The sequence below is a fragment of the Burkholderia sp. MSMB0856 genome (genome assembly GCF_001524645.2).
In the GTDB taxonomy this organism is placed as follows: Bacteria; Pseudomonadota; Gammaproteobacteria; order Burkholderiales; family Burkholderiaceae; genus Burkholderia; species Burkholderia diffusa.
Window position 1 is genome coordinate 1,085,214 of sequence record NZ_CP013427.1, and the last position, 55,059, is coordinate 1,140,272.

At 65.2% G+C, this 55,059-nt stretch carries 58 protein-coding genes and 1 tRNA gene (2 of these 59 running past the window's edge); 41 read left to right on the forward strand and 18 right to left on the reverse strand.

Translation table 11 applies throughout. From position 1 onward, the window contains the following. The 4 genes from WS87_RS06135 to WS87_RS06150 all read left to right on the forward strand — a co-directional run. A protein-coding gene (locus WS87_RS06135) for an ABC transporter permease (RefSeq protein ID WP_082750758.1) crosses the window boundary here: on the forward strand, nt 1–159 show its end. Its footprint begins 2,346 nt before the window's first position; 159 of the gene's 2,505 nt are visible here — the last part of the coding sequence; its start codon lies off the left edge, out of view; its stop codon occupies nt 157–159. A gap of 42 nt (nt 160–201) precedes the next feature. Further along, nucleotides 202–612 (forward strand): group II truncated hemoglobin, encoded by a 411-nt coding sequence (locus tag WS87_RS06140; protein ID WP_059533253.1) that lies wholly within the window; start codon nt 202–204, stop codon nt 610–612. 103 nt (nt 613–715) lie between these two features. Further along, nucleotides 716–1,447: an alanyl-tRNA editing protein gene (locus tag WS87_RS06145; RefSeq protein ID WP_059820652.1), complete on the forward strand. Its 732-nt coding sequence runs from the start codon at nt 716–718 to the stop codon at nt 1,445–1,447. Beyond that, on the forward strand, nt 1,444–2,061 hold the full coding sequence (locus tag WS87_RS06150; protein WP_059820653.1) for a DUF924 family protein: 618 nt from the start codon (nt 1,444–1,446) through the stop codon (nt 2,059–2,061). Before WS87_RS06145 ends, WS87_RS06150 begins: the two co-directional genes overlap by 4 nt. Before the next feature lie 101 nt (nt 2,062–2,162). Here WS87_RS06150 and WS87_RS06155 read toward each other — a convergent pair whose 3' ends face one another. The 11 genes from WS87_RS06155 to WS87_RS06205 all read right to left on the reverse strand — a co-directional run bounded on the left by WS87_RS06155 (nt 2,163) and on the right by WS87_RS06205 (nt 11,709). Continuing rightward, entirely contained in the window at nt 2,163–4,058 is a 1,896-nt protein-coding gene (locus tag WS87_RS06155; protein ID WP_059820678.1) for an ArnT family glycosyltransferase, read from the reverse strand. Between the two features lie 230 nt (nt 4,059–4,288). Continuing rightward, nucleotides 4,289–5,053 carry an SDR family oxidoreductase gene (locus tag WS87_RS06160; protein ID WP_059820654.1) on the reverse strand — a complete coding sequence of 255 codons (765 nt, stop codon included), beginning with the start codon at nt 5,051–5,053 and terminating at the stop codon, nt 4,289–4,291. Between the two features lie 22 nt (nt 5,054–5,075). Next, nucleotides 5,076–5,657, reverse strand: coding sequence for a TIGR00730 family Rossman fold protein (locus WS87_RS06165; RefSeq protein WP_059533245.1), 582 nt, complete (start codon nt 5,655–5,657; stop codon nt 5,076–5,078). Next, nucleotides 5,654–6,409 carry a TetR/AcrR family transcriptional regulator gene (locus WS87_RS06170; RefSeq protein ID WP_059820655.1) on the reverse strand — a complete coding sequence of 252 codons (756 nt, stop codon included), beginning with the start codon at nt 6,407–6,409 and terminating at the stop codon, nt 5,654–5,656. The genes WS87_RS06165 and WS87_RS06170 overlap by 4 nt, the downstream gene beginning before the upstream one ends. A gap of 192 nt (nt 6,410–6,601) precedes the next feature. Next, the gene (locus WS87_RS06175; protein ID WP_059533240.1) at nt 6,602–7,138 is read right to left on the reverse strand and encodes a diacylglycerol kinase; all 537 of its coding nucleotides are present in this window, start codon (nt 7,136–7,138) and stop codon (nt 6,602–6,604) included. Beyond that, entirely contained in the window at nt 7,135–8,169 is a 1,035-nt protein-coding gene (locus WS87_RS06180) for a glycosyltransferase family 4 protein (protein WP_059533238.1), read from the reverse strand. The genes WS87_RS06175 and WS87_RS06180 overlap by 4 nt, the downstream gene beginning before the upstream one ends. A gap of 30 nt (nt 8,170–8,199) precedes the next feature. Then, complete coding sequence (locus tag WS87_RS06185) at nt 8,200–9,138, reverse strand: UDP-2,3-diacylglucosamine diphosphatase (RefSeq protein ID WP_059533236.1); 939 nt, start codon at nt 9,136–9,138, stop codon at nt 8,200–8,202. Nucleotides 9,139–9,416: 278 nt separating this feature from the next. After that, nucleotides 9,417–9,857 (reverse strand): RDD family protein, encoded by a 441-nt coding sequence (locus tag WS87_RS06190; RefSeq protein WP_442861407.1) that lies wholly within the window; start codon nt 9,855–9,857, stop codon nt 9,417–9,419. Between the two features lie 78 nt (nt 9,858–9,935). Further along, nucleotides 9,936–10,697 carry a DUF3106 domain-containing protein gene (locus WS87_RS06195; RefSeq protein ID WP_059820657.1) on the reverse strand — a complete coding sequence of 254 codons (762 nt, stop codon included), beginning with the start codon at nt 10,695–10,697 and terminating at the stop codon, nt 9,936–9,938. Between the two features lie 26 nt (nt 10,698–10,723). Then, a complete protein-coding gene (locus tag WS87_RS06200; protein ID WP_059533231.1) occupies nt 10,724–11,149 on the reverse strand; it encodes a DUF3619 family protein in 426 nt (141 codons plus the stop codon). Next, nucleotides 11,146–11,709 (reverse strand): RNA polymerase sigma factor, encoded by a 564-nt coding sequence (locus WS87_RS06205; RefSeq protein WP_059468121.1) that lies wholly within the window; start codon nt 11,707–11,709, stop codon nt 11,146–11,148. The genes WS87_RS06200 and WS87_RS06205 overlap by 4 nt, the downstream gene beginning before the upstream one ends. Nucleotides 11,710–12,061: 352 nt before the next feature. Here WS87_RS06205 and WS87_RS06210 point away from each other — a divergent pair, with 352 nt between their 5' ends. From WS87_RS06210 to WS87_RS06240, 6 genes are all read left to right on the forward strand, one after another. Then, nucleotides 12,062–13,825 carry an acetolactate synthase 3 catalytic subunit gene (locus WS87_RS06210; protein ID WP_059820658.1) on the forward strand — a complete coding sequence of 588 codons (1,764 nt, stop codon included), beginning with the start codon at nt 12,062–12,064 and terminating at the stop codon, nt 13,823–13,825. A gap of 111 nt (nt 13,826–13,936) precedes the next feature. After that, nucleotides 13,937–14,428: an acetolactate synthase small subunit gene (gene ilvN, locus WS87_RS06215; protein ID WP_034207977.1), complete on the forward strand. Its 492-nt coding sequence runs from the start codon at nt 13,937–13,939 to the stop codon at nt 14,426–14,428. Between the two features lie 95 nt (nt 14,429–14,523). Next, the gene (gene ilvC / locus WS87_RS06220; protein ID WP_059533228.1) at nt 14,524–15,540 is read left to right on the forward strand and encodes a ketol-acid reductoisomerase; all 1,017 of its coding nucleotides are present in this window, start codon (nt 14,524–14,526) and stop codon (nt 15,538–15,540) included. A 127-nt stretch (nt 15,541–15,667) separates the two neighbouring features. Then, a complete protein-coding gene (locus tag WS87_RS06225; protein ID WP_059468119.1) occupies nt 15,668–16,312 on the forward strand; it encodes a phosphatidylserine decarboxylase in 645 nt (214 codons plus the stop codon). A gap of 15 nt (nt 16,313–16,327) precedes the next feature. Then, nucleotides 16,328–17,200, forward strand: coding sequence for a CDP-diacylglycerol--serine O-phosphatidyltransferase (gene pssA, locus WS87_RS06230; RefSeq protein WP_059533226.1), 873 nt, complete (start codon nt 16,328–16,330; stop codon nt 17,198–17,200). A 323-nt stretch (nt 17,201–17,523) separates the two neighbouring features. Continuing rightward, nucleotides 17,524–19,068 carry a 2-isopropylmalate synthase gene (locus tag WS87_RS06240; protein WP_059820659.1) on the forward strand — a complete coding sequence of 515 codons (1,545 nt, stop codon included), beginning with the start codon at nt 17,524–17,526 and terminating at the stop codon, nt 19,066–19,068. 81 nt (nt 19,069–19,149) lie between these two features. Here the strand turns inward: WS87_RS06240 and WS87_RS06245 are convergent, their stop codons facing one another. The 3 genes from WS87_RS06245 to WS87_RS06255 all read right to left on the reverse strand — a co-directional run bounded on the left by WS87_RS06245 (nt 19,150) and on the right by WS87_RS06255 (nt 22,276). Next, on the reverse strand, nt 19,150–20,700 hold the full coding sequence (locus WS87_RS06245; RefSeq protein WP_059820660.1) for a SulP family inorganic anion transporter: 1,551 nt from the start codon (nt 20,698–20,700) through the stop codon (nt 19,150–19,152). A gap of 36 nt (nt 20,701–20,736) precedes the next feature. Then, nucleotides 20,737–21,378 (reverse strand): carbonic anhydrase, encoded by a 642-nt coding sequence (locus WS87_RS06250; protein WP_059820661.1) that lies wholly within the window; start codon nt 21,376–21,378, stop codon nt 20,737–20,739. A gap of 385 nt (nt 21,379–21,763) precedes the next feature. Beyond that, on the reverse strand, nt 21,764–22,276 hold the full coding sequence (locus WS87_RS06255; RefSeq protein WP_059820662.1) for a hypothetical protein: 513 nt from the start codon (nt 22,274–22,276) through the stop codon (nt 21,764–21,766). Nucleotides 22,277–22,466: 190 nt separating this feature from the next. Here WS87_RS06255 and WS87_RS06260 point away from each other — a divergent pair, with 190 nt between their 5' ends. The 28 genes from WS87_RS06260 to WS87_RS06400 all read left to right on the forward strand — a co-directional run bounded on the left by WS87_RS06260 (nt 22,467) and on the right by WS87_RS06400 (nt 49,164). After that, nucleotides 22,467–23,726 (forward strand): branched-chain amino acid ABC transporter substrate-binding protein, encoded by a 1,260-nt coding sequence (locus WS87_RS06260; RefSeq protein ID WP_059820679.1) that lies wholly within the window; start codon nt 22,467–22,469, stop codon nt 23,724–23,726. Between the two features lie 115 nt (nt 23,727–23,841). After that, a complete protein-coding gene (rpsO, locus tag WS87_RS06265) occupies nt 23,842–24,111 on the forward strand; it encodes a 30S ribosomal protein S15 (protein ID WP_006398792.1) in 270 nt (89 codons plus the stop codon). 290 nt (nt 24,112–24,401) lie between these two features. Next, entirely contained in the window at nt 24,402–26,549 is a 2,148-nt protein-coding gene (pnp, locus tag WS87_RS06275; protein WP_059533215.1) for a polyribonucleotide nucleotidyltransferase, read from the forward strand. A gap of 140 nt (nt 26,550–26,689) precedes the next feature. After that, nucleotides 26,690–27,709: an NAD(P)H-quinone oxidoreductase gene (locus tag WS87_RS06280; RefSeq protein WP_059820663.1), complete on the forward strand. Its 1,020-nt coding sequence runs from the start codon at nt 26,690–26,692 to the stop codon at nt 27,707–27,709. 141 nt (nt 27,710–27,850) lie between these two features. Beyond that, on the forward strand, nt 27,851–28,606 hold the full coding sequence (tpiA, locus tag WS87_RS06285; RefSeq protein WP_059820664.1) for a triose-phosphate isomerase: 756 nt from the start codon (nt 27,851–27,853) through the stop codon (nt 28,604–28,606). Between the two features lie 72 nt (nt 28,607–28,678). Continuing rightward, nucleotides 28,679–29,056, forward strand: a complete 378-nt coding sequence (gene secG, locus WS87_RS06290) for a preprotein translocase subunit SecG (protein ID WP_059533209.1) — start codon at nt 28,679–28,681, stop codon at nt 29,054–29,056. Nucleotides 29,057–29,167: 111 nt separating this feature from the next. Next, nucleotides 29,168–29,252 (forward strand) — tRNA-Leu (locus WS87_RS06295). Between the two features lie 154 nt (nt 29,253–29,406). Beyond that, nucleotides 29,407–29,766: an NADH-quinone oxidoreductase subunit A gene (locus WS87_RS06300; RefSeq protein ID WP_006398798.1), complete on the forward strand. Its 360-nt coding sequence runs from the start codon at nt 29,407–29,409 to the stop codon at nt 29,764–29,766. Nucleotides 29,767–29,828: 62 nt separating this feature from the next. Next, complete coding sequence (locus WS87_RS06305; protein WP_006398799.1) at nt 29,829–30,308, forward strand: NuoB/complex I 20 kDa subunit family protein; 480 nt, start codon at nt 29,829–29,831, stop codon at nt 30,306–30,308. Nucleotides 30,309–30,329: 21 nt separating this feature from the next. Then, nucleotides 30,330–30,932 (forward strand): NADH-quinone oxidoreductase subunit C, encoded by a 603-nt coding sequence (locus WS87_RS06310; protein ID WP_059502607.1) that lies wholly within the window; start codon nt 30,330–30,332, stop codon nt 30,930–30,932. A gap of 9 nt (nt 30,933–30,941) precedes the next feature. Beyond that, nucleotides 30,942–32,195: an NADH-quinone oxidoreductase subunit D gene (locus tag WS87_RS06315; RefSeq protein ID WP_012364320.1), complete on the forward strand. Its 1,254-nt coding sequence runs from the start codon at nt 30,942–30,944 to the stop codon at nt 32,193–32,195. Between the two features lie 168 nt (nt 32,196–32,363). Further along, nucleotides 32,364–32,849, forward strand: a complete 486-nt coding sequence (nuoE, locus tag WS87_RS06320; RefSeq protein ID WP_006478266.1) for an NADH-quinone oxidoreductase subunit NuoE — start codon at nt 32,364–32,366, stop codon at nt 32,847–32,849. Further along, complete coding sequence (nuoF, locus tag WS87_RS06325) at nt 32,846–34,156, forward strand: NADH-quinone oxidoreductase subunit NuoF (protein WP_006756904.1); 1,311 nt, start codon at nt 32,846–32,848, stop codon at nt 34,154–34,156. The genes nuoE and nuoF overlap by 4 nt, the downstream gene beginning before the upstream one ends. 84 nt (nt 34,157–34,240) lie before the next feature. Further along, nucleotides 34,241–36,571, forward strand: a complete 2,331-nt coding sequence (gene nuoG, locus WS87_RS06330; protein ID WP_059820665.1) for an NADH-quinone oxidoreductase subunit NuoG — start codon at nt 34,241–34,243, stop codon at nt 36,569–36,571. Then, nucleotides 36,572–37,639, forward strand: coding sequence for an NADH-quinone oxidoreductase subunit NuoH (gene nuoH, locus WS87_RS06335; RefSeq protein WP_059533202.1), 1,068 nt, complete (start codon nt 36,572–36,574; stop codon nt 37,637–37,639). 15 nt (nt 37,640–37,654) lie between these two features. Then, entirely contained in the window at nt 37,655–38,143 is a 489-nt protein-coding gene (gene nuoI / locus WS87_RS06340) for an NADH-quinone oxidoreductase subunit NuoI (protein WP_011885529.1), read from the forward strand. 114 nt (nt 38,144–38,257) lie between these two features. Next, nucleotides 38,258–38,908, forward strand: a complete 651-nt coding sequence (locus WS87_RS06345) for an NADH-quinone oxidoreductase subunit J (protein WP_059533200.1) — start codon at nt 38,258–38,260, stop codon at nt 38,906–38,908. Between the two features lie 18 nt (nt 38,909–38,926). Continuing rightward, nucleotides 38,927–39,232, forward strand: a complete 306-nt coding sequence (gene nuoK, locus WS87_RS06350; protein WP_004185739.1) for an NADH-quinone oxidoreductase subunit NuoK — start codon at nt 38,927–38,929, stop codon at nt 39,230–39,232. Between the two features lie 17 nt (nt 39,233–39,249). Beyond that, a complete protein-coding gene (nuoL, locus tag WS87_RS06355; RefSeq protein WP_059820666.1) occupies nt 39,250–41,304 on the forward strand; it encodes an NADH-quinone oxidoreductase subunit L in 2,055 nt (684 codons plus the stop codon). An 18-nt stretch (nt 41,305–41,322) separates the two neighbouring features. After that, entirely contained in the window at nt 41,323–42,813 is a 1,491-nt protein-coding gene (locus WS87_RS06360) for an NADH-quinone oxidoreductase subunit M (protein ID WP_059533196.1), read from the forward strand. Between the two features lie 36 nt (nt 42,814–42,849). Beyond that, nucleotides 42,850–44,304 carry an NADH-quinone oxidoreductase subunit NuoN gene (gene nuoN / locus WS87_RS06365; RefSeq protein WP_175910931.1) on the forward strand — a complete coding sequence of 485 codons (1,455 nt, stop codon included), beginning with the start codon at nt 42,850–42,852 and terminating at the stop codon, nt 44,302–44,304. After that, nucleotides 44,304–44,600: a DUF2818 family protein gene (locus tag WS87_RS06370; RefSeq protein ID WP_059533192.1), complete on the forward strand. Its 297-nt coding sequence runs from the start codon at nt 44,304–44,306 to the stop codon at nt 44,598–44,600. Before nuoN ends, WS87_RS06370 begins: the two co-directional genes overlap by 1 nt. Before the next feature lie 41 nt (nt 44,601–44,641). Further along, the gene (locus tag WS87_RS06375; RefSeq protein WP_059533190.1) at nt 44,642–45,232 is read left to right on the forward strand and encodes an NUDIX domain-containing protein; all 591 of its coding nucleotides are present in this window, start codon (nt 44,642–44,644) and stop codon (nt 45,230–45,232) included. A 136-nt stretch (nt 45,233–45,368) separates the two neighbouring features. After that, complete coding sequence (locus WS87_RS06380; RefSeq protein ID WP_006750470.1) at nt 45,369–45,791, forward strand: DUF1178 family protein; 423 nt, start codon at nt 45,369–45,371, stop codon at nt 45,789–45,791. Between the two features lie 54 nt (nt 45,792–45,845). Next, the gene (locus tag WS87_RS06385; RefSeq protein ID WP_044844732.1) at nt 45,846–47,042 is read left to right on the forward strand and encodes an acyl-CoA dehydrogenase family protein; all 1,197 of its coding nucleotides are present in this window, start codon (nt 45,846–45,848) and stop codon (nt 47,040–47,042) included. A 19-nt stretch (nt 47,043–47,061) separates the two neighbouring features. Next, nucleotides 47,062–48,195, forward strand: coding sequence for an acyl-CoA dehydrogenase family protein (locus WS87_RS06390; RefSeq protein WP_059820667.1), 1,134 nt, complete (start codon nt 47,062–47,064; stop codon nt 48,193–48,195). A 34-nt stretch (nt 48,196–48,229) separates the two neighbouring features. Next, nucleotides 48,230–48,691 carry a MaoC family dehydratase gene (locus WS87_RS06395; protein WP_059533186.1) on the forward strand — a complete coding sequence of 154 codons (462 nt, stop codon included), beginning with the start codon at nt 48,230–48,232 and terminating at the stop codon, nt 48,689–48,691. Beyond that, nucleotides 48,688–49,164 carry a MaoC family dehydratase gene (locus WS87_RS06400; protein WP_059820668.1) on the forward strand — a complete coding sequence of 159 codons (477 nt, stop codon included), beginning with the start codon at nt 48,688–48,690 and terminating at the stop codon, nt 49,162–49,164. The genes WS87_RS06395 and WS87_RS06400 overlap by 4 nt, the downstream gene beginning before the upstream one ends. A gap of 51 nt (nt 49,165–49,215) precedes the next feature. Here the strand turns inward: WS87_RS06400 and WS87_RS06405 are convergent, their stop codons facing one another. Together WS87_RS06405 and WS87_RS06410 are read right to left on the reverse strand one after the other, a co-directional pair. After that, nucleotides 49,216–49,908 (reverse strand): glutathione binding-like protein, encoded by a 693-nt coding sequence (locus WS87_RS06405; protein ID WP_059703492.1) that lies wholly within the window; start codon nt 49,906–49,908, stop codon nt 49,216–49,218. A gap of 150 nt (nt 49,909–50,058) precedes the next feature. After that, nucleotides 50,059–50,850: an oxepin-CoA hydrolase, alternative type gene (locus WS87_RS06410; RefSeq protein WP_059703383.1), complete on the reverse strand. Its 792-nt coding sequence runs from the start codon at nt 50,848–50,850 to the stop codon at nt 50,059–50,061. Nucleotides 50,851–51,060: 210 nt separating this feature from the next. Between WS87_RS06410 and WS87_RS06415 the strand changes: the two genes are divergently transcribed. After that, nucleotides 51,061–51,717 carry a glutathione S-transferase family protein gene (locus tag WS87_RS06415; protein WP_059533180.1) on the forward strand — a complete coding sequence of 219 codons (657 nt, stop codon included), beginning with the start codon at nt 51,061–51,063 and terminating at the stop codon, nt 51,715–51,717. Nucleotides 51,718–51,766: 49 nt separating this feature from the next. Here the strand turns inward: WS87_RS06415 and WS87_RS06420 are convergent, their stop codons facing one another. Next, on the reverse strand, nt 51,767–52,939 hold the full coding sequence (locus WS87_RS06420; RefSeq protein ID WP_059820669.1) for a pyridoxal phosphate-dependent aminotransferase: 1,173 nt from the start codon (nt 52,937–52,939) through the stop codon (nt 51,767–51,769). A 33-nt stretch (nt 52,940–52,972) separates the two neighbouring features. Continuing rightward, nucleotides 52,973–53,470 carry a putative toxin-antitoxin system toxin component, PIN family gene (locus tag WS87_RS06425; RefSeq protein WP_059820670.1) on the reverse strand — a complete coding sequence of 166 codons (498 nt, stop codon included), beginning with the start codon at nt 53,468–53,470 and terminating at the stop codon, nt 52,973–52,975. A gap of 57 nt (nt 53,471–53,527) precedes the next feature. Between WS87_RS06425 and yaaA the strand changes: the two genes are divergently transcribed. Next, nucleotides 53,528–54,310, forward strand: coding sequence for a peroxide stress protein YaaA (gene yaaA, locus WS87_RS06430; RefSeq protein ID WP_059820671.1), 783 nt, complete (start codon nt 53,528–53,530; stop codon nt 54,308–54,310). An 88-nt stretch (nt 54,311–54,398) separates the two neighbouring features. Next, a protein-coding gene (locus WS87_RS06435; protein ID WP_059820672.1) for a M14 family metallopeptidase crosses the window boundary here: on the forward strand, nt 54,399–55,059 show its 5' portion. 494 nt of this gene lie beyond the right edge of the window; only the first 661 of its 1,155 coding nucleotides appear in the window; it begins with the start codon at nt 54,399–54,401; its stop codon lies off the right edge, out of view.

Sequence of the window (55,059 nt, forward strand, 5' to 3'; positions counted from 1 at the left end):
GTGCTCGCGTCGCGCGTGTTCGACTTCCGGCTCGCCGTCGATCCGTGGCTCGTGCCGGCCGGCATCGCGGCCGGCGTCGCGTGCGCCGGTGCGGCCGGCTGGCTGAGCTTGCATAATGTGTTGCGGCGCCCGGCGCTGCAGTCGCTGCGCGACGCCTGAGCGTCGCCGGCGGCCCCGATTATCCCGTTTCCGATTATCCGTATGACCGATGTGAATGATGAGGCGCCGTCGCAACCGACGGCGTTCGAGCTCGTGGGCGGCGAAGCCCGCGTGCGCGAAATGGTGGACCGTTTTTACGACCTGATGGACCTCGAGCCCGAGTTCGCGGAGATTCGCGCGCTGCATCCGGCGTCGCTCGACGGCTCGCGCGACAAGCTGTTCTGGTTCCTGTGCGGCTGGCTCGGCGGCCCGGATCACTACATCAGCCGGTTCGGCCACCCGCGGCTGCGCGCGCGGCACCTGCCGTTCCCGATCGCGTCGGTCGAGCGCGATCAGTGGCTGCGCTGCATGGCGTGGGCAATGGAGGACATCGGGTTGGCCGAGCCGCTGCGTGAACGGCTCATGCATTCGTTCTATGACACGGCCGACTGGATGCGCAACCGGCCCGGTTGATCGACCGGTACGCCGCTGTCCGTGCGCCGGACGATCTGCGTCTGGGCGTGTGGCCGGCGCGGCGCGACACTGTCCGCTTCCCCAACGATACGAGGCTCGCCCGATGACGACCCACGCACTGTTTCGCGAAGATGCCTATCTGACGCAATGCGAGGCCGTCGTCGCGGCCATTGGCGATGACGGCATCCGGCTCGACCGCACCGTGTTCTATCCGCTTGGCGGCGGGCAGGCCGGCGACAGCGGCACGCTGACGCTGCCTGACGGCAGCGCGATCACGATCGCCGACACGCGCAAGGCGAAGTTCGACGGCGCAACGCCCGACGACGCCGTGCACGTGCCCGCGACGGGCCAGGAAGCGCGCGTCGCGGCGCTCGCACCCGGCGCGCGCGTGATCGCGGACATCGACTGGCTGCGCCGCTACCGGCATATGCGGCTGCATACGGCCGCGCACCTGATGTGCGCGGTGTTGCCGTATCCGGTCGACGGCTGCAGCGTGACAGCCGACTACGTGCGGCTCGATTTCGCGACGTCGGACGCGATCGATCGCATCGACGTCGAGCGCCGTCTCGCGGCGCTGGTCCACGGCGCGCATGCGGTCACGACCGAATGGATCACCGACGCCGAGATGGCCGAGCGGCCCGACCTCGTGCGCACGATGAGCGTGAAGCCGCCAATGGGGCTGGGCCGCGTGCGGCTGCTGCGCATCGAAGGCGTCGATCTGCAGCCGTGCGGCGGCACGCATGTGCGCAATACGTCGGAAATCGGCGACCTGCGGGTCGCCAAACTTGAAAAGAAGAGCGCGCGGACACGGCGCCTCGTACTGGAGTTTGCATGACGATCGACAACCTGACGGACAGTGCCGCGGCGCTCGATCCGCAAGCGCGCGAGATTCTCGATTTCTGGTTCGGCGAGCCGGGTTCGGTCGAGTTCGGCCACGCGCGCAAGGTGTGGTTCAACGGCGGTGCGGCGTTCGACGACGTGCTGCGGACGCGCTACGGCGCGTTGCTCGACGCCGCGTGCGACGGCGCCCACGATCGCTGGGCCGACACGCCGCTCGGCGCGCTCGCGCTGATCGTGGTGCTCGACCAGTTTTCGCGCAACATGCATCGCGGCACGCCGCGTGCGTTCGCCGCCGATCCGAAGGCGCTGGCGCTCGCGCGGCGCGTCGTCGCGACCGGGTGGGACGCGCAATTGCCGAGCGGCCATCACCGTGCGTTCGCGTACCTGCCGTTCGAACATGACGAGTCGGACGAGAGCCAGCGCGAGGCCGTGCGCCTGTGCGCGGGCATTCGCGGCGAGGCCGGGTGCGAGAGCTATCACGACTTCGCGTTGCGTCATGCGGCCGTGGTCGAGCGCTTCGGCCGTTTTCCGCACCGGAACGCGATTCTCGGCCGTACGTCGACCGATGCGGAGACGGCATTCCTGCGCGAGCCGGGCTCGTCGTTCTGACGTGCGGGGTGGTGGGGCGGCGCGCGTGAAAGCGTGCTCGAGCGCCGCTTGGCCGGCCTTCCGGAAATGATGACGGCGCCGTTTCGCGGCGCCGCCTTGCATCACTGCGTTTCGTGCTCTTCGGGGGTGCGCACGTAGACGCGCAGCAGTTCCTCGTCGTCGCCCGGGCGAGCGCCGGTCCAGAACAGCTTCCATTCGCTGCCCGGCGCCGGATCGACTGCCCGCACGCCCTGGACGATCATCCACGTGCAGCGTGTCGTCTTCGCGTCGTCGATCGGCGTGTGCTGGATACCGGAGAAGTAGTACAACATCGGCGCTTCCGATTCGCCGAGCCCGTGCAGGCTCGCCATGCAGTCGCCGTCGCTCCATTCGAGCGCGAGATGCGCATTCAGGTCGTCGAACACCGACCGGTAACTCTTCGCGACGTCGAGCCAAGGCAGCAACAGCGTATACACGAGACCCCACGCGACCAGCGCGCCCGCGCCCCACGACAGCGCGCCGCGCCACAGGCCGGTCGTGCGCAGCTTCGGCAGCAGCCACAGCCAGCCGACCGTCAGCACGAGCGCGCCGATCACGAGCCCGGGCACGATCGGCATCGTCCAGTCGAGCGGCAGCCATCGGCCGAGCGGCGCGAGGTCCGCACGCGATGCGCCCGGATCGGCCATCACCGCCCAGATTCCCCACGCAAGCGCGACGACGGTGCCGAACAGCAGACGGCTCACGTAATCCCACGCGAGATGCAGCCCGCGCGGCAGGCGCTCGATCGCCTGCGCGGCAACCAGCGCGAGCGGCGCGAAGAACGGCAGGATGTAGAGCTGGCGCGAGGTCGCGGACACTTGCAGCACCGCGAGGCCAACCCCGGCGAACAGGACGGGCAGCGCGATGCGGGGCGTGCGCCAGTCGCGCCATGCGCCGCGCGCCAGCGCGACGATCGCGAGCGGCGCGACCGGGAAGCCGAGCAGCAGGAACGCACGCAGGATGAAGAACGGCTTGTCGTTTTCCGCGCCGAGTTCCGGCACCGAGAAACCGAAGAAGCGGCCGACGTTGTTGTCCCAGAACCAGGTCATGAACAGCGTCTCGGAACGCAGGAACAGCGCGGTCGGCCAGACGAGCGCGAACGGTGCGAACACCAGCGCGGCGACGCCGAGCGAGCGCGCGAACGCACGCGTACGGCACGCGGGGTAGAGCACCAGCGCGCCCGTGAGCGTGGCCGCGAACACGAGCGGCACGAACAGGCCCTTCGCCATCAGCGCGATGCCGACGCCCGCGCCGAAGATCGGCGCGGCCCAGCGGCCGGACGGCCGCACCGGCAGCCCGTGCCGCATCTGGCGCGCCCGCGCGACGTGCTGCATCACGAGCTCGAGCAGGCCGCAGAAGCCCATCGCGGTGCCCGCGAACAGCGCGACGTCGGTCATCATGTCGTGCACGTGCTTGACGACGACGAGCGTGCTCGCGCTCAGCACGACGGGGCCGATCACGCGCAGGTCGAGCCAACTGTCGGCCCGGCTGGCACTGCGCGCCGCGCGTGCGATGAAGCCGAACGCGAGCGCCGCGAACAGCGCGCTCGCGAGCCGTGCCGCGTCGTGCAGCGGCATCACCCGCTGCAACAGCCACGCGAGGCTCGTCGCGACCCACGCGTAGAGCGGCGGCTTTTCCATGAACGGCTGGCCCGCGTTGGTCGGCACGACGAAGTCGCCCGTCTCGAGCATGTGCTGAATGATGCCGAACGTATAGGTTTCGTCCTGCTTCCACGGATCGTGGCCGAGCACGCCCGGCAGCGTGTACGCGCAGACCAGCGCGGCAACCAGCAGCCAGACGCGCCAGCCGAGCTGGAGGACGCGATCGCGGGCGGTGTCCGTCGCGGCGGTGCCGGCCACGGCGGGCGTACTGGCGGCATGGAGTGTCGCGCTGAGGTCGGGATCGGTGGCTGATCGGGCGTGCGTGGCCGGAGCGGGCACGGACGTGCGTCGCCGGCCGGGCGCTGCGGTTCCTGGCATGGAAAAGATCTCGGTCGGGTCAAGCCGGTCCGGCGACATGGGCCGGACCCAATAAGGGTCGCATCAAAGCGAGATGACAGCCGGATGACCGGCTGTTTTTTGACTTGGCGCTAGTAGAGCACGGAACTGTTACGGATGTTTACTGAAATGGTCACGATATTGTGGAGATTTGTGGTGTCGTGACCACGGACCGCTTCAGCCGGTCCGTTTTTTCGCCTTTTGGGGCGCGATTACCGGCCGCCGCCGACGTCGAGCAGGGCGCCCGTCGTGTATGACGCCGTGTCGCCGAGCAGCCAGACGATCGCTTCCGCGATCTCCTGCGCCTCGCCCGCGCGCCCGAGCGGTGTCTGCGCGCCGAGGCGTGCCGCGCGGCCCGGCTGGCCGCCGCTCGCATGGATTTCGGTCTCGATCAGGCCGGGCCGCACCGCGTTGACGCGCACGCCGTGCGGGCCGAGTTCCTTCGCGAGGCCGATCGTCAGCGAATCGACCGCGCCCTTCGAGCCGGCATAGTCGACATACTCGTTCGGCGAACCGAGCCGCGATGCGATCGACGACACGTTGACGATCGCGCCGCCGCGCCCGCCGCGATCGGTGGACAGCCGGCGCGCAGCTTCGCGCGCGCACAGGTAAGTGCCGAGCACATTGGTATCGAACATCCGCCGCAGCCGGTCGACCGGCATGTCGGCGAGCGGCATCGACGGCGCGACGATCCCCGCATTGTTGACGAGCGCGTCGAGGCGACCGAACGCCGCCGCGACGGTGTCGAACATCGCGATGACGTCCGCTTCGTTCGCGACGTCGCCGGCGACGACGCACGCGCGTGCGCCGGCGTCGCGAACGGCTTGCGCGGTCAGTTCGGCTGCCGCCGCGTCGCGTGCGTAGTTGATGCCGACGTCCCAGCCGCGCTCGGCCGCGAGCACGGCGGTCGCGCGGCCGATGCCGCGGCTCGCGCCGGTGATGAGGACGGCCTTGCGCTCGGACGACGGTGCGGGCATCGCGTGCGGCTCCCGATAGACGTTACTTGGCCGCGTCCGGCGCCCACTTGTCGCGGACGGGCGGCTGGTAGCGGCGCAGCTGTTCGATCAGCGCGACCGGTTCGGCGTCGAGGCACAGCGCGTCGAAGTAGGTCGGGCGCATGAAGCCTTCGTCGACCGTGTGGCGCAGCAGCGCGATCAGCGGATCGTAGAACGAATCGATGTTGTACAACGCGACGGGCTTGCGGTGATAGCCGAGCTGCGCCCACGTATAAACCTCGAAGAATTCCTCGAGCGTGCCGGCGCCGCCGGGCATCGCGACGAACGCATCCGCGAGGTCGGCCATCATTTTCTTGCGATGGTGCATGTCGGGCACGACGTGCAGCTCGGACAGCCCGGTATGGCCGACTTCCTTGTCGACCAGCAACTCGGGGATCACACCGACCGCATGGCCGCCGGCCGCCATCACTTCATCGGCGATCACGCCCATCAGGCCGACGCGGCCGCCGCCGTAGACGAGCGTGAGGCCCGCATCGACGAGCGCACGGCCGAACGCGCGCGCGGCGTCCGCATAGACGGGCCGCACGCCGGACGACGAGCCGCAGTAAACACAGACTGCCTTCATTGTTTCGCATCCTTCGCGGCGGGCTTGGCGGCGACCGGGCTGCCGGCGGGGCGCGGCGAACCGTCGCGCGGCGGCAGGTAGTCGGTGAACTGGCGCTTGGGCAGCTTGCCGGAGACGAGATCGTCGAACAGCTGGCGCGAACGGCCGCGCAGGTACGGAGCCATGACCGAGATCACGTGCATGCTCACCTGGTGCAGCTCTTCGCGGATCGCGTCCTGGTCGTTGTATTTGCGCGGGTGCATCACGTACTGATACGACAGCCAGTACGTCGAGATCACGGCCATGTTGGTGGCGATGACTTCGATCTCGGCGGGCGTCGCGACCATTTCGGCGTCGGACACGAGCAGCTCGCACATGTCGTGCGCGAAGCGCACCTTGTGGCTGATGATCTGCTTGAAGTGCGTCTCGAGCGTGCGGTTGCGCGCGAGCAGGTCGTTGAGGTCGCGATACAGGAACCGGTAGGTCCACATGAAGTCGGCCATGTACTGCAGGTACGACCAGGTTTCGTCGATCGTCGGACGGTGATCTTCGGGAAAGCGCAGTCGCCGTTCGATCTGCTGCTCGAACTGCGCGAAGATGCTGTTGATGATGTCGTCCTTGTTGCGGAAATGGTAGTACAGGTTGCCTGGACTGATTTCCATTTCCTCGGCGATCGTCGTGGTCGTGACGTTCGGCTCGCCGATCTCGTTGAAGAGTTTCAACGACAACTCGAGAATCCGTTCGCGGGTGCGGCGGGGAGGTTTCGCTTCCATGTCGTCCGGCCCTGTGTGTGCCGGACTGGCGGGCGCTGCAATCGATGCTGCGAGATTCGTCCGGCGCGGGTTGCTGTTCTAAGTCTGGCGGACGATTATAAACCGCGGTTTCCTTACAACGGGCGCATTTCGTGATCGCGATGCGTTCGGCGCATGGTGCGGCGCCGCACGCGAGCGGTGCCGCGGGTGCTGTCAGAAGCCGAGCCAGCGTGCGATCACCGGGCCGAGCACGAAGCCCCATGTCGTCACGCACGCGAACAGCGCGACCGTGACCGCCGCGCTGCCGAGATCCTTCGCGCGCTTCGATAATTCGTGCCGCTCGAGCGAGATGCGATCGATCGCGGCCTCGACGCTCGAGTTCAGCAGCTCGACGATCAGCACGAGCAGCACCGACGCGATCAGCAGCGCGCGCGATGCGGCGGGGACCGGCGAGAACGCACCGATCGGCAGCATCAGCGCGGCGAGCGTGAGCTCCTGGCGAAACGCGCTCTCCTCGCGGATCGCGACGCGAAACCCGTTCAGCGAATGCTTGAGCGCGTACCACGCACGCGTGATGCCGCGGTGGCGCTTGTACGGATTCGGCGGCAGCGGCGCGAGCCGATCGTCGGGGCCGAGCGGTTCGTGCGTGTGCACGTCCGCGTCGGCGTGCGGCTCTTCTTCGTCGAACGGACGATGCGGTTGTGCCGTCGCGGCAGGGGGCGGGGTCTTGTCGTTCAGGTCTCGTTTCAAACGGCGGCACCTTCGGCGGGCGAGTACGCAGTCTTCGGCAGCGGTTTCAGATGCGACGCGAACTGCTCGGACGCCGCGCGCCACGAGAAGCGCTCGGCCCATGCGCGGGCAGTCTCGCGTTCGATCTTGAGCGCCTCGAGGCAGGCTTCCTGCAGGTCTTCGTGCATCGCGCCGGCATCGCCCCCGCCGAGCACGTCGATCGGGCCCGTGACCGGGTACGCGGCGACCGGCGTGCCACACGCGAGGGCCTCCAGCAGCACGAGGCCGAACGTGTCGGTGCGACTCGGGAACACGAACACGTCGGCCGCAGCATACACCTTGGCGAGCTCGGCTTGCGACAGGACGCCGAGATAGTTCGCTTCCGGATAGCGCGATTTCAGTTCGGCGAGCGCGGGACCTTCGCCCGCGACCCACTTCGAGCCGGGCAGGTCGAGGCGCAGGAACGCCTCGACGTTCTTCTCGATCGCGACGCGGCCGACGTACAGGAAGATCGGCCGCGCGGTATTGAGCACCTTCGACTCCATCGGCCGGAAGATGTCGAGGTCGACGCCGCGCGTCCACAGCACGACGTTCGTGAAGCCGAACTTCTCGAGGTCCTGCTTCACGACCGGGGTCGGCGCCATCACCGCGAGCGACGGCCCGTGGAACCAGTGCAGGAACTTGTAGGTCGCCGACAGCGGAATGCCGAAGCGCGCCTGCACGTATTCCGGAAAGCGCGTGTGATACGCGGTCGTGTACGGCAGCTTGCGCGCGCGCGCATAGCGTCGCGCGGCGAGGCCGAGCGGGCCTTCGGTCGCGATGTGCAGCGCATCGGGGGCGAACGCATCGATCCGGGCGCGCAGCTTGCGGTACGGCAGGATCGACAGGCGGATCTCGGGGTAGGTCGGGCAGGGCACCGTGCGGAATTCCAGCGGCGTCAGCATTTCGACCCGGTGGCCGAGCGCGGTGAGTTCGCGGGAGGTGCTCTTCAGCGTGCGCACGACGCCGTTGACCTGCGGCTCCCACGCGTCGGTGACGATCATGATCTTCATCGCGGCATGTGTCCTGTAAGTGGAGTTGTGTCAGGCGGTGGCCTTGGCCTTGCGCGACGGGGCTGCGGACGGCGCGGCGCGCATCGCCGTCCAGTAAATGATCTTCAGCTCGCCTTCCATCGTTTCGACGAGCGCGGACAGGCTCTCGACCCAGTCGCCGTCGTTGCAGTACAGCACGCCGTCGATGTCGCGGATCTCCGCCTTGTGGATGTGCCCGCACACGACGCCGTCGCAGCCGCGGCGACGCGCTTCGTCGGTCATCACGGTCTCGAACTGCGAGATGAAGTTCACCGCGTTCTTCACCTGATGCTTCAGGTACTGCGACAGCGACCAGTACTGGAAGCCCAGCCGGCTGCGGATCCGGTTGAACCAGCGGTTCAGCACGAGGATCAGCGTGTAGAGCGTGTCGCCGAGATACGCGAGCCATTTCGCGTGCTGGATCACGCCGTCGAACAGGTCGCCGTGGACGATCCACAGGCGCTTGCCAGCGAGCGTCGTGTGAAATGCCTCGCCGCGCACCTGGATGTCGCCGAATGCGAGGTCGCAGAACTGCCGCGCGCCTTCGTCGTGGTTGCCCGGGATGTAGACCACCTGCGTGCCCTTGCGCGCCTTGCGCAGGACCTTCTGCACGACGTCGTTGTGCGCCTGCGGCCAGTACCAGCCCTTCTTCAGCTGCCAGCCGTCGATGATGTCGCCGACGAGGTACAGGTATTCCGAATCGTTGTGGCGCAGGAAGTCGAGCAGGTACGGCGCCTGGCAGCCGCTCGAGCCGAGATGGATGTCGGACAGCCAGATCGTGCGGTAGCGATGGGTGGACGGCTCGGGGTCGTCGTGCTGCCTGGCGTGCGCGGCCGTCGGCTCATGCGACGAAAGGGCATCGGTTGCGGCCGAGCCGGACAGGAAGGCGGTGACGGCGCGGGCGCCGAGCGGTTGACGGAACAGGGAGGTCGCGGACGTTTTCTGGCCCATGCATGACTCGCGCCGGTTGACATTACCGGCATTGCGCCATGCGGGCGTGACCATGCCGTGACAGTCACGAGACGTTCTTATTACTGTCGTTCCGGCGTGTTTAGCAGTGAATGCGGCGGCGTTGCGTAATCTGCCGAACCGACCGTCCTGAGGCGATCGGGTAAGCCGTGAGCGGTGGCCGTGATCGCGCCTTCGAGGGGTTTCGTCTGATGGATGCGCCGACGCGCGGAATGGGGCGCGGGCGCGCGGACCGCGCGGCGCGTCACCACGTCAGCGCGTCAGCGCGGAATCGCGACGACGCGCGTGCGGGCGATGCGGTCGTGCGGGAACTGGCGATCGGCGTGCAGGCGGGCGGCGCCGGCCCATGCGACGATCCACACGGCCGCCAGCGCGAGCGTGACGGGCACCGACAGGCCGAGGAGCGGATGCAGCGCGAGCGGCGGCAGGAACCACAGCCACCCGAGCGCGTAGCGGACGAGCGCGTGGCCGGCGCTCAGCGGACGGCCGGTCGACGATTCGAGCCGCAGCCGCCAGGTCTTCATCGGCAGCGTCTGGCCGCCATGGGTCCAGAACCAGACGAAGTACGCGCCGACGACGAGCGCGATCCACGCGGCGAGGAGATTGTGATGAACGAGGCCGTTGCGCTGCTGCGTCGCGAGGCTGAATGCGAGGCCGGCGAAGAACACGATGCCGAACAGCAGCACGGCTTCGTACAGCATCGCGGCGAGGCGTCGCCGCACGGACGGCGCGGCGACGACGGCCGGGGCCTGGGGTGCGGGGGCGCTTGCCACGTCGGGTCAGGAACCCTTGAACATCGACGGCGCGTCGGCCGGCGAGACGGGCGTGACCGTCGCAGGCGCGGGTGCGGTGCCTGACGTGGATGATGCCGCAACGGGCGGCGTGCCGCCGCCGGACGTGGCGGGCGCCGATGCCGGCGCGGCGTTGCTCGCCGGATGCTCGTGCGAATTGACGAGGCGGCGCACATCGCGGTCGGCGACCGTCGGCGGCGCGCTGACGACGCTCGGCCGGCGACGGCGCTCGGTCGCGGCGAGGCGCTCCTTCTGTTCTTCGGGAAGTTGCTGGTAGGCCTTCCACGCACGCTCGCGCGCCTGCGCGGACAGCTCCTTCGCGCTCTGGTAATTCTCGCGCGCGACGCGGCGCTGCTCGGGCGTCATCCGCGCCCACTCGGACATCCTGTCCTGCAGGTGCTTCTGCTCATCGGGCGTCAATTTCGCGAAACGTGACGCGATCTTCAGCCATTTGCGCTTGCGTGCATCGCTGAAGCCGTCCCATTGATCGGCGAACGGCGCGAGTGCCGCGCGTTGCGCCGGTGTCAGGCGCGCCCACGACAGCGGGCCGTTGGCGGCCGGCAGCGGCAGGGGGAGCGGGGTGAGTTCGGTGGGCAGCCCGGCGGCGGCCGAGGTCGGCGCGGGCGCGCTGCTGGCCGCGGCGGAGACCGTCGCGGCGGGCGGGTTGAATCGAGAATAGGTGGCGACGTAGGAAACGGCGATCGCGATCACGCATCCGAAAAATACGGCCAGGCCCCGTTTCTGACTCACCCGAGCGATCCCCTCGTTATTCTCTGTTAGCGTGCGTGCGAAAGATACGCGTTGAACCCGTGATCGAGATACGCGTTGAGCGGCAGGTCGTCGCTGAGCATTGCCGCGTCGATGTCGGCGAGTTCGGCGGTGCGCTGCATGTCTTCCCAGTACGCGATGCCGACGAGCCCCGCGAGCAGCAGCGCGAGCGGCCAGGCGCGCAGCAGGCGGCGCGCGAACGACGTCTGCGGGCGACTCGCGGGCGGCGTGCCGTATGCGGCGGCGGCACCGGCGAAGGCGGGCACGAACACCGGCGCGGTCGCGGCTTCCGGCTTCTTGCGCGCGAGCGCGGCCCGGCGCGCGACGGCCAGACGGTCGGCGGTCGCGGCAGGCAGCGCCGCGGCACGTTCGTCCAGCGCGCGGCGGACCTTCAGCGCGAATTCGTGTTCTCGATTTACGGGAGCGGAGCTCATAGCGTGATTCCTTTGGCCTTGAGCGCTTGCGCCAGGGTGTGGGTGGCTCGCGAGCAGTGCGTCTTGACGCTGCCTTCGGAGCACCCCATTGCGGCGGCAGTCTCGGCGACATCCATATCTTCCCAATAACGCATCAGGAACGCTTCCCGTTGACGCGTTGGAAGTTTCTGGATTTCTTCGTCGATCAGGGCCAGAACCTGCTCCCGTTCGAGGCGGTGCTCGGTGCTCTCGACGCCCGCGTTGTCGTCCGCGGACTCGAGCGTTTCCAGCGGATCGAAGTCTTCGTCGTCCGTGTTGTTGAGCGACGAGAAGAGCGTCACCCAGGTATTGCGGACCTTCTGCCGGCGGAACCAGTCGTGGATCGCGTTCTGCAGGATCCGCTGGAACAGCAGCGGCAGCTCGGCCGCCGGCCGGTCGCCGTACTTCTCCGCCAGCTTGATCATCGCGTCCTGCACGATGTCGAGCGACGCATCGTCGTCGCGCACGGCGTACGCAGCCTGCTTGAACGCGCGCCTTTCGACGCCCGCCAGAAAGTCGGCGAGTTCCTTGTCTGATGCCATTCCGTAAAGGTATGCGCTGCGGACTGCGGCGTGTGAAAGGTCGAAAAATTTCGTAAAACCCGCGGATGCTAACAAATTTTCGCGCGACTTGGCACCGTTGACGGCTCGGTACGTTGCGCGCGAGCAGCGTCCGCGGGCCGCCGGGCGGGGCGCATGATGCGCTGCGGGATATTTTGCTTGACGACCCAATCATGACCCGCTATCGTCAACGATTCGCAACATGAAGTGATGGTCTCATTTGAGGCTGGCCCAAGAAGCCCGCCCTTCAAACTGGACGCGCCGCTTGAACCCGAGCCACAAGCCCGGCAGAGAGCACCCGATCAATTTTTTGCCGAAAATTCGAAAGGTCAAAATGAACATGCCCAGCGCGGAATTCTCCACGTCGGAACCCCTTTCCCCTCCCGATAGCGACTCCATCGGCGCCACCGTGCTCATGAAGGCACTGGCCGACGAGAACGTCGAATTCATCTGGGGCTATCCCGGCGGCTCGGTACTCTATATCTACGACGAGCTTTACAAGCAGGACAAGATTCAGCACGTGCTGGTGCGCCACGAACAGGCGGCCGTGCACGCAGCCGATGCGTATGCGCGTTCCACCGGCAACGTCGGCGTCTGTCTCGTGACGTCCGGCCCCGGTGTCACCAATGCGGTGACCGGCATTGCAACGGCCTACATGGATTCGATCCCGATGGTCGTGATCAGCGGCCAGGTGCCGACTGCCGCGATCGGCCAGGACGCGTTCCAGGAATGCGATACCGTCGGCATCACGCGTCCGTGCGTGAAGCACAACTTCCTCGTGAAGGACGTGCGCGACCTCGCGGAAACCGTCAAGAAGGCGTTCTACATCGCCCGCACCGGCCGTCCGGGCCCGGTGCTGATCGACATCCCGAAGGACATCTCGAAGACGCCGTGCCAGTACGAGCCGGTCAAGAGCGTGTCGCTGCGCTCGTACAACCCCGTCACGAAGGGCCATTCGGGCCAGATCCGCAAGGCCGTGTCGCTGCTGCTGTCGGCGAAGCGTCCCTATATTTATACGGGCGGCGGCATCATCCTCGCCGACGCCGCGCGCGAACTGAACCAGTTCGCCGACCTGCTCGGCTACCCGGTCACGAACACGCTGATGGGCCTCGGCGGCTATCGCGCGTCGGACAAGAAATTCCTCGGCATGCTCGGCATGCACGGCACGTACGAAGCGAACATGGCGATGCAGCACTGCGACGTGCTGATCGCGATCGGTGCCCGCTTCGACGACCGCGTGATCGGCGACCCGGCGCACTTCGCGTCGCGTCCGCGCAAGATCATCCACATCGACATCGACCCGTCGTCGATCTCGAAGCGCGTGAAGGTCGACATCCCGATCGTCGGCGACGTGAAGGAAGTGCTGAAGGAGCTGATCGAGCAACTGCAGACGGCGGAGCACGGCCCCGACACCGAGGCGCTCGTGCAATGGTGGAAGGACATCGAGGGCTGGCGTTCGAAGGACTGCCTGAAGTTCGACCGCGACAGCGAGATCATCAAGCCGCAGTACGTGGTCGAGAAGGCATGGGAGCTGACGGACGGCAATGCGTTCGTGTGCTCGGACGTCGGCCAGCACCAGATGTGGGCCGCGCAGTTCTACCGTTTCAACAAGCCGCGTCGCTGGATCAACTCCGGCGGCCTCGGCACGATGGGCTTCGGCCTGCCGGCAGCGATGGGCGTCAAGATGGCGCACCCGGACGACGACGTGCTGTGCATCACGGGCGAAGGCTCGATCCAGATGTGCATCCAGGAACTGTCGACCTGCCTGCAGTACGACACGCCCGTGAAGATCATTTCGCTGAACAACCGCTATCTCGGCATGGTCCGCCAGTGGCAGCAGATCGAATACAGCAAGCGCTATTCGCATTCGTACATGGATGCGCTGCCCGATTTCGTGAAGCTCGCCGAAGCGTACGGCCATGTCGGCATGCGGATCGAAAAGACCTCGGATGTGGAGCCGGCGCTGAAGGAAGCGCTGCGCCTGAAGGACCGCACCGTGTTTCTCGACTTCCAGACCGATCCGACCGAAAACGTCTGGCCGATGGTACAGGCCGGCAAGGGCATCACCGAGATGCTGCTCGGATCGGAAGATCTGTAACGGCGCGACGCGCGCCGGGGCCGGAGCGGCCGCCTTCACGAAGGGCGGTGCGGCACCGGTCGGCGCGCAGCGCGAGTGAATCGACACGGACACATTCTGGAAGAAGCGAACATGAGACACATCATTTCCGTCCTGCTGGAAAACGAACCGGGCGCGCTGTCGCGCGTGGTCGGTCTGTTTTCCGCACGCGGCTACAACATCGAAACCTTGACGGTGGCGCCGACCGAAGACCAATCGCTGTCGCGGCTGACCATCGTTTCCATTGGCTCGGACGACGTGATCGAACAGATCACGAAGCATCTGAACCGCCTGATCGAGGTGGTGAAAGTGGTGGACCTGACCGACGGTGCACACATCGAACGCGAGCTGATGCTGATCAAGGTACGTGCAGTGGGCAAGGAGCGCGAAGAAATGAAGCGGATGTCGGATATTTTCCGCGGCCGCATCATCGACGTGACCGAAAAGACCTACACGATCGAATTGACGGGCGCGAGCGACAAGCTCGACGCATTCATCCAGGGGCTGGACGCGACCGCGATCCTAGAGACCGTGCGTACCGGCAGCTCCGGCATCGGACGCGGCGAGCGCATCCTGAAGGTGTGATGCCGGACAGGCACGCCGGGTGCGCCGTCATGTCCCGGCCCGCAGTACTCCATCTGAACGAATTGTTGAATTTTTGAATTGGCGAAGGAACCATCATGAACGTTTTCTACGATAAAGACGCTGACCTCTCCCTCATCAAGGGCAAGCAAGTCACGATCATCGGCTACGGCTCGCAAGGCCATGCGCACGCACTGAACCTGAAGGACAGCGGCGTGAACGTGACGGTCGGCCTTCGCAAGGGCGGCGCGTCGTGGAGCAAGGCCGAAAACGCAGGCCTGTCGGTCAAGGAAGTCGCGGAAGCGGTGAAGGGCGCGGACGTCGTCATGATGCTGCTGCCGGACGAGCAGATCGCCGACGTGTACGCGAAGGAAGTGCACGCGAACATCAAGCAGGGCGCCGCGCTGGCATTCGCACACGGCTTCAACGTCCACTACGGCCAGGTGATCCCGCGCGCCGACCTCGACGTGATCATGATCGCGCCGAAGGCTCCGGGCCACACCGTGCGCGGCACGTACTCGCAAGGTGGCGGCGTGCCGCACCTGATCGCGGTTGCGCAGAACAAGTCGGGCGCGGCACGCGACATCGCGCTGTCGTACGCGGCAGCGAACGGCGGCGGCCGTGCCGGCATCATCGAGACGAACTTCCGTGAAGAAACCGAAACCGACCTGTTCGGCGAGCAGGCCGTGCTGTGCGGCGGTACCGTCGAGCTGATCAAGGCAGGTTTCGAAACGCTGGTCGAAGCCGGCTACGCGCCGGAAATGGCGTACTTCGAGTGCCTGCACGAGCTGAAGCTGATCGTCGACCTGATCTACGAAGGCGGCATCGCGAACATGAACTACTCGATCTCGAACAACGCCGAATACGGCGAGTACGTGACCGGCCCGCGCGTCGTCACGGAAGAGACGAAGAAGGCGATGAAGCAGTGCCTGACCGACATCCAGACGGGCGAATACGCGAAGAGCTTCATTCTCGAGAACAAGGCAGGTGCGCCGACGCTGCAGTCGCGCCGCCGCCTGACGGCCGAGCACCAGATCGAGCAGGTCGGCTCGAAGCTGCGCGCGATGATGCCGTGGATCGCGAAGAACAAGCTCGTCGACCAGACGAAGAACTAAGCACCGCGTGCTGTTCCGGCCCTTCGAGTGGAGGGTCGGTATCAAAAAGCCGTCCGAAGGCAGCAGTGCCCCGGGCGGCTTTTGCTATCCTACGGGCTTTGCAATTCACCGAACACCGAACGAACCCATGAACTATCCTCATCCGATCATCGCGCGCGAAGGCTGGCCGTTCATCGCGATTGCAGCCGTCATCGCGTTGTTGATCCACGCCGTCGGGGGCTTCGGCTTCGCATGGCCGTTCTGGCTGCTGCTCGTCTTCGTCGTCCAGTTCTTCCGCGATCCGCAGCGCCCGATCCCGGCGCAGCCGAACGCGGTGCTGTGCCCGGCGGACGGCCGCATCGTCGCGGTCGAGACCACCCAGGATCCGTACGCGAATCGCGAAGCGCTGAAGATCAGCGTGTTCATGAATGTCTTCAACGTCCATTCGCAGCGTTCGCCGGTCGACGGCGCGGTCACCAAGGTCGAATACTTCCCCGGCGCGTTCCTGAACGCGGCGATCGACAAGGCGTCGACCGAGAACGAGCGCAATGCGGTCGTGATCCAGACGGCGAGCGGCAAAACCGTCACCGCCGTGCAGATCGCCGGCCTCGTCGCCCGCCGGATCCTCTGCTACGTGCGTGCCGGCGAGCCGCTGTCGCGCGGTCAGCGCTACGGGTTCATCCGCTTCGGTTCGCGCGTCGACGTGTACCTGCCGCTCGGCAGCCGCGCGAAGGTGTCGATCGGCGAGAAGGTCTACGCGTCGTCGACGATCCTCGCCGAGCTCGAACAGTAAGCGGCGGGACGCACGATGGCCGCATTCAAACCGCGTCGTCCGCGCAACGGCTCCGGCCAGGCGCCACGCCCGTTCCGCCGCAACAAGGTGATGGCGCAGGACCCGGCGCCCATCGAGAGCCGCCGCGCCGCGCGCCAGCGGTTCCTGAAGACGCGCGGCATCTACCTGCTGCCGAACGCGTTCACGACCGCCGCGCTGTTCTGCGGCTTCTTCGCGGTCGTGCAGGCGATGAACGTGCGCTTCGAGATCGCCGCGATCGCGATCTTCGTCGCGATGGTGCTCGACGGGATGGACGGGCGCGTCGCGCGGATGACGCATACGCAAAGCGCGTTCGGCGAACAGTTCGACAGCCTGTCTGACATGGTGTCGTTCGGCGTCGCGCCCGCGCTCGTGATGTACGAGTGGGTGCTGAAGGATCTCGGCCGCTGGGGCTGGCTCGCCGCGTTCGTCTACTGTTCGGGCGCCGCGCTGCGTCTCGCGCGCTTCAACACGAACATCGGCGTCGTCGACAAGCGCTTCTTCCAGGGGCTGCCGAGCCCGGCCGCGGCCGCGCTGATCGCCGGTTTCGTCTGGCTCGCGACCGACAACCGCGTGCCGATGAAGCTCGGCTGGCTGCCGTGGGTCGCGTTCGCACTGACGATCTACGCAGGCGTGACGATGGTGTCGAACGCGCCGTTCTACAGCGGTAAGGCGCTGGACGTGCGGCACCGCGTGCCGTTCGCGGCGATCCTGCTGGTCGTCGTCGCGTTCGTGCTCGTGTCGTCCGATCCGCCGTTGATGCTGTTCTGCCTGTTCGTGCTGTACGGGCTGTCCGGCTACGTGTTTTGGGCCTACATGGCCGTGCGCGGACGCGCGAACCCCGCGCGCTCGTCGCAGCGCGATCACTGACGCGCAACCTGCCCGACGACGGCGGCCTCGGATGTGATTCCGGGCCGCCGTTTTCATTTGCCCCTTTTTCGCACGGCGCGGCCCGGCATCCCGGGTGCCGTCCGATTGCGCACCCAGCGGAATGCCGCTATAGTCTTCGGCATGACTGCATTTTCCCGCCTCTCCCTCCTTCTAGCCGGTGCGCCGCTACGCGCGCTAGCTTTGGCGCGCCTGCCGCGCTGACCGTTCTCGCCCTCCGTCAAGCCTCGTCTGTTGTTGAGCGTCGCCAGCGGTGGCGCGATCTCATTACGTTTGATTCCCGTATAAAGAGCCCTGGAGCCCCCATGACAGACAAGCTGATCATTTTCGATACGACGTTGCGTGACGGTGAACAATCGCCTGGCGCGTCGATGACGAAGGAAGAGAAAGTCCGCATCGCGAAGCATCTCGAGCGGATGAAGGTCGACGTGATCGAGGCCGGCTTCGCGGCCAGCTCGAACGGCGACTTCGACGCGATCCACACGATCGCCGGCCTGGTGAAGGACAGCACGATCTGCTCGCTGGCGCGCGCCAACGACAAGGACATCCAGCGTGCGGCCGACGCACTGAAGCCGGCCAACAGCTCGCGGATCCACACGTTCATCGCGACGTCGCCGCTGCACATGGAGAAGAAGCTGCGGATGACGCCGGACCAGGTGTTCGAGCAGGCGCGCCTCGCGGTGCGCTTCGCGCGCAAGTTCACCGACAACGTCGAATTCTCGCCGGAAGACGGCAGCCGTTCGGATCTCGACTTCCTGTGCCGCGTGCTGGAGGCCGTGATCGCCGAGGGGGCGACGACGATCAACATCGCCGACACGGTCGGCTACGGCGTGCCGGAGCTCTACGGCAACCTCGTGAAGACGCTGCGCGAACGCATTCCGAACTCGGACAAGGCGATTTTCTCCGTGCACTGCCACAACGACCTCGGGATGGCGGTGGCGAACTCGCTCGCCGGCGTGAAGATCGGCGGTGCGCGGCAGGTCGAGTGCACGATCAACGGGCTCGGCGAGCGCGCGGGCAACACGTCGCTCGAGGAAATCGTGATGGCCGTGAAGACCCGCAAGGACTACTTCGGCCTCGACGTCGGCATCGACACGACGCAGATCGTGCCGACGTCGAAGCTCGTGTCGCAGATCACCGGTTTCGTCGTGCAGCCGAACAAGGCCGTCGTCGGCGCGAACGCATTCGCGCACGCGTCGGGTATCCACCAGGACGGCGTGCTGAAGGCGCGCGACACCTACGAGATCATGCGCGCGGAAGACGTGGGCTGGACCGCGAACAAGATCGTGCTCGGCAAGCTGTCGGGCCGCAACGCGTTCAAGCAGCGCCTGCAGGAACTCGGCGTGTCGCTCGACAGCGAAGCCGAACTGAACGCCGCGTTCATGCGCTTCAAGGACCTCGCCGATCGCAAGGCCGAGATCTTCGACGAAGACATCATCGCGATCGTCTCTGAAGAATCGGCGCTCGCGCATGAGCAGGAGCACTTCAAGTTCGTGTCGCTGTCGCAGCGTTCGGAGACGGGCGAGCAGCCGCAAGCGAAGATCGTGTTCGCCGTCGAAGGCAAGGAAGTGACCGGCGAGGCGCGCGGCAACGGGCCGGTCGACGCGACGTTCAACGCGATCGAGGGCGAAGTCGGCAGCGGTTCCGAACTGCTGCTGTATTCGGTGAACGCGATCACGACCGGCACGCAGGCGCAGGGCGAAGTGACCGTCCGGCTGTCGAAGAGCGGGCGGATCGTCAACGGCGTCGGCACCGATCCGGACATCGTCGCGGCGTCCGCGAAGGCGTACATTTCGGCGCTGAACAAGCTGCATTCGAAGGACGACAAGGTCAACCCGCAGCGCTCGTAAGTGCTGCGCGTCGAGCGCTCGACGCACACGAAACGCCCCGTGCGGCCTTTACGCCGCCCGGGGCGTTTTTTTATGCGCGGCTCATTCGGCTGCCGGCGCGCGGAACAGCCAGCGGCGGGCGGCCGCGCGAGGCGCCGGGCTGCGGCGGCGGAATTCGACTGCGATCCCGCGCCGCGGCGCATCGGCGACGAACGCGTCGAGCAGTTCGAGCACGTCATGGTCGATGTAGTCGGCGCGCGTTGCGTCGATGATCACGGCCGCGCGGTCGGGAATGTGCTGCAGATGATGCTTGACCTGCACCTTGCCGAGGAACGACACGTCCTTGCGGAACGACAGCAGGAAGTGGTCGTCGTGCTGCGCGAGCGTGACGGGGCTTTTCAGGTTCGCGACCGCGACCGCCAGCACGCTGCACGCGAGGCCGACGGCGATGCCGAACAGCAGATCGACCGCCAGCACGCCCGCGATCGTCGCGGCGAACGGCACGAACGCGGCCGGACCCTGCTTCAGCACCGAGCGGAACAGCGCCGGTTTCGCGAGCTTGAAGCCGGTGTGGATCAGGATCGCCGCGAGGCTCGCGAGCGGGATCAGGTTGATCAGCCCGGTGAGCGCGAACACGCTGGCAAGCAGCAGGATTCCGTGCACGATCGCCGACATCCGGCTTTGCGCACCCGCGTTCACGTTCACCGAACTGCGCACGATCACCGACGTGATCGGCAGCCCGCCGAACGCACCCGCGACGAGATTGCCGACGCCCTGGGCTTTCAACTCGCGGTCGGGCTGCGTCGGGCGGCGCTTCGGGTCGATCTGTTCGACCGCCTCGAGGCTCAGCAGCGTCTCGAGGCTCGCGACGACCGCAAGCGTGATCGCGACGCGCCACACGTCCGGATTGACGAGCTGCGCGAAGTTCGGGCCGAGCTCGGCGTGCTTCAACGATGCCGCGAGCGCCGCGAACGATTCGAGTTCCGGCAGCGTGACGCGATGCGCGGCGCCCGGCGCGACCGACGGCGCAACGACGCCGAGCACCAGCGTCGCGCCGATGCCGAACACGACGACCGCGAGCGGAGCGGGCACCGAGCGCATCCGGCCGAAGCGCTTGAACGCCGGTGTGTCCCAGGCGATCAGCAGCGCGAGCGAGACAAGTGCGATGGCCGTTGCGGCCCAGGCGGTCGGCAGGCTCGGCCATGACGCAAACGATTGCGCGGCCGGCCCGCCGATGCCGAATGCGAACGGAATCTGCTTCACGATCAGCAGCAGGCCGATCGCCGCGAGCATGCCCTTGATGACGGGCGACGGCACGTACGCGGCGAAGCGGCCGGCGCGGAGCATGCCGAAGCCGAACTGCAGCACGCCGGACAACAGCACCGCGAGCAGGAACGCGGAAAAGCTGCCGAGTTGCGCGATCCCTTCGACGACGATCACGACGAGGCCGGCGGCCGGTCCGCTGACCGACAGCGACGAGCCGCTCAACAGCGCGACGACGATGCCGCCGACGATGCCGGACACGAGTCCGGCGAACGGCTCGACGCCGGACGCATTGGCGATGCCGAGACACAACGGCAGCGCGACGAGGAAAACGACGATGCCGGCGACGATGTCGCGCGGCAGGGTGGAGAGGCGCTCGTTCAGTTTCATGGTTGGGGTGATTTCATTGGCGTAGGGGGAGGCGGATCAGCCGAGCGCGGCGGCCATGGCGGCATGCTCCGGTTCGGCTTTGGCCGGTGGTGCCGTGTAGCCGGAGTCGAGTTCCTTCAGGCGGCCGTCCGTGAGCGAAAAGATCCAGCCGTGAACGAGGGGTGGCCGCTGCCGGCCGTGCACGATCGGCGAAGCGCGCAGCAGCCGCACTTGTTCGAGGACGTTGAGCTCGGCCAGGCGGTCGGCCGCCGCCGTGTCGTCGAGACCGTCGAGCGAGTCGCGATGGCGCCGTGCGAGCGCGCACAGCGGCGCGATGCGGCGCGCGACGTGCGGCAGGTCGGCGGGCGGCGGCAGCAGCGACGCGCGCACGCCGCCGCATCCGTAGTGGCCGCACACGATCACGTGGTCGACTTCGAGCACACGCACGGCGTACTCGAGCACGCTCGCCGAATTGTCGTCGTCGGGATGGAACAGGTTCGCGATGTTGCGATGGACGAACAGCTCGCCGGGCACGCAGTGCGTGATGGTTTCGGCGGGCACCCGGCTGTCGGCGCAGCCGATCCACAGCACCCGAGGGTTCTGGCCGCGCGCGAGCGCATCGAAGAAGCCGGGCGTGTGTTCGTGCGTCTCGCGGGCCCAGGCGATGTTGGCAACCAGCATGCTCTTGGGGCGATTCATGAGGACTCCTTTGTGATAAGGACAAACAGATACCGGACGAAGTGGAGCAATATGATGCTTTCTAAATTGAAAGGTTCAATTTCGTCCGATATTAGGGGTATGCCCTAACGTCTGGTGCCAATGATACAAATTGTTTCAACTGGATCTGGCGAGGTGCATCGAATGCACCAATCCAACGCATGACATGTATTGTGCATGCCTGTTTCCCGTTGGCGCCCATGGCACGGGGCTTCGCATAATGCGATCGGCACAGGTTCGATCGGAAAGGATTGCCGCGTCGAATTGGAAATTAATCGAATATGACGGAAAAAATGAAATGGCCACTCACGCAATAATTCGTGAATGGCAATTGTGAAAATTGCGCGTAAATGCGCAATCGATCCGATCAGAACAGGTTGCGACGGTCGGGGTCGTGCAGCGGGTCCGGCGTTTTTTGCGTGGTGCGCAGAATGCCTTGCGGGTCGAAGTAGAAGCTGTACATCATGTACCAGACATTGTCTTCGAGATAGCGGTAGGTCCACACCTCGCGCTTCATCAGCGGGAAGTAGGACGTCTCGACCGGACGGCCGAAATTGACGAGCACGTCGGTCTTGGTCCACTTGCCGATTTCCGCGCGATAGAACTCGCTCGGCTGCAGCACCTGGCGGACGTTGACGATCCGATGGGTTGCGTCGACGTCGGCCGCGACGGTGATTTCGCCCATCGGCTGGGTCGGCCACATCAGACGCTTGCCGCCGCCGGGCAGGTCGTAGATCTCGCGCGGCGGGCCCATGCGCGCAACGATCGCCGACTCGTCCTGGCCGGCCTGGTATTGCTGCCACGGCTGCGCACAACCGGCAAGCAGCGCCGCCGCGCAGGCGACCAGCGCCGGCAGGCGCACGGTAAGGCGAATGGGCATGGGATTCTCCAAGGCTTTCTAACTGTTCAGTTGTATCACGGACGGCGTGTGCCGGCGCATCATGCCGAAAAAATCGGTGCGGATCGCGGGAAATGCGTCGTCGGGGCGTCGCTTCGCGCCGCGCTTGCGGCTGGCAGTGCCTGCGGCCTATGATCCGCGCTTCTCGGACAGATTGAAGGGCAGGGAGCCGATGCAGCTGTGGAAACGATGCGCGCTCGCATTGAGCGCGGGGTGGACGCTGGCGTCGTGCGCGTTCGCGGCAGGCGAGCCGGTGCGGATCGCGCTGATAGAAGGAATGTCGGGCCCGTTCGCGAACGCGGGCGCGGCGGTCGAGCGCAACCTCCGCTTCGGCGTCGAACAGGTCAATGCGGCGGGCGGCGTGAAGCTGCGCGATGGCGCGCACCCGCTCGAACTCGTCGTGCTCGACAGCAAGGGCAGCCCGGAGGAGGCGCTCGTGCAGTTGCGCGCGGCGGCGGACCGGCACATCGGCTTCGTCGCGCAGGGCAACAGCTCGGCAGTCGCTGCCGCGCTCGTCGCGGCGCTCGACAAGCTGAACACGCGCAATCCGGACAGCCGGATGCTGTTCCTCAACTATTCGGCCGACGATCCGGCGCTGACCGGTGCGCGCTGCAGCTTCTGGCATTTCCGCTTCGACGCGCACGCGGGGATGCGGATGGCCGCGCTGGCCGACGTGATGGCGCGCGACCGCGCGCTGCGCAAGGTCTACCTGCTGAACCAGGACTACAGCTTCGGTCACGACGTCAGCGGTCTGGCGCGGCAAGCGTTGGCCGAGCGGCGTCCCGACGTGACGATTGCCGGCGACGAATTCCATCCGATCGGTCGCATCAAGGATTTCTCGCCTTATATCGCGAAGATCCGGGCGAGCGGTGCGGACGCCGTCGTAACCGGCAACTGGGGCAACGACCTCACGCTGCTCGTGAAGGCGGCACGCGAGCAGGGGCTGAACGCGAAGTTCTATACGTTCTACGGCAACAGCCTCGGCGCGCCTGCCGCGCTGGGCGATGCGGGCGTCGGGCGGGTGGTGGCCGTCGCGGACTGGCATCCGAACGTAGGCGGCGCGAAGTCGGACGCGTTTTACCGCGCGTTCCGGACCCGCTTTCCCGCCGCTCAGGACGATTACCCGGTGCGGCGCATGAGCCTGATGATCGAGATGCTCGCGGCGGCGATGACTCGGGCCGGCTCGACCGACCCGGTGGCGGTGGCACGTGCGCTGGAGGGGCTGTCGTTCGACGACAGCTTCCACGCGTCGACGATGCGCGCGCAGGATCATCAGTTGATCCAGCCCCTTTACGTGATGGAAATGGACAAGGCCGGCACGCCGGGCGTGCGCTTCGACAACGAGGGCTCGGGGTATGGCTTCCGTACGATCCTCGCAGTGCCTGCGCAGCGCACCCAGACGCCGTCGACCTGCTCGATGACGCGCCCGTGACAGGGGGCGGTAGGAACGGCGTGCAGTTGTGCTACAATGCCCGCCGGTTGTAAGTCACGGCACGGCCATTCTTCCGTGTCCGCCTGTTCAGTTAGTAGGAAACAAAGGAAATCACATGTCTGTTGCAGATATCAAGAAGTCGGAAGTCGTTGCTCAGTTCGCCCGCGGTACCAACGACACGGGCTCGCCCGAAGTCCAGGTCGCACTGCTGACCGCACGTATCGTCGAACTGACGGGTCACTTCAAGACCCACGCGAAGGATCACCACAGCCGCCGCGGCCTGCTGCGCATGGTGAGCCGCCGCCGCAAGCTGCTCGACTACCTCAAGGGCAAGGATGCCGACCGTTACCGCGCGCTGATCGAGAAGCTGGGTCTGCGTAAGTAATCGAGGCGATTGCCGCCAGCAAGATGCCTGTGTCAGTCCGCTGATGCAGGCATTTTGTTTTTGCGCGGTGCGTAGCGTCACGCGCACCGCGGGTTGTCCGGCACGTGAGTGCCGGCTGCCGGAACGGCTGATACCGGGGTCGGGATTTGTGTCATTCCAGCGCGCCGCTCGACGAGCGTCGCGCTGGAATGGCATAAAAAACACACCTTGCTCCGGGTGATTCGGTCGGGACGCCGCCGCACGGGATGGCCCGGGCGGCGAATGAAATGAATGAATTCAAAGGAGCAACCATGTCCATGTTCAACAAGGTCGTGAAGGAATTCCAGTGGGGCCAGCACAAGGTGCGCCTCGAAACCGGTGAAGTCGCTCGCCAGGCGAGCGGTGCCGTGATCGTCGACGTGGAAGACACCGTCGTGCTGGCAACCGTCGTCGGCGCGAAGTCGGCGAAGCCGGGCCAGGATTTCTTCCCGCTGACCGTCGACTACCTCGAAAAGACCTACTCGGCCGGCAAGATCCCGGGCGGCTTCTTCCGTCGCGAAGGCCGTCCGTCGGAACACGAGACGCTGACGTCGCGCCTGATCGACCGTCCGCTGCGCCCGCTGTTCCCGGAAGGCTTCTACAACGAAGTGCAGGTCGTGATTCACGTGCTGTCCGTGAACCCGGAAATCCCGGCGGACATCCCCGCGCTGATCGGTGCATCGGCTGCGCTCGCCGTGTCGGGCCTGCCGTTCAACGGTCCGGTCGGTGCCGCGCGCGTCGCGTACATCGACAACGCATACGTGCTGAACCCGACGCGTGACCAGATCAAGGCATCGAGCCTCGACCTCGTCGTCGCCGGTACGGAGCGTGCGGTGCTGATGGTCGAATCGGAAGCCGACCAGCTGCCGGAAGACGTGATGCTGGGCGCGGTCGTGTTCGGTCACGAGCAGATGCAGACGGCGATCGATGCGATCCACGAACTCGTGCGCGAAGGTGGCAAGCCCGAGTGGGACTGGCAGCCGGCACCGAAGAACGAGGCGCTGATCGCGCGCGTGACGGAACTGGCGCACGGCGACCTGCTCGCCGCTTACCAGCTGCGCGACAAGCAAGCGCGTTCGACGAAGCTGAAGGAAGTCTACGCGGCGACCTCGGCGAAGCTCGAGGAAGACGCGCTGGCGGCCGGCACGGTCGCGGCCGACAAGGCTACCGTCGGCAACATCCTGTTCGACATCGAAGCGAAGATCGTCCGTTCGCAGATCCTGAACGGCGAGCCGCGCATTGACGGTCGCGACACGCGCACCGTGCGTCCGATCGAGATCCGCACCGGCGTGCTGCCGCGCACCCACGGTTCGGCGCTGTTCACGCGTGGCGAAACGCAGGCGCTCGTCGTCGCGACGCTCGGCACGAAGGGTGACGAGCAGATCATCGACGCGCTCGAAGGCGAATACCGCGAGCGCTTCATGCTCCACTACAACATGCCCCCGTTCGCGACCGGCGAAACGGGTCGCGTCGGCTCGCCGAAGCGTCGTGAAATCGGCCACGGCCGTCTCGCGAAGCGCGCGCTGGTCAAGTGCCTGCCGAGCGCCGACGAATTCGGCTACTCGATCCGCGTCGTGTCGGAAATCACCGAGTCGAACGGTTCGTCGTCGATGGCGTCGGTGTGCGGCGGCTGCCTCGCGCTGATGGACGCCGGCGTGCCGATGAAGGCACACGTCGCGGGTATCGCGATGGGCCTGATCCTCGAAGGCAACAAGTTCGCGGTGCTGACCGACATCCTCGGCGACGAAGATCACCTCGGCGACATGGACTTCAAGGTAGCCGGCACGGAGCAAGGCGTGACGGCGCTGCAGATGGACATCAAGATCCAGGGCATCACGAAGGAAATCATGCAGGTCGCGCTCGCGCAGGCGAAGGAAGGCCGCATGCACATCCTCGGCAAGATGACGTCGGCGGTCTCGGGTGCGAACACGCAATTGTCGGAATTCGCGCCGCGCATGATCACGATCAAGATCAACCCGGAAAAGATCCGCGACGTGATCGGCAAGGGCGGTTCGGTGATTCGTGCGCTGACGGAAGAAACCGGCACGACCATCGACATCTCGGATGACGGCGTCGTGACGATCGCGAGCACGAACAGCGAAGGCATGGCCGAAGCGAAGAAGCGCATCGAGCAAATCACGGCTGAGATCGAAGTCGGCCAGGTGTACGAAGGCACGGTGCTCAAGCTGCTCGATTTCGGCGCGATCGTGAACCTGCTGCCGGGCAAGGACGGCCTGCTGCACATCTCGGAAATCGTCAACGAGCGCGTGAAGGACATCAACGACTACCTGAAGGAAGGTCAGCAGGTGAAGGTCAAGGTGATCCAGACGGACGAGAAGGGTCGCGTGCGTCTGTCGGCGAAGGCGCTGCTGAACGAAGCAGCGGCAGCGTCGCAGTCGGATACGCCGCCGCAGCAGTAAGCGGACAGGCGTGAGAACGGCCGGCAGTGCGAAAGCGTGCCGGCCGTTTTTTCTGTAGCATCGTTGTGCGGCGCAGCAGCGCCGGCGAGGCGCCCGTGCCGCGCACGGGTGCGCCCCCGACTGATCCTGGAGCGACCACCATGAAAGCCATCGAAATCACCGAATTCGGCGCCCCCGACGTGCTGAAGCTGGCGGAGCGTCCGCGCCCCGAACCGAAGCGCGGCGAAGTGTTGATCAAGGTGGCGGCTTCCGGCGTGAACCGGCCGGACGTATTCCAGCGCAAGGGCGCGTATGCGCCGCCGCCGGGTGCGTCGGATCTGCCGGGCCTCGAGGTCGCGGGCGAGATCGTCGGCGGCGACCTGTCGGATGCGGCGCTGAACCCGTTCGGCCTGAAGCTGGGCGATCGCGTCTGCGCGCTGCTCGCGGGCGGCGGCTACGCCGAATATACGGTTGCGCCGCTGCCGCAATGCCTGCCGGTGCCCGACGGACTGACCGACATCGAGGCCGCATCGCTGCCCGAAACCTTCTTCACGGTGTGGAGCAACGTGTTCGACCGTGCGCTGCTCGGCGCGGGCGAGGGCGGCGAGCAGGAAACGCTGCTCGTGCAGGGCGGCTCGAGCGGGATCGGCGTGACGGCGATCCAGATCGCGCACGCGCTCGGCTTTCGCGTGTTCGCGACGGCCGGGAATGCCGACAAATGCCGCGCATGCGAGGCGCTCGGCGCCGAGCGTGCGATCAACTACAAGACCGAGGACTTCGTCGAGGTCGTCAAGTCGTTGACGCACGATCGCGGCGTCGACGTGATCCTCGACATGGTCGCGGGCTCGTACGTGCCGCGCGAACTGTCCGCGCTCGCGGATGGCGGCCGCCTCGTGCTGATCGCGTTGCTCGGCGGCGCGAAAGCCGAGGTCAACCTGAATGAAATCCTGCGCCGCCGGCTGACGGTGACGGGCTCGACGCTGCGTCCGCGTCCGGTCGAATTCAAGGCGCGCATCGCCGCGCAGCTGAAGGCGCGCGTCTGGCCGCTGCTCGCGGACGGTCGCATCAAGCCCGTCATCTACCGCGTGCTGCCGGCAGGGGAGGCCGCGCAGGCGCATGCGCTGATGGAAAGCGGCGAGCACATCGGCAAGATCGTGCTTGATTGGGGCGCGAACGCGTGACGGCCCGCGCGGCGGGCTTGACATGCGCGGTTTGACCGGTTCAAGCCGCGCGCAGTAAAATCGCGGGTTTGCTTCGCCAGATCCAACCTGACGGGCCGGTTTCCGGTGCGTTAATGACAAGATAGTGACGAGACAGACACGATGTCGAAACAACGAACGAAGCGAGTGATCGGCAACTGGAAGATGCACGGCCGGCTGGCCGGCAACCAGGCATTGCTGAACGAAGTGGTGCAGGGCGCGGGCGCGGTGGCGGCCGAGACGTCGATCGGCGTGTGCGTGCCGTTCCCGTATCTCGCGCAGGTTCAGGCGCAGCTCGCCGGCGGCCGTGTCGCGTTCGGCGCGCAGGACGTGTCCGCGCACGAGCAGGGCGCGTTCACCGGTGAAGTGGCGGCCGCGATGGTGGCGGAGTTCGGCGCGCAGTATGCGATCGTCGGTCACTCGGAGCGTCGCGCGTACCACGGCGAGCGCAACGAAACCATTGCCGCGAAGACGCAGCGCGCGCTCGCGGCGGGTCTCACGCCCGTCGTGTGCGTCGGTGAAACGCTCGACGAGCGCGAGGCGGGCGCGACCGAGCAGGTAGTCGGTGCGCAACTCGACGCCGTGCTGGCCGTGCTGACGGCTGATGAAGCGGCGCGCATCGTCGTCGCATACGAGCCGGTCTGGGCGATCGGCACGGGCAAGAGCGCGACGTCGGCGCAGGCGCAGGACGTGCACGCATTCCTGCGTGCGCGTCTCGCGGCGAAGGGGGCGGCGGACGTATCGGTGCTGTACGGCGGCAGCGTGAAGCCGGACAACGCGGAAGAGTTGTTCGCGCAGCCTGACATCGATGGCGGCCTGATCGGCGGCGCGTCGCTGAAGGCGGAAGATTTCCTGGCGATCTGCCGGGCCGCACGTTGAGCGGTCCGGGGTCGAATTGAACCATGATGGCGGCCGGTTGGTCCGGTTGCCTGATCCAATCGGGTGGATGTGATGCTGTTATTCAAGACGCTGATTATTGTTGTGCAGGTGCTGTCTGCACTCGGTGTGATCGGACTCGTGCTGCTGCAGCACGGCAAGGGCGCCGACATGGGCGCTGCATTCGGCAGCGGCGCGTCGGGCAGCCTGTTCGGTGCAACGGGCTCCGCCAACTTCCTGTCGCGCACGACGGGCATTCTCGCGACGATCTTCTTCGTCGCGACGCTCGCGCTGACGTACCTCGGTTCGTACAAGTCGACGCCGTCGGCCGGCGTGCTCGGCACCGCCGCGACCGCGCCGGCATCGGCGCCCGCAGCGTCGGCGCCGGCCGTCGCCGCGTCCGCTGCCGCGGGTTCGGCGGCGAGCGCGCCGGGCCAGGATGTCCCGAAATAAAAAGTCGAATTTTTTGCGTTTGTGCGTTGAACAAATCTGGAACTCGGGTTAGAATTTAATTCTTGAAGCGATTCGCGGGAAACAAGCAGCACAACCCGAGTTGCATGCAGTGCCGACGTGGTGAAATTGGTAGACACGCTATCTTGAGGGGGTAGTGGCGAAAGCTGTGCGAGTTCGAGTCTCGCCGTCGGCACCAAAGTTACTCAATGCCAGCCGCTTCTAGTGGCTGGCATTTTTCATTTCTGGCGTGTGCCTTGCGATTGTCTTGTGATCGCACGCACTCCGAAATGATTCCTTCCGCCGGAAGTGGTATTCTCCGGACGCTCAGAACCAACCGATAGAGGATTGCCTTGAACCTCGCAGCCTATTACCCCGTCTTGTTGTTCCTCCTCGTGGGCACTGGTTTAGGTATAGCGCTGGTCAGCATCGGCAAGCTCCTTGGTCCCAATAAGCCGGACGTTGAGAAGAACGCACCGTATGAGTGCGGCTTCGAAGCCTTTGAAGACGCCCGGATGAAATTCGACGTCCGGTACTACCTCGTCGCCATCCTGTTCATCATCTTCGATCTCGAAACCGCATTCCTGTTTCCGTGGGGCGTCGCGCTCCGGGACATCGGCTGGCCGGGTTTCATCGCAATGATGATTTTTCTGCTCGAATTCCTGCTGGGCTTTGCCTATATCTGGAAGAAAGGCGGCCTCGACTGGGAGTGATGGGTTAATCGCCGGTTTGCATGGGCGGCCACGCTGGGCCGCTCGTCTGGAGTGGAAAGCAAATGAGTATCGAAGGGGTCTTGAAGGAAGGGTTTGTCACCACGACGGCTGACAAGCTGATCAACTGGACGCGTACCGGCTCGCTGTGGCCGATGACGTTCGGGCTCGCGTGTTGCGCCGTCGAGATGATGCATGCGGGTGCGGCCCGTTATGACCTGGACCGGTTCGGGGTCGTGTTCCGTCCGAGCCCGCGTCAGTCGGACGTGATGATCGTCGCCGGCACGCTGTGCAACAAGATGGCGCCCGCGCTGCGCCGCGTGTACGACCAGATGGCCGAGCCGCGCTGGGTGATCTCGATGGGGTCGTGCGCGAACGGTGGCGGTTACTACCACTACTCGTACTCGGTGGTCCGCGGTTGCGACCGGATCGTGCCGGTCGACGTCTACGTGCCGGGCTGTCCGCCCACGGCCGAGGCGCTGGTCTACGGCGTGATCCAGCTTCAGGCGAAGATCCGCCGCACCAATACCATCGCCCGTCAATAAAGCCCCGAGCGTCCCCTCAATATGGCAAGCAAAATCGAGACCCTCAAGGCAAACCTCGAAGCCGCGCTCGGCGCGCGCGTGGTGAGCCTCACCGAAGCGATCGGTGAACTGACGCTCGTCGTGAAGGCGAGCGATTACCTCGAAGTCGCAAAGATGCTGCGCGACGATCCGAAGCTCCGTTTCGAGCAACTGATCGACCTCTGCGGCGTCGACTACCAGACCTACGGCGACGGCGCCTACGACGGCCCGCGTTTCGCGGCCGTGTCGCAGCTGCTGTCGGTCACGAACAACTGGCGCCTGCGCCTGCGCGTGTTCGCGCCGGACGACGATCTGCCGATCGTGGCATCGCTCGTCGACATCTGGACCTCCGCAAACTGGTACGAGCGCGAAGCATTCGACCTGTACGGCCTCGTGTTCGAGGGTCACCCCGATCTGCGCCGCATTCTCACCGACTACGGCTTCATCGGCCATCCGTTCCGCAAGGACTTCCCGGTGTCGGGTTATGTCGAAATGCGTTACGACCCGGAAGAGAAGCGGGTCGTCTACCAGCCGGTGACGATCGAGCCGCGCGAAATCACGCCGCGCGTGATCCGCGAGGATCGCTATGGCGGTCTGAAACATTAAGGGGGCGTCATGGCAGAAATCAAGAATTACACCCTCAACTTCGGTCCGCAGCACCCGGCAGCGCACGGCGTGCTGCGCCTCGTGCTCGAGCTCGACGGCGAAGTCATCCAGCGTGCCGATCCGCACATCGGCCTGCTGCATCGCGCGACTGAAAAGCTCGCGGAAAACAAGACCTTCATCCAGTCCGTGCCGTACATGGACCGTCTCGACTACGTGTCGATGATGGTCAACGAGCACGGCTACGTGCTCGCGATCGAGCGTCTGCTCGGCATCGACGTGCCGGAGCGCGCGCAGTACATCCGCGTGCTGTTCGACGAGATCACGCGCGTGCTGAACCACCTGATGTGGATCGGCGCGCACGCACTCGACGTCGGCGCGATGGCGGTGTTCCTGTACGCATTCCGCGAGCGCGAAGACCTGATGGACGTTTACGAAGCGGTGTCCGGTGCCCGGATGCACGCGGCGTACTACCGTCCGGGCGGCGTCTACCGCGACCTGCCTGACGCAATGCCGCAATACAAGGCGTCGAAGATTCGCAACGAGAAGGCGCTCGCGAAGATGAACGAAGCGCGCAGCGGCTCGGTGCTCGACTTCATCGACGACTTCTTCACGCGCTTCCCGAAGTGCGTCGACGAATACGAAACGCTGCTGACCGACAACCGGATCTGGAAACAGCGTCTGGTCGGGATCGGCGTCGTCAGCCCGGAGCGTGCGCTGCAGATGGGCCTGACGGGCCCGATGCTGCGCGGCTCGGGTATCGCGTGGGACCTGCGTAAGAAGCAGCCGTACGAAGTGTACGACCGCATGGATTTCGACGTGCCGGTCGGCGTGAACGGCGATTGCTACGACCGCTATCTGGTGCGCGTCGAGGAAATGCGCCAGTCGATCCGCATCGCGAAACAGTGTATTGAGTGGCTCCGCAAGAATCCGGGCCCGGTGATGACCGACAATCACAAGGTTGCGCCGCCGTCGCGCGTCGGCATGAAGACCAACATGGAAGACTTGATTCACCACTTCAAGCTCTTCACCGAAGGTTTTCACGTGCCGGAAGGCGAAGCGTACGCGGCTGTCGAGCATCCGAAGGGCGAATTCGGCATCTACCTCGTGTCGGATGGTGCCAACAAGCCGTATCGCCTCAAGATCCGCGCACCGGGCTTCGCGCACCTCGCGTCGCTCGACGAAATGGCGCGCGGTCACATGATTGCCGACGCCGTCACGATCATCGGTACGCAGGACATCGTGTTCGGCGAAATCGATCGCTAATGGTCGCGCCGCCCGCGCGAGCGGGCGGCGAGCAGTAAGTCACACGCGATGCGCGCTGAACCGGCGCGGCTTCGCAAGCTGTCAACAGTGAGCGCCAGGTCTGCCGTCCTTGCACAGCAGTGCGGCAGGTTGTTCGTTCGGTAGGAATTGAAAGAGTCGTGTCTGAAAATGATCTCAGCTGAAGGCCTGAAGGAAATCGATCGAGCGTTGACGAAGTATCCCGCCGATCAGAAACAGTCCGCCGTGATGTCGGCGTTGGCCGTCGCTCAGGAAGAGCACGGCTGGCTGTCGCCCGAACTGATGCAGTTCGTCGCGGACTATCTCGGCATGCCGGCCGTCGCCGTGCAGGAAGTCGCGACGTTCTACACGATGTACGAGCTCAAACCGGTCGGCAAGCACAAGATCACGCTCTGCACGAACCTGCCGTGCCAGCTTGGCCCGCACGGCGGCGCGGAGGCGACTGCCGACTACCTGAAACAGAAGCTGGGCATCGGCTTCGGCGAGACCACGCCCGACGGCAAGTTCACGCTGAAGGAAGGCGAATGCATGGGCTCGTGCGGCGATGCGCCGGTGCTGCTGGTGAACAATCACAGAATGTGCAGCTTCATGAGCCGCGAGAAGATCGACCAGCTGCTTGAGGAGCTCTCGAAATGACGTCCCTCCACGACCGTCACATCAAACCGCTGATCCTCGCTGGTCTGAACGGCGAGAACTGGCATCTCGAAGACTACGTTGCGCGCGGCGGCTACAAGCAGCTGCGCCGCATTCTCGAAGAAAAGATTCCGCCGGAGCAGGTGATCGCCGACGTGAAGGCGTCGGGCCTGCGTGGCCGTGGCGGTGCGGGCTTCCCGACCGGCCTGAAGTGGAGCTTCATGCCGCGCCAGTTCCCGGGGCAGAAGTACCTCGTCTGCAACTCGGACGAAGGCGAACCGGGCACGTTCAAGGATCGCGACATCCTGCGCTGGAACCCGCACGCACTGATCGAAGGCATGGCCATCGGCGCGTACGCGATGGGCATCACCGTCGGCTACAACTACATCCACGGCGAAATCTTCGAAGTGTATCGACGCTTCGAGGCCGCGCTCGATGAAGCGCGTGCCGCGGGTTTCCTCGGCGACAACATCATGGGCTCGGAATTCTCGTTCCAGCTGCACGCGCACCACGGTTACGGCGCGTACATCTGCGGCGAGGAAACGGCGCTGCTCGAGTCGCTCGAAGGCAAGAAAGGCCAGCCGCGCTTCAAGCCGCCGTTCCCGGCGAGCTTCGGCGTGTACGGCAAGCCGACCACGATCAACAATACCGAAACGTTTGCCGCGGTGCCGTTCCTGCTGTCCATCGGGCCGCAGAATTACCTCGAGATCGGCAAGCCGAACAACGGTGGCACGAAGATCTTCTCGGTGTCGGGCGACGTCGAGCGTCCGGGCAACTACGAAGTGCCGCTCGGCACGCCGTTCGCGACGCTGATGGAGCTCGCCGGCGGGATGCGCGGCGGTCGCAAGATCAAGGCCGTGATTCCGGGCGGTTCGTCGGCACCGGTGATCCCGGGCGACATCATGATGCAGACCGATCTCGATTACGACTCGATCGCGAAGGCGGGGTCGATGCTCGGCTCAGGCGCGGTGATCGTGATGGACGAGACGCGCTGCATGGTGCGTTCGCTGCTGCGCCTGTCGTACTTCTACTACGAGGAGTCGTGCGGCCAGTGCACGCCGTGCCGTGAAGGCACCGGCTGGCTGTATCGCGTCGTGAATCGTATCGAGCACGGCGAAGGTCGCCAGGAAGATCTGGACCTGCTGAACTCGGTTGCCGAGAACATCATGGGCCGCACGATCTGCGCGCTCGGCGATGCGGCGGCGATGCCGGTACGCGGGATGCTCAAGCATTACTGGGACGAATTCGCGTACCACGTCGAGCACAAGCACTGCATGGTCGGCGGCCACGCGCACGCGGCGGCAGCCTGAAGCGAAGCACCGGTTGCGGAATTTGAGCGCACGGTCGGGCGAAGGCGCGAACGGGCGGAAATAGGTTAAGGACCATTCACCATCATGGTTGAACTTGAAATAGACGGCAAGAAGGTCGAGGTGCCCGAAGGCAGCATGGTGATCCAGGCTGCGCACAAGGCGGATACGTACATTCCTCACTTCTGCTATCACAAGAAACTGTCGGTCGCGGCCAACTGCCGGATGTGTCTCGTCGAAGTCGAGAAGATGCCGAAGGCCGTGCCTGCCTGCGCGACGCCCGTGTCGGCCGGCATGATCGTGCGCACGCAGTCCGACAAGGCCGTGAAGGCGCAGCAGTCGGTGATGGAATTCCTCCTCATCAACCACCCGCTCGACTGCCCGATCTGCGATCAGGGCGGCGAATGCCAGCTGCAGGATCTGGCGGTCGGCTACGGCAAGTCGTCGTCGCGCTACTCGGAAGAAAAGCGCGTGGTGTTCCACAAGAACGTGGGCCCGCTGATCTCGATGGAAGAAATGTCGCGCTGCATCCACTGCACGCGCTGCGTCCGCTTCGGCCAGGAAATCGCCGGCGTGATGGAGCTCGGCATGCTGGGTCGCGGCGAGCACTCGGAAATCACGACGTTCGTCGGCAAGACGGTCGACTCCGAACTGTCGGGCAACATGATCGACCTGTGCCCGGTCGGTGCACTGACCAGCAAGCCGTTCCGCTACAGCGCCCGTACGTGGGAACTGTCGCGCCGCAAGTCGGTGAGCCCGCACGATTCGGTCGGCGCGAACCTCGTCGTGCAGGTGAAGAACAACCGCGTGATGCGCGTGCTGCCGTTCGAGAACGAAGCGATCAACGAATGCTGGATCTCGGACAAGGATCGTTTCTCGTACGAAGGCCTGAACAGCGAAGAGCGCCTGACGAAGCCGATGCTGAAGCAGGGCGGCCAGTGGATCGAGACCGACTGGCAAACCGCGCTCGAATATGTCGCGAAGGGCCTGAAGGGCATCGCCGCGGATCACGGTGCGAACGCGCTGGCGATGCTCGCGAGCGCGCACAGCACCGCTGAAGAGCTGTTCCTCGTGAAGCAGCTCGCCAGCGAACTGAAAACGCCGAACGTCGACTTCCGTCTGCGTCAGCAAGATTTCTCGGCGCCGGTCCAGGGCGCACCGTGGCTCGGCATGCCGATCGCCGATCTGTCGAGCGTGGATGCCGCGTTCGTCGTCGGTTCGTTCCTGCGCCGCGACCACCCGCTGTTCGCCGCGCGCCTGCGCCAGGCCGCGAAGAACGGCGCGAAGCTGCACTTCCTGCACGCGACCGCCGACGACTCGCTGATCCCGACCGCGAAGCGCATCGTCGCCGCGCCGTCGGCATGGCTCGACGAGCTGGCCGGCGTTGCCGCCGCCGTCGCGCAACTGCGCGGCGTCGCGCTGCCGGACGCGCTGGCGGGCGTCACCGCATCGCCGGCAGCACAAGCAGTCGCCCAGTCGCTCGCGAACGGCGAGCGCCGCGCGGTGCTGCTCGGCAATGCGGCCGTCCGTCATCCGCAATTCGCGAAGCTGCACGCCGTTGCACAGTGGATCGCCGACAACACGGGCGCCACGTTCGGTTTCCTGACGGAAGCGGCGAACACGGTCGGCGCGCACGTCGTCGGCGCACTGCCGGGCGAGGGCGGCCTGAACGCACGCGAAGCGTTCGCGCAGCCGCGCAAGGGCTACGTGCTGCTGAACGTCGAACCGGAATTCGACACGGCCGATCCGGCGCAGGCACTTGCCGCGCTGAACCAGGCCGAAATGGTCGTCGTGATGTCGCCGTTCAAGCACGGCCTCGATTACGCCGACGTGCTGCTGCCGATCGCGCCGTTCACGGAAACGGCAGGCACGTACGTGAACGCGGAAGGCTCGGTGCAGAGCTTCAACGGCGTCGTGCGTCCGCTCGGCGATACGCGTCCGGCGTGGAAGGTGCTGCGCGTGCTCGGCAGCCTGCTCGGCCTGCCGAACTTCGAATACGAAACGGCGGAAGAAGTGCGTCTCGCGGCGCTCGGCGACGCAGGCGTCGCGAAGCGTCTGTCGAACCAGGCGTCGGTCGCGCCGGCACGCGTCGCGGCAGCTGCCGCGAACGGCGGCTTCGAGCGCCTCGCCGACGTGCCGATCTATCATGCCGACGCACTCGTGCGCCGCGCCGGTGCGCTGCACCTGACGGCCGCCGCGAAGATGGCGAACGCCGCAGCCCTGCCGGCCGCGCTGTTCGACAAGCTGGGCTTGAAGGAAGGCGACGCGGTGCGCGTGCGCCAGGGCGAGCGTGCGGTGCAGTTGCCGGCCGTGCGCGACGCGAATCTTGCGGAGACGGTCGTTCGCGTGTCGGCGGCGACGCCTGCCGGCGCAGCGCTCGGCAGCCTGTCCGGTGAACTGGTGGTGGAGAAGGCGTAAATGAGCTTGTTCGATACGATCAACGCGGGCGGAGCCCAGCTTCTCGGCGTCGCGTGGCCGACGGTGTGGGCCGTCGTGCGCATCCTCGTCGTCGCCGTCGTGATCCTGCTGTGCGTCGCGTACCTGATTCTGTGGGAACGCAAGCTGATCGGCTGGATGCACGTGCGTCTCGGCCCGAACCGCGTCGGCCCCGGTGGCCTGCTGCAGCCGATCGCCGACGTGCTGAAGCTGCTGCTGAAGGAAGTGATTCAGCCGAGCGCCGCCAGCCGTTGGCTGTACCTGATCGCGCCGGTCATGACCGTCGTGCCGGCGTTTGCCGTGTGGGCGGTGATCCCGTTCCAGGCCGAGGCCGTGCTCGCGAACGTGAACGCGGGCCTGCTGTATGCGATGGCGATCTCGTCGATCGGCGTGTACGCGGTGATTCTCGCCGGCTGGGCGTCGAACTCGAAGTACGCATTCCTCGGTGCGATGCGCGCTGCGGCGCAGATGGTGTCGTACGAAATCTCGATGGGCTTCGCGCTGGTGCTTGTGCTGATGACGGCTGGCAGCCTGAACCTGTCGGAAATCGTCGGCTCGCAACAGCACGGCTTCTTCGCCGGCCACGGCGTGAACTTCCTGTCGTGGAACTGGCTGCCGCTGCTGCCGGCGTTCGTCGTCTACTTCGTGTCCGGCATCGCCGAAACGAACCGTCACCCGTTCGACGTGGTGGAAGGGGAGTCGGAGATCGTCGCGGGTCACATGATCGATTACTCGGGCATGGCGTTCGCGCTGTTCTTCCTCGCCGAGTACATCAACATGATCGTGATCTCGGCGCTGGCCGCGACGCTGTTCCTGGGCGGCTGGGACGCACCGTTCGAATTCCTGTCGTTCATTCCGGGCATCTTCTGGCTGGTGCTGAAGGTATTCGCGCTGCTGTCGGTGTTCATCTGGGTGCGCGCGACGTTCCCGCGCTACCGTTACGACCAGATCATGCGTCTGGGCTGGAAGGTGTTCCTGCCCGTCACGGTGATCTGGGTGGTCGTGGTCGGCTTCTGGATGATGTCGCCGCTCAACATCTGGGTGAAGTAAGGATCGGACGAAATCATGACTGCAATCCAACACTTCTTTAAGACCTTCTTCCTGACGGAGCTGCTGAAGGGGCTCGCGCTGACCGGTCGTTACACGTTCCGGCGCAAGTTCACCGTGCAGTTCCCGGAAGAGAAGACCCCGATTTCGCCGCGTTTCCGCGGGCTGCATGCGCTGCGCCGCTATGAAAACGGCGAAGAGCGCTGCATCGCGTGCAAGCTCTGCGAGGCCGTGTGCCCCGCGATGGCGATCACGATCGAGTCGGAAACGCGCGCGGACAACACGCGCCGCACGACGCGCTACGACATCGACCTGACGAAGTGCATCTTCTGTGGTTTCTGCGAGGAAAGCTGCCCGGTCGATTCGATCGTCGAGACGCAGATCCTCGAGTACCACGGCGAAAAGCGCGGCGACCTGTATTTCACGAAGGAAATGCTGCTCGCGGTGGGCGATCGCTACGAGAAGGACATCGCTGCGGCGAAGGCCGCCGACGCGCCGTATCGTTGATTGTGTTTGCAGTGCCGGCCCGGCATGAACGGGCCGAGCCGCCGCGACGGGTGCGGCACGCGAGAGCGTCCCGCAAGCCGCGCCTGACTATGGCCTAACGATGAACCGGTAATCATGGAATTCACGACCGTACTGTTCTACATCTTCGCGCTGCTCCTGGTGGTATCAGGGCTGAAGGTGATCACTTCGCGCAACCCGGTGGCGTCTGCGCTTTTCCTTGTGCTGGCGTTCTTCAACGCCGCCGCGATCTGGATGCTGCTGGAAGCGGAGTTCCTCGCGATCCTGCTGGTGCTGGTGTACGTGGGCGCCGTGATGGTGCTGTTCCTGTTCGTCGTGATGATGCTGGACATCAACATCGATTACCTGCGCCGTGACTTCAAGCGCTTCGTACCGATGGCGACCGTCGTCGGCGCGATCATCGTGGTCGAGACCGCGCTGATCCTGTGGCGCGGCTACGGCGACACGCACACGGTGCACGCGATGGCGACGGGCGCGATGGCCGACTGGTCGAACACGCGCCTGATCGGCAAAGTGATCTACACCGACTACATCTTCGCGTTTGAAATCGCCGGCCTGGTGCTGCTGGTCGCGATCATCGCCGCGATCGGGCTGACCGAGCGCAAGGGCAAGGACAGCAAGCGCCAGCGCGTGTCGGATCAGGTCAAGGTGCGCCGTAATGACCGCGTGCGCCTCGTGAAGATGGAAGCGGACAAGCCGCAGCCGGAAACGGCGCAGAGCGAAGCCGGTACGAGCACCAACGGCTAAGCGGAGGAAAAGAAAACCATGCTGACTCTTGCTCATTACCTCGTGCTCGGCGCGATCCTCTTTGCGATCGCGATCGTCGGGATCTTCCTGAACCGCCGCAACATCATCATCATCCTGATGGCGATCGAACTGATGCTGCTGGCGGTGAATACCAACTTCGTCGCGTTTTCGCACTACCTCGGCGACGTGCACGGCCAGATCTTCGTGTTCTTCGTGCTGACCGTCGCCGCAGCGGAAGCCGCGATCGGTCTCGCGATTCTGGTGACCCTGTTCCGTAAGCTCGACACGATCAATGTCGAGGATCTCGATCAGCTCAAAGGTTAATTTCAGGCAACGCTGTTATGTCAACGACACTCAATGAAAACCTGCTGCTGGCGATTCCGCTCGCTCCGCTGGCCGGCTCGCTGATTGCGGGGCTGTTCGGGAACGCAGTGGGGCGCAAGGGCGCACACCGGATCACGATCCTCGGCGTATTGATCGCGTTCCTCCTGTCGGCGAAAGTCTTCCTCGACGTGATGGGCGGCGCGAGCTTCAACGCGACCGTCTACGAATGGATGAACGTCGGCTCGCTGAAACTCGAAGTCGGCTTCCTCGTCGATTCGCTGACCGCGATGATGATGGTCGTCGTGACCTTCGTCTCGCTGATGGTGCACGTGTACACGATCGGCTACATGTCGGAAGAAAACGGCTACCAGCGCTTCTTCTCGTACATCTCGCTGTTCACGTTCTCGATGCTGATGCTCGTGATGAGCAACAACTTCCTGCAGCTGTTCTTCGGCTGGGAAGCGGTGGGTCTGGTGTCGTACCTGCTGATCGGCTTCTACTTCACGCGTGAGAGCGCGATCTACGCGAACATGAAGGCGTTCCTCGTGAACCGCGTGGGCGACTTCGGCTTCCTGCTGGGCATCGGCCTGCTGCTGGCGTTCGCGGGTTCGATGAACTACGGCGAAGTGTTCGCGAAGCGCGCCGAGCTCGCAAGCCTGCACTTCCCGGGCACCGACTGGGGCCTGCTGACCGTCGCCTGTATCTGCCTGTTCATCGGCGCGATGGGTAAATCGGCGCAGTTCCCGCTGCACGTGTGGCTGCCCGACTCGATGGAAGGCCCGACCCCGATCTCCGCGCTGATTCACGCGGCGACGATGGTGACGGCCGGCATCTTCATGGTGTCGCGCATGTCGCCGCTGTTCGAACTGTCGGATACCGCGCTGTCGTTCATCACGGTGATCGGTGCGATCACGGCACTGTTCATGGGCTTCCTCGGGATCGTCCAGAACGACATCAAGCGTGTCGTCGCGTACTCGACGCTGTCGCAGCTCGGCTACATGACCGTCGCGCTCGGCGTGTCCGCTTACCCGGTCGCCGTGTTCCACCTGATGACGCACGCGTTCTTCAAGGCGCTGCTGTTCCTCGGCGCCGGTTCGGTGATCATGGGCATGCACCACGACCAGGACATGCGCAACATGGGCGGCCTGCGCAAGTACATGCCGATCACGTGGATCACGTCGCTCGTCGGTTCGCTGGCGCTGATCGGCACGCCGTTCTTCTCGGGCTTCTACTCGAAGGACTCGATCATCGACGCGGTGAAGCTGTCGCACCTGCCGGGTTCGGGCTTCGCGTACTTCGCGGTCGTCGCGAGCGTGTTCGTCACGGCGCTGTACTCGTTCCGCATGTACTTCCTGGTGTTCCACGGCGAAGAGCGCTTCCGTAAGCCGAAGCATCCGGAATCGCCGATGGGCATGGCGGCCGCGCACGGCCACGACGATCACGGCCATGGCCACGGTCATGACGACCACGCGCACGAGCCGCACGAGACCCCGTGGGTCGTGTGGGTGCCGCTGGTCCTGCTGGCAATTCCGTCGGTGATCATCGGTGCGATCGCGATCGGCCCGATGCTGTTCGGCGACTTCTTCCAGCACGGCGTCGCGTTCGACAAGGTGATCTTCATCGGCGAAAACCATCCGGCACTGGCCGAGATGGCCGAAGAGTTCCACGGCTGGGTGGGCATGGGTCTGCACTCGGTGTCGGGCCTGCCGGTGTGGCTGGCGCTCGCCGGTGTCGTCGTTGCGTGGTTCCTGTACCTGAAGCGTCCGGAGCTGCCGGCGTCGATCCGCCGCGCGTTCGGTCCGATCTACACGCTGCTGGACAACAAGTACTACATGGACAAGATCAACGAAGTGGTGTTCGCCCGTGGTTTGGTGGCGATCGGCCGCGGCCTGTGGAAGGAAGGCGACGTCGTCGTGATCGACGGTCTCGTCAACGGCAGCGCGCGGTTCATCGGCTGGTTCGCCGGCGTGATCCGCTTCCTCCAATCCGGTTACATCTATCACTACGCGTTCGCCATGATCATCGGCATGCTGGGGCTCCTGACCCTGTTTGTAACGCTCGGCGGCAAATAAGGCGGGGGGACAACACTAATGCACGCTTTTCCGATTCTCAGTACCGCGATCTGGCTGCCGATCGTTTTCGGCCTCCTCGTGCTCGCGGTGGGTAACGACAAAAATCCGGGGACGGCCCGCTGGGTCGCGCTGATCGGTTCGCTGCTCGGTCTCGCGGTCACGATTCCGCTGATCACGGGCTTCGACTCGAGCACGGCTGCACTGCAGTTCGTCGAGCAGTCGACCTGGATCGAACGCTTCGACATCTCGTACCACCTCGGCGTCGACGGCATCTCGATGTGGTTCGTCGTGCTGACCGCGCTGATCACGGTGATCGTCGTGATCGCCGCGTGGGAGGTGATCACCGAGAACGTCGCGCAGTACCTCGCGGCCTTCCTGATCCTGTCCGGGATCATGATCGGCGTGTTCTCGGCGGCCGACGGCCTGCTGTTCTACGTGTTCTTCGAGGCGACCCTGATCCCGATGTACATCATCATCGGTGTGTGGGGCGGCCCGAACCGCGTGTACGCGGCGTTCAAGTTCTTCCTGTACACGCTGGCCGGCTCGCTGCTGATGCTGGTCGCGCTGATCTACCTGTACACGCAGACGCATTCGTTCGACCTCGCGACGTGGCAGAACGCCAAGATCGCGATGACGCCGCAGATCCTGCTGTTCATTGCATTCTTCCTCGCGTTCGCGGTGAAGGTGCCGATGTGGCCGGTGCACACCTGGCTGCCGGATGCGCACGTGGAAGCGCCGACGGGCGGCTCGGTCGTGCTGGCGGCGATCATGCTGAAGCTCGGTGCATACGGTTTCCTGCGTTTCTCGCTGCCGATCACGCCTGACGCAAGCCACTTCCTGGCACCGGTCGTGATCACGCTGTCGCTGATCGCAGTGATCTACATCGGCCTCGTCGCGATGGTGCAGGCCGACATGAAGAAGCTGGTCGCGTATTCGTCGATCGCGCACATGGGCTTCGTCACGCTTGGCTTCTTCATCTTCAACCAGCTCGGCGTCGAAGGCGCGATCGTCCAGATGATCTCGCACGGCTTCGTGTCGGGCGCGATGTTCCTGTGCATCGGCGTGCTGTACGACCGCGTTCACTCGCGTCAGATCGCCGATTACGGCGGCGTCGTGAACGTGATGCCGAAGTTCGCGGCATTCGCGATGCTGTTCTCGATGGCCAACTGCGGCCTGCCGGGCACCTCGGGTTTCGTCGGCGAGTTCATGGTGATTCTCGCGGCTGTCCAGTACAACTTCTGGATCGCATTCGGCGCGGCATTCACGCTGATCCTCGGCGCCGCCTACACGCTGTGGATGTACAAGCGCGTGTACTTCGGCGCGGTCGCGAACGATCATGTTGCCAAGCTGAAGGACATCGGCCGTCGCGAATTCGTGATGCTGGCCGTGCTCGCCGCGTTCACGCTGCTGATGGGTCTGTATCCGAAGCCTTTCACCGACGTGATGCACGTTTCCGTGGAAAACCTCCTCTCCCACGTCGCGCAGTCGAAGCTGCCGCTGGCCCAGTAATCGCGAGCGGAGGAAATCAAGATCATGAACGCACCTATGAATGTCCTGTTGCCTGACGCGCTGGTGATGGTCGCCATCGTCGTCGCATGGCTGAACGACACCTTTACCGGTGCCGCTGGCCGCCGCCTGACCTATCTGATCGCGGTGGTTTCGTCGGTCGTCGCCGGCGTGTGGTTCGCGGTGCAGGCGCTCGACCCGCAGCAGTATTATTTCTTCTCGCGGATGGTCGTCGTCGACTCGTTCGCGAGCATGATGAAGGCCGTCGTGTCGCTCGGCTTCGCGGTCTCGCTCGTCTATTCGCGCAAGTACCTCGAAGACCGTGACATGTTCCGCGGCGACGTGTTCCTGCTGGGCATGTTCTCGCTGCTCGGTCAGCTGGTGATGGTGTCGGGCAACAACTTCCTGACGCTGTACCTCGGCCTCGAACTGATGTCGCTGTCGCTGTACGCCGTCATCGCGCTGCGCCGCGATGCCGCGCAGTCGAGCGAAGCCGCGATGAAGTACTACGTGCTGGGCGCGCTCGCGTCGGGCTTCGTGCTGTACGGCATTTCGATGCTCTACGGCGCGACCGGCTCGCTCGAGCTGGGCGAGGTGTACAAGGCGGTCGGCGGCAACACCGACGCGGCCGTGCTGATGTTCGGCGTGGTCTTCATCGTCGCCGGTATCGCGTTCAAGCTCGGCGCCGTGCCGTTCCACATGTGGGTGCCGGACGTCTACCAGGGCGCACCGACCGCGATGACGCTGTTCGTCGGCGGCGGCCCGAAGGTTGCCGCGTTCGCGTGGGGCCTGCGTTTCCTGGTGATGGGCCTGCTGCCGCTCGCACAGAACTGGCAGACCGCGCTCGTGATCCTCGCCGCACTGTCGCTGATCGTCGGTAACATCACCGGTATCGTCCAGCGCAACATCAAGCGGATGCTTGCGTACTCGGCGATCTCGAACATGGGCTTCGTGCTGCTCGGCCTGCTCGCCGGCATCGTGAAGGGCGACGCGACCGCACCGGCCAACGCGTACAGCTCGGCGATGTTCTATGCGATCGTCTACCTGATCACGACGCTCGGCTCGTTCGGCGTGGTGATGCTGCTCGCACGCCGCGATTTCGAAGCGGAAACGATCGACGACTTCAAGGGCCTCAACAAGCGCAGCCCGGTGTTCGCGTTCGTGATGATGGTCATGATGTTCTCGCTGGCCGGTATCCCGCCGACCGTCGGCTTCTACGCGAAGCTCGCGGTGCTCGAGGCGACGGTCAACGCAGGTCTCACGTGGCTGGCCGTGCTGGCTGTGATCACGTCGCTGTTCGGCGCGTTCTACTACCTGCGCATCGTCAAGCTGATGTACTTCGATGCACCGCAGGACGCGACCCCGGTCACCGGCGATTTCTGCAAGCGCACGATCCTCGTGCTGAACGGTATTGCAGTCGTGGTGCTCGGCCTGATCCCGAGCCCGCTGTTGACGGCCTGCCTGCAGGCGATCCGTCACACGCTGCCGCTGTAATGTCGGCCGCTGGCTGGTTCATCGTGCTGTTGGCGCTCGTATGCGCCAACGTGCCGTTCCTGAACCAACGCCTCTTCGCCGTCGTACCGATCGGTGCGACGAAGAAGAACGCGTGGGTTCGGATCGGCGAGCTGATCGTGCTGTATTTCGTCGTCGGTGCGCTCGGCTTCTGGCTCGAGTCGCGCGCCGGCAACCGCTTCGAACAGGGCTGGCAGTTCTACGCGATCACGTTCAGTCTCTTCGTTGTGTTCGCGTTTCCCGGCTTCACGTTCCAGTATCTCGTCAAACGACGCTGACGGCTTCGGCCGTCGCGTGCTCATTCCTCCGGAGCCCGCCGATGGCCGAACTACCCAATCACGACGCCGCACTGACCGAAACCTGCCTCGAGAGCGAGGCGATTTTCGACGGCTCGTTCCTCAAGCTGAAGCGCGATACCGTTCGTTTGCCCGACGGCAAGCAGGCCACGCGCGAATACGTCCAGCATCCCGGCGCGGTGATGGTGATTCCGCTGTTCGACGACGGCCGCGTGCTGATGGAAAGCCAGTATCGCTATCCGATTGGCAAGGTCATGGCCGAATTCCCCGCCGGCAAACTTGATCCGAACGAGGGCGCGCTTGCCTGCGCGGTACGCGAACTGCGCGAGGAAACCGGCTACACGGCACGCGAATATGTGTTCCTGGCCCGAATTCATCCGATCATTTCCTATTCGACCGAATTCATCGACCTGTATCTCGCGCGCGGCCTGACGGCCGGCGAGCGCAAGCTCGACGAAGGCGAATTCCTCGAAACCTTCACGGCGACGCTGCCCGACCTTCAGGAGTGGGTGCGCACCGGTCAGATCACCGACGTGAAGACGATCATCGGCACGATGTGGCTCGACAAGGTCCTGTCCGGCGCCTGGCCGCTCGGCCCGGTCGAGAAGCCCTGACGGCGCGTCAGCGGCGGGTGGGGCGCAGCGTTACAATCCTGTGACGCGGCCGCTGTCCGGCCGCGCGATCCTGGTTTAGCACGATCGTTCACAAACGCGCGTTTTGCGCTACACTCGCCACACGCCCTGATTCAGCATGAAGGTCCTCGATTTACAGTGCCCGCACGGTCATCGGTTCGAAGGCTGGTTCGCTTCCGCCGATGAGTTCGAAGCGCAGTTGTCCCGCAAGCTGGTCGAATGTCCGGTGTGCGGAACGACCGAGATCAACCGGATGCCGTCGGCGCCGCGCCTGAACCTGTCGGGCGCGACGCAGGCACAGCCGGCCGATCCGCGCGCGCTGCAGGCGCAGGTGATGCGCGCGCTGCGCGAGGTGCTGGAGAAGACCGAGAACGTGGGCGAGCGCTTCGCCGAGGAAGCGCGGCGCATTCATTACAACGAGGCGCCGGCGCGCAGCATTCGTGGCGTCACGACGCCGGAGGATGCGCAATCCTTGGTCGAAGAAGGCATCGACGTGATGCCGCTGCCGATTCCTGCCGCGCTGAAAGAACCGCTGCAATGACGTATGCAGTGTGTCCTTGCCGGGCCGGACGGCCGCGGTCAGGAGACACTGCGCATGGATCTGGATTATTCCCCCGCCGACGACGCGTTCCGCGTCGACGTCCGCGCCTGGCTCGAGGCCAATCTGCCTCATGCACTGCGCGCCAAGGTACTCGATCACAAACGACTCGACCGCGAGGATTTCGCGAGCTGGCACCGGATTCTCGGCCAGCGCGGCTGGTCCGCGCCCGCATGGCCGGCCGAATACGGCGGTCCGGACTGGAACGCGACTCAGCGCCACATCTGGGATGAGGAGTGCGCACGCATCGGCGCGCCGACCGTGCTTCCGTTCGGTGTATCGATGGTCGCGCCGGTGCTGATGAAATACGGCAGCGAAGCGCAGAAGCGCCACTATCTGCCGCGCATTCTGGACGGCACCGACTGGTGGTGTCAGGGCTATTCCGAGCCAGGCTCCGGGTCGGATCTCGCATCGCTGCGCACGCGTGCCGAACGTCACGGCGACCACTACGTCGTCAACGGCCAGAAGACATGGACGACGCTGGGCCAGTACGCGGACATGATGTTTTGTCTCGTGCGCACCGATCCGGCGGCGAAGAAGCAGGAGGGCATCTCGTTCCTGCTGATCGACATGAAGACGCCCGGCATCACGGTGCGCCCGATCATCACGCTCGATGAGGATCACGAAGTCAACGAGGTGTTCTTCGAGGACGTGAAGGTGCCCGTTGAGAATCTCGTCGGCGATGAAAACCGCGGCTGGACTTACGCGAAATACCTGTTGGGTCACGAGCGCACCGGCATCGCACGCGTCGGCGCGTCGAAGCGTGAGCTCGCATTCCTGAAACGCGTGGCGTCGAACCAGCGCAAGAACGGCAAGCCGCTGCTTGCCGATCCGGTGTTTGCCGCGAAGGTCGCGGCGCTCGAAGTCGAACTGATGGCGCTCGAGGTGACGGTGCTGCGTGTCGTGAGCCGCGAGACGAGCGGCAAGGGGCCGGGCCCCGAGGCATCGATGTTGAAGATCAAGGGTACCGAGGTGCAGCAGGCGCTTACCGAGCTGATGTTCGAGGCGATTGGCCCGCTCGCCGCGCCGTTCGACGTCCCGTTCCTCGAGGGCGAACGCGAACACAGCAGCGCGGGCGACGATGATGCCGCGCCGCTCGCCGCCTACTACTTCAATTACCGGAAGACGTCGATCTACGGCGGTTCGAACGAGATTCAGAAGAACATCATCGCGCAGATGATCCTGGGGCTGTGATCAGGGAACGGAGACAACCATGGATTTCAGCTTTACCGATGAGCAGCAACAGTTTGCCGACGCGCTGCGCCGTTATCTCGGCGAGCAATACGGTTTCGACGCGCGCCAGGCCATCGTGCGAAGCGATGCCGGCGTGTCGGACGCGCAATGGAGCGCATTCGCGGAGCTGGGCCTGACCGCGCTGCCCGTGCCGGATGCGCAGGGCGGCTTCGGCGGCGGCCCGGTCGACATGCTGGTCGCGATGCAGGAGCTCGGCCGTGCACTCGTGGTCGAGCCGTACTGGGCGACGGCGGTCGGCATCGAGGCGCTGCGTGTCGCCGGGTCCGGCACGGGCGACGATGCCGCACTGCTGGAAGCGGTCGCGCAAGGGCAGAAGCGCCTGGCCGTTGCATTCCACGAACCACGGGCACGCTACGATCTGTACGAACTCGATACGCACGCGCGCGATCACGGCGGCACGTATCGGCTGACCGGCACCAAGTCGGTCGTTCAGCACTGCGCCCAGGCGCATGCGTGGATCGTGCCCGCGCGCGTCGATGGCGGCAGCATCGGCCTGTTCGTCGTCGAGCGCGATGCCGCGGGGGCGAAGCTCGTCGACTACCGGACGATCGACGGCCAGCGCGCTGCGACGATCGAGTTGCATGACACACCCGCGCGGCAGTTGACGGGCGGCGCACGCGATGCGGCCGCACTCGAGCAGATTGCCGATTACGCGACCTTCCTGCTCTGCGCGGAAGCGGTCGGCGCACTCGACGAGCTGAACCGCGCGACGGTCGAATACACGAAGACGCGCGAACAGTTCGGCGTACCGATTGCACGTTTCCAGGCACTGCAGCACCGGATGGTCGACATGCTGATTCACGCGGAGCAGGCGCGCTCGCTGACTTACCTGGCCGCGGTGCGTTACGCGGGCGGCGATGCCGATGCGCGTCGCAAGGCGGTGTCGGCCGCGAAGGCGCGGGTCGGCGCGGCCGCACACTTCGTCGGCCAGCAGGCGGTGCAACTGCACGGCGGCATGGGCGTGACCAATGAGGTTGCCGCCGCACACCTGTTCAAGCGGCTGTCGATCATCGAGACGACACTCGGCGACACCGATCATCATCTTGCGCGCATCGCGGCCCTGCCGGATTTCGCGCAGACCGATGCGGCATGACGGCGACGCGCGAGCGCGCCATAGGAGATAGACAGTGGGTATCAGTTACGAAGATCTGGAAGTCGGCAGTACGACCGAAATCGGCCGCTATACGTTCGAATCGGACGACATCAAGGCGTTCGCGCAACGCTACGATCCGCAACCGTTCCACCTCGACGAGGAGGCTGGCAAGGCATCGCCGTTCGGCGGACTCGTTGCGAGCGGCTGGCATACGTGTTCGGTGTTCATGAGCCTGCTCATCAAGAAGCTGGGACCGGATTCGACCAGCATGGGCTCGCCCGGCATCGACTCGATCCGCTGGCTCAAGCCCGTGCGTGCCGGCGACACGATCACGATGTATCAGAAGGTCCACGACAAGCGCGTGTCGGAGAGCAAGCCCGATCGCGGTATCGTGTCGACGGAGTGGATCGGCGTCAACGGCGCCGGCGACACGGTGATCACCGTGCATACCAAGGTGATCTTCGGACTGCGTCATCCGCAAGGGGCGGGCGCATGACGGACGTGACATTGCCGCTGATCGCGTCTGCGCAAGCGCTGCACGAGCGCGTCGGCGCGGAGCCGCTCGCGAGCGGCTGGGTCGAGATTGATCAGCGTCGCGTCGATGGTTTTGCCGACGCCACCGGCGATCACCAGTGGATTCACGTCGATCCCGAGCGGGCGCGGCGCGAGTCGCCGTTCGGCGGCCCGATCGCGCACGGATTCCTGACGCTGTCGCTGATTCCCGCGCTGATGACCGATGCGATGCGCTTCGAGCAGAAGATGGGTGTGAACTACGGACTGAACCGCGTGCGGTTCCTGAAGCCGGTGCCGGTCGGCGCACGCGTGCGCGCGCTGTTCGCGGTGAAGGAAGCCGCGGAGGCCGCGCGGGGTGGTGTGCAGGTGACGTGGTCGGTGTCGATGCAGGTCGAGCGTCCGGACGTGCCGTTGCTCGTTTGCGCGGCGGAATTCATTACGCTGCACTACTTCTGATGCGCGCGGCGGCATCGACGGATGCCGCCGCGTCGCACGGCGCGTGGTTCGTCAGTGCTTTGCGTATTGCGTCGCGCCGAACAGCATTTCGCGTGCCTTGTCATCCTGCAGCGGCTTGCGCAGCGATGCGAGGACTTCGACGCCGCGCTGCACGGCCGGACGCGCGGCAATCGTTTCGTGCCAGCGCTTCACGTTCGGCAGTTCGTCGAGCACGATGCCCTGGTTCTGCCATGAGCGCGTCCACGGGAACGTCGCGATGTCCGCGATCGTGTATGTGTCGCCGGCGAGATATTCGGATTCGCCGAGACGCTTTTCCATCACGTTGTACAGGCGCTTCGCTTCGTTCGTATAGCGATTGATCGCATAGTCGATCTTCTCCGGCGCGTACAGCCGGAAGTGGTGCGCCTGCCCGAGCATCGGGCCGACGCCACCCATCTGGAACATCAGCCATTCGAGCGTCGCGTAGCGTTCAGCCGGCTCGGTCGGCAGAAACTTGCCGGTCTTTTCCGCCAGGTACACGAGGATCGCGCCCGATTCGAACAGCGAGATCGGCTTGCCGCCGGGGCCGTCCGCGTCGACGATCGCGGGGATCTTGTTGTTCGGGCTGATCTTCAGAAATTCGGGCTTGAACTGGTCGCCCGCGCCGATATCGACCGGATGCGCACGATACGCGAGGCCGGTTTCCTCGAGCATGATGTGTATCTTGTGGCCGTTCGGGGTCGCCCAGCTGTAGACGTCGATCATCGTCAACTCCTTTATGGCATGCGCGAAAACGGCGCCAGCGGGGCGCCGCGACAGGCGGTCATTAGAGCATGGATCGATGCGGGCTGCAGGCGACGGAAACGTGCGGCCGCGCGCCTGCGCGTGCGTGTCGTCGCAGCGACGGCGTGCGGATCAGCGCTTGTAGCGCGGTTGGCGTTTCTCGAGGAATGCCGTAATGCCTTCGAATGCATCCGCATGATGCAACGATGCGACGAAGTGATCGCGCTCGGTGCCCAGATGCGCATCGAGCGGCTGTGCGGTCGCATCGTCGAGCAGCGACTTGATGCGCGTGAGCGCGTTCGGCGAGATGCCGGCAAGCGAGTCGGCCCATGCGAGCGCGTCGGACAGCGCGGCACCGGGCACGGCGAGCCGATTGACGACGCCGAGCGCATGCAGGCGGTCGGCCACGACGGGCTTGCCCTCGAACAGGATTTCGGCGGCGAGCGCACGCGGCAGTGCGCGCGCGAGGAACCACGAGCCGCCGCCGTCGGGCGTGAGGCCGACGCGTGCGTACGACATCACGAACTTCGCGTCGTGCGCGGCAACGATCAGGTCGCATGCGAGCGCGAGCGAAAAGCCCGCGCCGGCCGCCGCGCCTTCGACTGCCGCGATCACGGGCTTGCTCGTCGCGCGGATCGCCGTGATCCACGCGGCGAGCTGATCGATGCTGTCGGCCTGATAGGACGGATCCTTCGAGCGGTTGTCGAGCAGCCGGTTCAGGTTGCCGCCCGCGCAAAAGAAACGATCGGCACCCGTGAGCACGACAGCGCGAATGGCGGGGTCGCGCTCGGCGGTGGCGAGCGCCTCGACGCCGGCCGCATACATGTCGGGATGCAGCGCGTTGCGTGCGCCGGGATTGGATAGCGTGAGGACGAGCGTCGATTCGCTCTCGGGTGGACGCGAGGCCAGCAGTTCAGCACTCATGCGAATGTGTCTCCATCGGATGGCGAGGCTGCGACACCGCATGCTGCGCGGGCGCATGCGCATACCCGCGAGGGTGCTGCCGCAGCGGATGTATTGTTGTCATGACGGACGCGAAACTGCTTTAGACTAGCACGAACGTGCTTTTCAGCGCGACGTATCCCGATGCCGCCGGCATCGCCGCGGCGCGCTTCAGCAACGAAGGAGACTCCGATGCTACAGCTGTGCGGTATTCCGTTGTCCAACTATTACAACAAGGTGAAGTTCGTCCTGCTCGAACATGACATCCCGTTCGAGGAATCGGCATGCAGTCTGCCGATCAGCGATCCGGCACTGCTCGCCGATTCGCCGCTCGGCAAGATTCCGTTCTTGAAGACGGAAGAGGGCGCGCTGTTCGAATCGCAGGTGATCATCGAGTATCTGGCGGCGCGTTATCCCGACAAGGCCATTTTTCCGGCCGGACCGTTCGCGGCCGCGAAGGTGCGCGAACTCGTCGAGACGCTCGAGCTGTATCTCGAATGGACCGCGCGCGAGGTTTATACGGAAGCGTTTTTCGGCGGCAAGGTCAGCGACGGGATGAAGGCGCACGTCGAGAAGCGCCTGCCGCGCGCGATCGATGCATTCAAGCGGATGACGCAATTTTCGCCCTACGTGCTCGGCGACACGTTCACGCTGGCGGACATTGCCGCGGCGATCCATCTGCCGGTGATCGGAATGGCGACGAAGGCCATCTTCGGCCGCGATTTCCTGCTCGATGCCGGCATCGACTGGAAGGCGCACGCGAAGCTGGTCGGTGAGCGGCCGGTCGCGCAGCGCGTGGCGGCCGATCGCAAGGCCTATGTCGAGGCGACGAGCGCCGCACGTTCGTAAGCGCGGCGCGGGCGCGGTGTCGTACCGTGCCCGGCCGCCCATGCAGGACTTACAGGCGTGCGAGCCGTTCGAGTGCGGATGCGAGCGTGCTTTCCTGTTTCGCGAAGCAGAAGCGCACGACGCCCGATTCGTGCGGCTCGTGATAGAACGCCGACACGGGAATCGCCGCCACGCCGATCTCCGACGTGAGCCACTTCGAGAATTCCGCTTCGGACAGGTCGCTGATCGCCGAATAGTCGACGCACTGGAAGTACGTGCCGGGGCACGGCAGCAGCTTGAAGCGCGTGCGCTCGAGACCTGCGCGGAAGAAGTCGCGCTTCTTCTGGTAAAAGTCGGGCAGTGTCAGGTACGGTGCCGGATCGCGCAGGTAGTTGGCAAGCCCGATCTGCATCGGCGTGTTCACCGTGAACACGTTGAATTGATGGACCTTGCGGAACTCCGCAGTCAGCGCGGCAGGCGCCGCGACATAGCCGACCTTCCAGCCCGTCACATGGTAGGTCTTCCCGAAGCTCGACACGATGAAGCTGCGCGCGGCCAGTTCCGGGTAGCGCGCGACGCTTTCATGCCGCGCACCGTCGTAGACCATGTGTTCGTACACTTCATCCGACAGGATCAGCACATTGGTGCCGCGCACGATCTCCTCGAGCTTGCGCATGTCGGCCTCGCGCCACACGGTGCCGGTCGGGTTGTGCGGCGTGTTGATCATGATCATCCGTGTTTTCGGCGTGATCGCGGCGGCCAGGCGATCGAACGGGATCGCATAGTCGGGCGCTTCCAGCGTGACGAACACGGGCTTGCCGCCGGCAAGCTCGATCGACGGCAGATAGCTGTCGTAGGTCGGTTCGACGACGATTACCTCGTCACCCGGATGGACCGCGCACAGGATCGCCGTCAGCAGGGCCTGCGTCGCGCCGGCCGTGACCGTGATCTCGGTGGCCGGATCGTAGCGCCGGCCGTAGACCTGCGCGATCTTGTCGGCGATCGCATCGCGCAACGGCGCGACGCCGGCCATCGGCGGATACTGGTTGTGACCGTTGCGCATCGCGGCCGCGACCGCGTCGACGATGCGCGGGTCGCAGTCGAAATCCGGGAAGCCTTGGCCGAGGTTCACGGCGCCTTTCTCGGCGGCGAGCGCGCTCATGACCGTGAAGATCGTCGTGCCGACGTTCGGCAGGCGCGAGGGGAAAACGGGAGTCGTAGGCATGTCGGAAGGAGCGTTCATCGATACGGTCGCAAGCGGGTGGCGCCGGGCCCGTCAGGCCGGCGTGGTAGTGGTGGCCAATGCGGCATCGAGCGCGCAGGCTTCGGTGAACGGCGCGGGCTGCGCGATCCGGAAGCCGAAGTCGCGCGCGGTGCGCTTCGCGAGCTTGAGCAGCGCACGGTCCTTCGACACGAGCCAGTCGGCCTGCGCGGCGCGCGCGAGCTCGAGAAATTTCTGGTCGTCGCGGTCCTTGCACTTCGGCAGGGGCGGCGCGTCGGCGTCGACGGGCGGCGGCTCGACGAGGCTCGTCAGGCGGGCGACCGTCGCGAGCGCTTCGGCCTTGTCGATCGCGCGCGCCTGAAACTGCGGGTAGTCGAGCACGAGCTCGAGTTCGTTCAGGCAGCGGCCGTCGATTACGGCGGCCAGCGTGCCGCGTTCGAGCGCCGCCCGGATCGGGCGTGTGGCAGGGTCGTCGAATACGAGTATGTCGATCCAGACGTTCGAGTCGAGCACGACGCGATGTGCGGCATGCGGGGCGAGAGAGCGGGTCATTCGTTACAATCGGTGGTTTTCGTCTGACCGCAAGGCACGGCGTGCCAGCGAGCCTCTATGATAATCGTTCTCTCCCCAGCCAAATCCCTCGACTACGATACGCCCGCCCACGTCCCGTCTTACACGAAGCCTGCATTCGTCGACGATGCGTCGGAACTGATCGACGGCCTGCGCAAGTTGTCGCCGCAGGACATCTCGACGCTGATGGACATCTCCGACCCGCTCGCGCGGCTGAACTTCCAGCGCTATGCGGACTGGTCGCCGACCTTCACGACGGCCAACGCGAAGCAGGCGGTGCTCGCATTCAACGGCGACGTGTACGAAGGGTTCGATGCCAAATCGCTGTCGGCCGCCGATCTCGACTATGCGCAGCACCACGTGCGCGTGCTGTCGGGCCTGTACGGGCTGCTGCGTCCGCTCGACCTGCTGCAGCCGTACCGGCTCGAGATGGGCACCCGTTTCGCGAACGCGCGCGGCAAGGATCTGTATGCGTTCTGGGGCGACCGGATTACGCGGGCGCTGAATGAGCAGCTCGAGACGCGCAGCGGCGCGGCGCGCGTGCTGGTCAACTGCGCGTCGACCGAGTACTTCAAGTCGGTCAAGCCGAAACTGCTGGCCGCACCGATCGTCACGCCGGTGTTCGAGGACTGGAAGGGTGGCCGCTACAAGATCATCAGCTTCCATGCGAAGCGCGCCCGTGGCCTGATGGCGCGCTACATCGTCGAGAACCGCATCGCCGAACCGGCGGCGCTGAAGGATTTCGCGGTGGAAGACTACGCGTTCGATGCCGCTGCGTCGAACGATTCGACTTACGTATATCGCCGGCGAATCGGCGAGTGACCAAGCCGGCCGTTCACGAGACGGCCGGCGCATGCATGAGGCCGGACGCGCGGCAAACCGCCGCTTCCGGTCGACACTGGAGAGATAGATGACCCTTTCGATCACCAGCAATTTCGACGCGGGTGCCATCGACGTCGTGTCGTGCGACAGCCCCGACGCGATCCGGCTGCGTGTACGCGGCGACAACCGCTCGGAATTCGCCCAATGGTTCTACTTCCGTTTGACGGGCGCACGCGGTGAGCGGTGCGTGATGTCGTTCGAGAATGCGGCCGAATGCGCGTATCCGTCAGGATGGCGTAACTACAGCGCGGTCGCGAGCTACGACCGGGTCGACTGGTTCCGCGTGCCGACGACGTTCGACGGCAAGACGATGACCATCGACCATACGCCCGAGTTCGACAGCATCTACTACGCGTATTTCGAGCCGTACTCGGAAGAGCGTCATGCCGCGTTCCTCGGCGCGGTCCAGCAATTGCCGCAGGCGAGCGTCGTCGAGCTCGGCCGAACGGTTGAAGGCCGTCCGATGTCGCTGCTGACGCTCGGTACGCCGGAGGTCGACGGCGCACCGAAGAAGAAGGTGTGGATCATCGCACGCCAGCATCCGGGCGAGACGATGGCCGAGTGGTTCGTCGAAGGGCTTGTCAAGCGGCTGGCCGGGTGGGGCGACTGGGCGGGCGATCCGGTGGCGCGCAAGCTGTACGACCGCGCGACGTTCTACATCGTCCCGAACATGAATCCGGACGGCAGCG

Excerpts from the sequence above, each read along its gene's own strand:
- WS87_RS06150 (WP_059820653.1), top strand. The coding sequence starts at position 1,444 with ATGACGATCGACAACCTGACGGACAGTGCCGCGGCGCTCGATCCGCAA.
- nuoI (WP_011885529.1), top strand. The coding sequence starts at position 37,655 with ATGACTGCAATCCAACACTTCTTTAAGACCTTCTTCCTGACGGAGCTG.
- rpsO (WP_006398792.1), top strand. The coding sequence starts at position 23,842 with ATGTCTGTTGCAGATATCAAGAAGTCGGAAGTCGTTGCTCAGTTCGCC.
- WS87_RS06360 (WP_059533196.1), top strand. The coding sequence starts at position 41,323 with ATGCACGCTTTTCCGATTCTCAGTACCGCGATCTGGCTGCCGATCGTT.
- nuoN (WP_175910931.1), top strand. The coding sequence starts at position 42,850 with ATGAATGTCCTGTTGCCTGACGCGCTGGTGATGGTCGCCATCGTCGTC.
- nuoH (WP_059533202.1), top strand. The coding sequence starts at position 36,572 with ATGAGCTTGTTCGATACGATCAACGCGGGCGGAGCCCAGCTTCTCGGC.
- pnp (WP_059533215.1), top strand. The coding sequence starts at position 24,402 with ATGTCCATGTTCAACAAGGTCGTGAAGGAATTCCAGTGGGGCCAGCAC.
- WS87_RS06170 (WP_059820655.1), bottom strand. The coding sequence starts at position 6,409 with ATGGAAGCGAAACCTCCCCGCCGCACCCGCGAACGGATTCTCGAGTTG.
- WS87_RS06380 (WP_006750470.1), top strand. The coding sequence starts at position 45,369 with ATGAAGGTCCTCGATTTACAGTGCCCGCACGGTCATCGGTTCGAAGGC.
- nuoE (WP_006478266.1), top strand. The coding sequence starts at position 32,364 with ATGATCTCAGCTGAAGGCCTGAAGGAAATCGATCGAGCGTTGACGAAG.
- secG (WP_059533209.1), top strand. The coding sequence starts at position 28,679 with ATGCTGTTATTCAAGACGCTGATTATTGTTGTGCAGGTGCTGTCTGCA.
- WS87_RS06210 (WP_059820658.1), top strand. The coding sequence starts at position 12,062 with ATGAACATGCCCAGCGCGGAATTCTCCACGTCGGAACCCCTTTCCCCT.
- WS87_RS06345 (WP_059533200.1), top strand. The coding sequence starts at position 38,258 with ATGGAATTCACGACCGTACTGTTCTACATCTTCGCGCTGCTCCTGGTG.
- WS87_RS06280 (WP_059820663.1), top strand. The coding sequence starts at position 26,690 with ATGAAAGCCATCGAAATCACCGAATTCGGCGCCCCCGACGTGCTGAAG.
- tpiA (WP_059820664.1), top strand. The coding sequence starts at position 27,851 with ATGTCGAAACAACGAACGAAGCGAGTGATCGGCAACTGGAAGATGCAC.
- WS87_RS06385 (WP_044844732.1), top strand. The coding sequence starts at position 45,846 with ATGGATCTGGATTATTCCCCCGCCGACGACGCGTTCCGCGTCGACGTC.
- WS87_RS06245 (WP_059820660.1), bottom strand. The coding sequence starts at position 20,700 with ATGAAACTGAACGAGCGCCTCTCCACCCTGCCGCGCGACATCGTCGCC.
- WS87_RS06160 (WP_059820654.1), bottom strand. The coding sequence starts at position 5,053 with ATGCCCGCACCGTCGTCCGAGCGCAAGGCCGTCCTCATCACCGGCGCG.
- yaaA (WP_059820671.1), top strand. The coding sequence starts at position 53,528 with ATGATAATCGTTCTCTCCCCAGCCAAATCCCTCGACTACGATACGCCC.
- WS87_RS06415 (WP_059533180.1), top strand. The coding sequence starts at position 51,061 with ATGCTACAGCTGTGCGGTATTCCGTTGTCCAACTATTACAACAAGGTG.
- WS87_RS06225 (WP_059468119.1), top strand. The coding sequence starts at position 15,668 with ATGAACTATCCTCATCCGATCATCGCGCGCGAAGGCTGGCCGTTCATC.
- WS87_RS06185 (WP_059533236.1), bottom strand. The coding sequence starts at position 9,138 with ATGGGCCAGAAAACGTCCGCGACCTCCCTGTTCCGTCAACCGCTCGGC.
- ilvC (WP_059533228.1), top strand. The coding sequence starts at position 14,524 with ATGAACGTTTTCTACGATAAAGACGCTGACCTCTCCCTCATCAAGGGC.
- WS87_RS06205 (WP_059468121.1), bottom strand. The coding sequence starts at position 11,709 with ATGGCATCAGACAAGGAACTCGCCGACTTTCTGGCGGGCGTCGAAAGG.
- nuoG (WP_059820665.1), top strand. The coding sequence starts at position 34,241 with ATGGTTGAACTTGAAATAGACGGCAAGAAGGTCGAGGTGCCCGAAGGC.
- WS87_RS06140 (WP_059533253.1), top strand. The coding sequence starts at position 202 with ATGACCGATGTGAATGATGAGGCGCCGTCGCAACCGACGGCGTTCGAG.
- WS87_RS06420 (WP_059820669.1), bottom strand. The coding sequence starts at position 52,939 with ATGAACGCTCCTTCCGACATGCCTACGACTCCCGTTTTCCCCTCGCGC.
- nuoL (WP_059820666.1), top strand. The coding sequence starts at position 39,250 with ATGTCAACGACACTCAATGAAAACCTGCTGCTGGCGATTCCGCTCGCT.
- WS87_RS06410 (WP_059703383.1), bottom strand. The coding sequence starts at position 50,850 with ATGAGTGCTGAACTGCTGGCCTCGCGTCCACCCGAGAGCGAATCGACG.
- WS87_RS06315 (WP_012364320.1), top strand. The coding sequence starts at position 30,942 with ATGGCAGAAATCAAGAATTACACCCTCAACTTCGGTCCGCAGCACCCG.
- WS87_RS06400 (WP_059820668.1), top strand. The coding sequence starts at position 48,688 with ATGACGGACGTGACATTGCCGCTGATCGCGTCTGCGCAAGCGCTGCAC.
- WS87_RS06250 (WP_059820661.1), bottom strand. The coding sequence starts at position 21,378 with ATGAATCGCCCCAAGAGCATGCTGGTTGCCAACATCGCCTGGGCCCGC.
- WS87_RS06390 (WP_059820667.1), top strand. The coding sequence starts at position 47,062 with ATGGATTTCAGCTTTACCGATGAGCAGCAACAGTTTGCCGACGCGCTG.
- WS87_RS06370 (WP_059533192.1), top strand. The coding sequence starts at position 44,304 with ATGTCGGCCGCTGGCTGGTTCATCGTGCTGTTGGCGCTCGTATGCGCC.
- nuoK (WP_004185739.1), top strand. The coding sequence starts at position 38,927 with ATGCTGACTCTTGCTCATTACCTCGTGCTCGGCGCGATCCTCTTTGCG.
- WS87_RS06155 (WP_059820678.1), bottom strand. The coding sequence starts at position 4,058 with ATGCCAGGAACCGCAGCGCCCGGCCGGCGACGCACGTCCGTGCCCGCT.
- WS87_RS06405 (WP_059703492.1), bottom strand. The coding sequence starts at position 49,908 with ATGATCGACGTCTACAGCTGGGCGACCCCGAACGGCCACAAGATACAC.
- WS87_RS06145 (WP_059820652.1), top strand. The coding sequence starts at position 716 with ATGACGACCCACGCACTGTTTCGCGAAGATGCCTATCTGACGCAATGC.
- WS87_RS06180 (WP_059533238.1), bottom strand. The coding sequence starts at position 8,169 with ATGAAGATCATGATCGTCACCGACGCGTGGGAGCCGCAGGTCAACGGC.
- nuoF (WP_006756904.1), top strand. The coding sequence starts at position 32,846 with ATGACGTCCCTCCACGACCGTCACATCAAACCGCTGATCCTCGCTGGT.
- WS87_RS06190 (WP_442861407.1), bottom strand. The coding sequence starts at position 9,857 with ATGCTGTACGAAGCCGTGCTGCTGTTCGGCATCGTGTTCTTCGCCGGC.
- WS87_RS06165 (WP_059533245.1), bottom strand. The coding sequence starts at position 5,657 with ATGAAGGCAGTCTGTGTTTACTGCGGCTCGTCGTCCGGCGTGCGGCCC.
- WS87_RS06240 (WP_059820659.1), top strand. The coding sequence starts at position 17,524 with ATGACAGACAAGCTGATCATTTTCGATACGACGTTGCGTGACGGTGAA.
- WS87_RS06305 (WP_006398799.1), top strand. The coding sequence starts at position 29,829 with ATGAGTATCGAAGGGGTCTTGAAGGAAGGGTTTGTCACCACGACGGCT.
- ilvN (WP_034207977.1), top strand. The coding sequence starts at position 13,937 with ATGAGACACATCATTTCCGTCCTGCTGGAAAACGAACCGGGCGCGCTG.
- WS87_RS06425 (WP_059820670.1), bottom strand. The coding sequence starts at position 53,470 with ATGACCCGCTCTCTCGCCCCGCATGCCGCACATCGCGTCGTGCTCGAC.
- pssA (WP_059533226.1), top strand. The coding sequence starts at position 16,328 with ATGGCCGCATTCAAACCGCGTCGTCCGCGCAACGGCTCCGGCCAGGCG.
- WS87_RS06255 (WP_059820662.1), bottom strand. The coding sequence starts at position 22,276 with ATGCCCATTCGCCTTACCGTGCGCCTGCCGGCGCTGGTCGCCTGCGCG.
- WS87_RS06200 (WP_059533231.1), bottom strand. The coding sequence starts at position 11,149 with ATGAGCTCCGCTCCCGTAAATCGAGAACACGAATTCGCGCTGAAGGTC.
- WS87_RS06260 (WP_059820679.1), top strand. The coding sequence starts at position 22,467 with ATGCAGCTGTGGAAACGATGCGCGCTCGCATTGAGCGCGGGGTGGACG.
- WS87_RS06310 (WP_059502607.1), top strand. The coding sequence starts at position 30,330 with ATGGCAAGCAAAATCGAGACCCTCAAGGCAAACCTCGAAGCCGCGCTC.
- WS87_RS06375 (WP_059533190.1), top strand. The coding sequence starts at position 44,642 with ATGGCCGAACTACCCAATCACGACGCCGCACTGACCGAAACCTGCCTC.